Origin of the sequence: Salinicoccus roseus, assembly GCF_003814515.1 — a bacterium.
In the GTDB taxonomy this organism is placed as follows: domain Bacteria; phylum Bacillota; class Bacilli; order Staphylococcales; family Salinicoccaceae; genus Salinicoccus; species Salinicoccus roseus.
Genome location: NZ_RKQJ01000004.1, coordinates 169,862 through 227,532 on the forward strand (window position 1 = coordinate 169,862; position 57,671 = coordinate 227,532).

Annotated in this window: 54 protein-coding genes (2 of these 54 running past the window's edge); 30 read left to right on the forward strand and 24 right to left on the reverse strand. The window is 47.9% G+C overall.

The window, feature by feature from the left end; all coding sequences use genetic code 11:
* The 4 genes from EDC33_RS11905 to EDC33_RS11920 all read right to left on the reverse strand — a co-directional run.
* Positions 1-1,285: the 5' portion of a sensor histidine kinase gene (locus EDC33_RS11905; RefSeq protein WP_308809868.1), read on the reverse strand. 50 nt of this gene lie to the left of the window's left edge; only the first 1,285 of its 1,335 coding nucleotides appear in the window; it begins with the start codon at positions 1,283-1,285; its stop codon lies beyond the left edge, outside the window.
* A gap of 43 nt (positions 1,286-1,328) precedes the next feature.
* Positions 1,329-2,006 (reverse strand): response regulator transcription factor, encoded by a 678-nt coding sequence (locus tag EDC33_RS11910; RefSeq protein WP_124011338.1) that lies wholly within the window; start codon positions 2,004-2,006, stop codon positions 1,329-1,331.
* A gap of 141 nt (positions 2,007-2,147) precedes the next feature.
* Positions 2,148-2,786: a PepSY domain-containing protein gene (locus EDC33_RS11915; RefSeq protein WP_124011339.1), complete on the reverse strand. Its 639-nt coding sequence runs from the start codon at positions 2,784-2,786 to the stop codon at positions 2,148-2,150.
* 126 nt (positions 2,787-2,912) lie between these two features.
* The gene (locus EDC33_RS11920; RefSeq protein ID WP_094907153.1) at positions 2,913-3,485 is read right to left on the reverse strand and encodes a thymidine kinase; all 573 of its coding nucleotides are present in this window, start codon (positions 3,483-3,485) and stop codon (positions 2,913-2,915) included.
* 118 nt (positions 3,486-3,603) lie between these two features.
* On the opposite strand from EDC33_RS11920, the gene EDC33_RS11925 reads away from it, so the two are divergent.
* The 6 genes from EDC33_RS11925 (at position 3,604) to dhaM (ending at position 9,518) form a co-directional block, all read left to right on the forward strand.
* Entirely contained in the window at positions 3,604-4,608 is a 1,005-nt protein-coding gene (locus tag EDC33_RS11925; RefSeq protein WP_124011340.1) for an MsnO8 family LLM class oxidoreductase, read from the forward strand.
* A 111-nt stretch (positions 4,609-4,719) separates the two neighbouring features.
* Positions 4,720-5,973 (forward strand): YeeE/YedE family protein, encoded by a 1,254-nt coding sequence (locus EDC33_RS11930; RefSeq protein WP_094907151.1) that lies wholly within the window; start codon positions 4,720-4,722, stop codon positions 5,971-5,973.
* Between the two features lie 126 nt (positions 5,974-6,099).
* Positions 6,100-7,527: an aldehyde dehydrogenase family protein gene (locus tag EDC33_RS11935; protein ID WP_124011341.1), complete on the forward strand. Its 1,428-nt coding sequence runs from the start codon at positions 6,100-6,102 to the stop codon at positions 7,525-7,527.
* 72 nt (positions 7,528-7,599) lie between these two features.
* Complete coding sequence (gene dhaK, locus EDC33_RS11940) at positions 7,600-8,562, forward strand: dihydroxyacetone kinase subunit DhaK (protein ID WP_124011342.1); 963 nt, start codon at positions 7,600-7,602, stop codon at positions 8,560-8,562.
* 15 nt (positions 8,563-8,577) lie between these two features.
* Positions 8,578-9,159 carry a dihydroxyacetone kinase subunit DhaL gene (dhaL, locus tag EDC33_RS11945; protein ID WP_124011343.1) on the forward strand — a complete coding sequence of 194 codons (582 nt, stop codon included), beginning with the start codon at positions 8,578-8,580 and terminating at the stop codon, positions 9,157-9,159.
* Positions 9,156-9,518, forward strand: a complete 363-nt coding sequence (gene dhaM / locus EDC33_RS11950; protein WP_094907147.1) for a dihydroxyacetone kinase phosphoryl donor subunit DhaM — start codon at positions 9,156-9,158, stop codon at positions 9,516-9,518. The genes dhaL and dhaM overlap by 4 nt, the downstream gene beginning before the upstream one ends.
* A gap of 36 nt (positions 9,519-9,554) precedes the next feature.
* Here the strand turns inward: dhaM and EDC33_RS11955 are convergent, their stop codons facing one another.
* The 3 genes from EDC33_RS11955 to EDC33_RS11965 form a co-directional block, all read right to left on the reverse strand.
* Complete coding sequence (locus EDC33_RS11955) at positions 9,555-10,754, reverse strand: iron-containing alcohol dehydrogenase (RefSeq protein WP_124011344.1); 1,200 nt, start codon at positions 10,752-10,754, stop codon at positions 9,555-9,557.
* 145 nt (positions 10,755-10,899) lie between these two features.
* On the reverse strand, positions 10,900-12,591 hold the full coding sequence (locus EDC33_RS11960; protein ID WP_124011345.1) for an FAD-dependent oxidoreductase: 1,692 nt from the start codon (positions 12,589-12,591) through the stop codon (positions 10,900-10,902).
* A 134-nt stretch (positions 12,592-12,725) separates the two neighbouring features.
* A complete protein-coding gene (locus EDC33_RS11965; protein WP_124011346.1) occupies positions 12,726-13,961 on the reverse strand; it encodes an MFS transporter in 1,236 nt (411 codons plus the stop codon).
* A 249-nt stretch (positions 13,962-14,210) separates the two neighbouring features.
* Between EDC33_RS11965 and EDC33_RS11970 the strand changes: the two genes are divergently transcribed.
* From EDC33_RS11970 to EDC33_RS11995, 6 genes are all read left to right on the forward strand, one after another.
* Positions 14,211-15,830: a BCCT family transporter gene (locus tag EDC33_RS11970; RefSeq protein WP_124011347.1), complete on the forward strand. Its 1,620-nt coding sequence runs from the start codon at positions 14,211-14,213 to the stop codon at positions 15,828-15,830.
* Positions 15,831-16,203: 373 nt separating this feature from the next.
* A complete protein-coding gene (gene fni, locus EDC33_RS11975; protein ID WP_124011348.1) occupies positions 16,204-17,253 on the forward strand; it encodes a type 2 isopentenyl-diphosphate Delta-isomerase in 1,050 nt (349 codons plus the stop codon).
* An 11-nt stretch (positions 17,254-17,264) separates the two neighbouring features.
* On the forward strand, positions 17,265-18,767 hold the full coding sequence (locus tag EDC33_RS11980) for a phytoene desaturase family protein (RefSeq protein WP_094907142.1): 1,503 nt from the start codon (positions 17,265-17,267) through the stop codon (positions 18,765-18,767).
* Positions 18,768-18,778: 11 nt separating this feature from the next.
* Positions 18,779-19,666, forward strand: a complete 888-nt coding sequence (locus EDC33_RS11985; RefSeq protein WP_124011349.1) for a phytoene/squalene synthase family protein — start codon at positions 18,779-18,781, stop codon at positions 19,664-19,666.
* An 18-nt stretch (positions 19,667-19,684) separates the two neighbouring features.
* Complete coding sequence (locus tag EDC33_RS11990) at positions 19,685-21,184, forward strand: phytoene desaturase family protein (protein ID WP_124011350.1); 1,500 nt, start codon at positions 19,685-19,687, stop codon at positions 21,182-21,184.
* Position 21,185: 1 nt separating this feature from the next.
* Entirely contained in the window at positions 21,186-22,298 is a 1,113-nt protein-coding gene (locus tag EDC33_RS11995; RefSeq protein WP_124011351.1) for a glycosyltransferase family 2 protein, read from the forward strand.
* A gap of 30 nt (positions 22,299-22,328) precedes the next feature.
* Here EDC33_RS11995 and EDC33_RS12000 read toward each other — a convergent pair whose 3' ends face one another.
* From EDC33_RS12000 to EDC33_RS12010, 3 genes are all read right to left on the reverse strand, one after another.
* Positions 22,329-24,143, reverse strand: a complete 1,815-nt coding sequence (locus EDC33_RS12000; RefSeq protein WP_124011352.1) for a cation:proton antiporter — start codon at positions 24,141-24,143, stop codon at positions 22,329-22,331.
* A gap of 122 nt (positions 24,144-24,265) precedes the next feature.
* Positions 24,266-24,679, reverse strand: coding sequence for a universal stress protein (locus tag EDC33_RS12005; protein WP_094907137.1), 414 nt, complete (start codon positions 24,677-24,679; stop codon positions 24,266-24,268).
* 12 nt (positions 24,680-24,691) lie between these two features.
* The gene (locus EDC33_RS12010) at positions 24,692-26,143 is read right to left on the reverse strand and encodes a SulP family inorganic anion transporter (protein WP_124011353.1); all 1,452 of its coding nucleotides are present in this window, start codon (positions 26,141-26,143) and stop codon (positions 24,692-24,694) included.
* Between the two features lie 112 nt (positions 26,144-26,255).
* Here EDC33_RS12010 and EDC33_RS12015 point away from each other — a divergent pair, with 112 nt between their 5' ends.
* Entirely contained in the window at positions 26,256-26,795 is a 540-nt protein-coding gene (locus EDC33_RS12015) for a recombinase family protein (RefSeq protein ID WP_124011354.1), read from the forward strand.
* A 34-nt stretch (positions 26,796-26,829) separates the two neighbouring features.
* Here the strand turns inward: EDC33_RS12015 and EDC33_RS12020 are convergent, their stop codons facing one another.
* The gene (locus EDC33_RS12020) at positions 26,830-27,432 is read right to left on the reverse strand and encodes a class I SAM-dependent methyltransferase (RefSeq protein WP_124011355.1); all 603 of its coding nucleotides are present in this window, start codon (positions 27,430-27,432) and stop codon (positions 26,830-26,832) included.
* Positions 27,433-27,610: 178 nt separating this feature from the next.
* Between EDC33_RS12020 and EDC33_RS12025 the strand changes: the two genes are divergently transcribed.
* Positions 27,611-28,612 (forward strand): NADP-dependent oxidoreductase, encoded by a 1,002-nt coding sequence (locus tag EDC33_RS12025; RefSeq protein ID WP_124011356.1) that lies wholly within the window; start codon positions 27,611-27,613, stop codon positions 28,610-28,612.
* A gap of 36 nt (positions 28,613-28,648) precedes the next feature.
* Here the strand turns inward: EDC33_RS12025 and nrdG are convergent, their stop codons facing one another.
* The 5 genes from nrdG to pflB form a co-directional block, all read right to left on the reverse strand.
* Complete coding sequence (gene nrdG, locus EDC33_RS12030) at positions 28,649-29,176, reverse strand: anaerobic ribonucleoside-triphosphate reductase activating protein (protein WP_124011430.1); 528 nt, start codon at positions 29,174-29,176, stop codon at positions 28,649-28,651.
* Positions 29,176-31,020, reverse strand: a complete 1,845-nt coding sequence (gene nrdD, locus EDC33_RS12035; protein WP_124011357.1) for an anaerobic ribonucleoside-triphosphate reductase — start codon at positions 31,018-31,020, stop codon at positions 29,176-29,178. The genes nrdG and nrdD overlap by 1 nt, the downstream gene beginning before the upstream one ends.
* Positions 31,021-31,182: 162 nt before the next feature.
* Complete coding sequence (locus EDC33_RS12040; RefSeq protein WP_124011358.1) at positions 31,183-32,115, reverse strand: aldo/keto reductase; 933 nt, start codon at positions 32,113-32,115, stop codon at positions 31,183-31,185.
* A 115-nt stretch (positions 32,116-32,230) separates the two neighbouring features.
* Entirely contained in the window at positions 32,231-32,986 is a 756-nt protein-coding gene (pflA, locus tag EDC33_RS12045; RefSeq protein WP_124011359.1) for a pyruvate formate-lyase-activating protein, read from the reverse strand.
* A 28-nt stretch (positions 32,987-33,014) separates the two neighbouring features.
* Positions 33,015-35,264, reverse strand: coding sequence for a formate C-acetyltransferase (pflB, locus tag EDC33_RS12050; RefSeq protein WP_124011360.1), 2,250 nt, complete (start codon positions 35,262-35,264; stop codon positions 33,015-33,017).
* A gap of 177 nt (positions 35,265-35,441) precedes the next feature.
* Here pflB and EDC33_RS12055 point away from each other — a divergent pair, with 177 nt between their 5' ends.
* Entirely contained in the window at positions 35,442-35,750 is a 309-nt protein-coding gene (locus tag EDC33_RS12055) for a TIGR04104 family putative zinc finger protein (protein WP_124011361.1), read from the forward strand.
* A 55-nt stretch (positions 35,751-35,805) separates the two neighbouring features.
* Here EDC33_RS12055 and EDC33_RS12060 read toward each other — a convergent pair whose 3' ends face one another.
* The 3 genes from EDC33_RS12060 to EDC33_RS12070 form a co-directional block, all read right to left on the reverse strand.
* Positions 35,806-37,152: an MATE family efflux transporter gene (locus EDC33_RS12060; protein ID WP_124011362.1), complete on the reverse strand. Its 1,347-nt coding sequence runs from the start codon at positions 37,150-37,152 to the stop codon at positions 35,806-35,808.
* Between the two features lie 45 nt (positions 37,153-37,197).
* Entirely contained in the window at positions 37,198-37,815 is a 618-nt protein-coding gene (locus EDC33_RS12065) for a LysE/ArgO family amino acid transporter (protein ID WP_124011363.1), read from the reverse strand.
* Between the two features lie 101 nt (positions 37,816-37,916).
* Positions 37,917-38,243, reverse strand: a complete 327-nt coding sequence (locus EDC33_RS12070) for an antibiotic biosynthesis monooxygenase (protein ID WP_124011364.1) — start codon at positions 38,241-38,243, stop codon at positions 37,917-37,919.
* 152 nt (positions 38,244-38,395) lie between these two features.
* On the opposite strand from EDC33_RS12070, the gene EDC33_RS12075 reads away from it, so the two are divergent.
* From EDC33_RS12075 to EDC33_RS12125, 11 genes are all read left to right on the forward strand, one after another.
* Positions 38,396-38,584, forward strand: coding sequence for a glycine zipper domain-containing protein (locus tag EDC33_RS12075; protein WP_124011365.1), 189 nt, complete (start codon positions 38,396-38,398; stop codon positions 38,582-38,584).
* Positions 38,585-38,618: 34 nt separating this feature from the next.
* Complete coding sequence (locus EDC33_RS12080) at positions 38,619-39,056, forward strand: antibiotic biosynthesis monooxygenase family protein (RefSeq protein ID WP_124011366.1); 438 nt, start codon at positions 38,619-38,621, stop codon at positions 39,054-39,056.
* A gap of 132 nt (positions 39,057-39,188) precedes the next feature.
* Positions 39,189-40,139 (forward strand): TDT family transporter, encoded by a 951-nt coding sequence (locus EDC33_RS12085; RefSeq protein WP_124011367.1) that lies wholly within the window; start codon positions 39,189-39,191, stop codon positions 40,137-40,139.
* 75 nt (positions 40,140-40,214) lie between these two features.
* Complete coding sequence (gene paiA, locus EDC33_RS12090) at positions 40,215-40,736, forward strand: spermidine/spermine N(1)-acetyltransferase (RefSeq protein WP_124011368.1); 522 nt, start codon at positions 40,215-40,217, stop codon at positions 40,734-40,736.
* 21 nt (positions 40,737-40,757) lie between these two features.
* The gene (locus tag EDC33_RS12095; RefSeq protein WP_124011369.1) at positions 40,758-41,369 is read left to right on the forward strand and encodes an FMN-binding negative transcriptional regulator; all 612 of its coding nucleotides are present in this window, start codon (positions 40,758-40,760) and stop codon (positions 41,367-41,369) included.
* A 118-nt stretch (positions 41,370-41,487) separates the two neighbouring features.
* Positions 41,488-41,916: an Hsp20/alpha crystallin family protein gene (locus EDC33_RS12100; RefSeq protein WP_094907120.1), complete on the forward strand. Its 429-nt coding sequence runs from the start codon at positions 41,488-41,490 to the stop codon at positions 41,914-41,916.
* Between the two features lie 94 nt (positions 41,917-42,010).
* Positions 42,011-42,661, forward strand: a complete 651-nt coding sequence (locus tag EDC33_RS12105; protein ID WP_170156422.1) for a class I SAM-dependent methyltransferase — start codon at positions 42,011-42,013, stop codon at positions 42,659-42,661.
* A 168-nt stretch (positions 42,662-42,829) separates the two neighbouring features.
* A complete protein-coding gene (locus EDC33_RS12110) occupies positions 42,830-44,761 on the forward strand; it encodes a fructose-1,6-bisphosphatase (protein ID WP_124011431.1) in 1,932 nt (643 codons plus the stop codon).
* Between the two features lie 84 nt (positions 44,762-44,845).
* Positions 44,846-45,196, forward strand: coding sequence for a hypothetical protein (locus tag EDC33_RS12115; protein ID WP_040105460.1), 351 nt, complete (start codon positions 44,846-44,848; stop codon positions 45,194-45,196).
* Positions 45,197-45,319: 123 nt separating this feature from the next.
* Entirely contained in the window at positions 45,320-45,823 is a 504-nt protein-coding gene (locus EDC33_RS12120; protein WP_229716756.1) for a CHAP domain-containing protein, read from the forward strand.
* A 236-nt stretch (positions 45,824-46,059) separates the two neighbouring features.
* Positions 46,060-46,803 carry an NADPH-dependent oxidoreductase gene (locus EDC33_RS12125; RefSeq protein WP_124011372.1) on the forward strand — a complete coding sequence of 248 codons (744 nt, stop codon included), beginning with the start codon at positions 46,060-46,062 and terminating at the stop codon, positions 46,801-46,803.
* Positions 46,804-46,996: 193 nt separating this feature from the next.
* Here EDC33_RS12125 and EDC33_RS12130 read toward each other — a convergent pair whose 3' ends face one another.
* Complete coding sequence (locus EDC33_RS12130) at positions 46,997-48,208, reverse strand: NADH:flavin oxidoreductase/NADH oxidase family protein (RefSeq protein WP_124011373.1); 1,212 nt, start codon at positions 48,206-48,208, stop codon at positions 46,997-46,999.
* A gap of 192 nt (positions 48,209-48,400) precedes the next feature.
* On the opposite strand from EDC33_RS12130, the gene EDC33_RS12135 reads away from it, so the two are divergent.
* Entirely contained in the window at positions 48,401-49,270 is an 870-nt protein-coding gene (locus tag EDC33_RS12135; RefSeq protein ID WP_428842417.1) for an AraC family transcriptional regulator, read from the forward strand.
* Between the two features lie 109 nt (positions 49,271-49,379).
* On the opposite strand, the gene EDC33_RS12140 is transcribed toward EDC33_RS12135, so the two are convergent.
* From EDC33_RS12140 to merR, 3 genes are all read right to left on the reverse strand, one after another.
* Positions 49,380-50,702 carry an ISL3 family transposase gene (locus tag EDC33_RS12140; RefSeq protein WP_124011374.1) on the reverse strand — a complete coding sequence of 441 codons (1,323 nt, stop codon included), beginning with the start codon at positions 50,700-50,702 and terminating at the stop codon, positions 49,380-49,382.
* Positions 50,703-50,943: 241 nt separating this feature from the next.
* A complete protein-coding gene (gene merA / locus EDC33_RS12145) occupies positions 50,944-52,584 on the reverse strand; it encodes a mercury(II) reductase (protein WP_124011375.1) in 1,641 nt (546 codons plus the stop codon).
* A 24-nt stretch (positions 52,585-52,608) separates the two neighbouring features.
* On the reverse strand, positions 52,609-53,001 hold the full coding sequence (gene merR, locus EDC33_RS12150) for a mercury resistance transcriptional regulator MerR (RefSeq protein WP_124011376.1): 393 nt from the start codon (positions 52,999-53,001) through the stop codon (positions 52,609-52,611).
* Between the two features lie 286 nt (positions 53,002-53,287).
* On the opposite strand from merR, the gene fdhF reads away from it, so the two are divergent.
* Genes fdhF through EDC33_RS12165 form a run of 3 tightly spaced genes read left to right on the forward strand, consistent with a single transcriptional unit; the run spans position 53,288 to position 57,557 of the window.
* Complete coding sequence (fdhF, locus tag EDC33_RS12155) at positions 53,288-56,239, forward strand: formate dehydrogenase subunit alpha (protein ID WP_124011377.1); 2,952 nt, start codon at positions 53,288-53,290, stop codon at positions 56,237-56,239.
* A complete protein-coding gene (locus EDC33_RS12160; RefSeq protein ID WP_124011378.1) occupies positions 56,239-56,943 on the forward strand; it encodes a helical membrane plugin domain-containing protein in 705 nt (234 codons plus the stop codon). The genes fdhF and EDC33_RS12160 overlap by 1 nt, the downstream gene beginning before the upstream one ends.
* 53 nt (positions 56,944-56,996) lie before the next feature.
* Entirely contained in the window at positions 56,997-57,557 is a 561-nt protein-coding gene (locus tag EDC33_RS12165) for a DUF488 domain-containing protein (RefSeq protein WP_306438689.1), read from the forward strand.
* 1 nt (position 57,558) lies between these two features.
* Here EDC33_RS12165 and EDC33_RS12170 read toward each other — a convergent pair whose 3' ends face one another.
* On the reverse strand, positions 57,559-57,671 hold the 3' portion of the coding sequence (locus EDC33_RS12170) for a nucleoside deaminase (protein ID WP_124011379.1). The gene runs 379 nt beyond the window's last position; only the last 113 of its 492 coding nucleotides appear in the window; the start codon falls outside the window, past its right edge — the gene reads right to left on this strand; its stop codon occupies positions 57,559-57,561.

A 57,671-nucleotide genomic window follows, 5' to 3' on the forward strand; every position in this document is an offset into this window, starting at 1 on the left:
TCGTGCCAACGTCCACCTGGCTGTCGACGGAAATGTCAATGCCGTTTAACTTTGCGAGCTCACGGGCTATCGACAGGCCGAGACCCGAGCCGCCAGTTTTTCTTGCCCGGGCCTTATCCACACGATAGAAGCGTGTGAAGATGTGATCGATATCCTCCTCGGGGATTCCGATGCCCCTGTCTTTTATCGTCACTTCAACCGACTGTCCATGATCTTGCACTTCGACTGCAATTGCATCCGAACTGTACTTATAGGCATTATCCATGAATATCTTCAGCAGCTGGTCGAATGTATTCACATCAACATGGGCCAGGACCGATTCATTATCTGTACGTACATCAATCTCCCGCTGATAGACCGTCTCCAGCCGTGCCGCGATATCGCGGATCAGCTTGACGATGCGCGTCGGCTGCCGGGATATCTCCTCCCTGCCTGTATTCACCTTGGCAAAGCTCAAAAGCTGTTCCGTCAGATACTTCATCCTTCTTGCTTCATCACTGATGGCATGGATACTCTCGTCCAGCACATCCTCTCTGGTCTTGCCGAAACGTTTGAGCATTTCACTGTATGAGCTGATGACAGTAATCGGCGTCTTCAGCTCATGGGAGGCATTCATGATGAAGGCCTGCTGATTCTCATCATGGATCTTCAGCTCCTCCATCATATTATTGAAGGCTGCAGACAGTTCCTGAAGCTCCTTCGTGTCCTTTTGGTCGACTTCCAGCATTGAATACTTCGATGTGGTCTCTGTCCTGTTCATCCTGTCGACCAGCTTGTTGATCGGCCGGGTTATGAAGTTCGTGATGATCCTGTTCAACAGGAATATGACGATGAATATGATCGCCGTCGAGAGCAGCAGAATCCATCGCAGGATTTCAAAAGTTTCATGCAGGAACTGGACATTTTCATAGATCTGCAGGTCATATACCTCACCATTCTCCCAAATGATGGGCAGGGAGACCATCACAAAATGATGTGCCTCATGGTTCATCGCTTCTGCATACTGTGAGGTACTGTATGGCATGGATATGTTCGCATAATCCGCTTCCGTCGCAATCCTGACCACCGGATTATTTTCGCTGTCTATGACCGTCATATAGCCATCTGAAAGCAGGTGTGCCTGGAGTACAGCTTCAGCATTGATATCATTATCATTGGCATTCTGGATTTCCTGCATGATATTGAAACCACGGTTTTCAAGCTGGCCCATTTCTGCATTCAGCGAAAACTGCTTATATGAATGATAGACAAACAGGTTGATGATGATGACTACAATCAGGGTCATAACGGTTGTATACAACTGAATTTTAGTCCCTAGTTTCATTACTTCAGTCCTTCACTATATAGCCAATACCCCTGACGCTTGAAATGATGGAGGGGGATCCGCGATCAAGTTTCTTGCGCAAGTATCTGACATAGACATCGACAGTATTCGTATCACCATAATAGTCATAGCCCCACACCGCCTCGATGATCTGCTCCCGTGATAATGCCTGGTTTTTATGTTCGACCAGAAAATGAAGCAGATCGTATTCCCTCTGGGTCAGATAGATCAGTTCATCATCTATATACACTTCACGGGCCATCGGCAGAATCTTCAGGTGCCTGTACTTCATTTCCTGGAAGTCGGCATTATTTGACAGGCTCCTCTGCTTCAGCTGCGCCCGGATGCGTGCAAGCAGTTCCTCGATTTCAAAAGGCTTGGTGACATAGTCGTTTGCTCCGGAGTCGAGACCACTCACTTTGTCCATCACTGCATCCCTTGCCGTAAGCATGATGATGCGTATTTCATCGTCCTTCTGACGGACACGGCGGAGCACTTCAAGCCCATTCAGTTCGGGAATCATGACATCCAGAAGAATCATGTCAAAAGATTCCGCTCCGTACTTTTCCATCGCCTCTTTTCCCGTGTATGCGATTGCCACTTCGTACCCTTCATATTCCAGCTCCAGCTGGATGACACGGGCAATCTTGTCATCGTCTTCGACAATCAGAATCTTTTCCATAACAGCACTCCCCATTACTTTGATGCACGATGATTACTATTACACCAAGTATAAAGCAAAATGTACTTATTTTCGTTATAGAATTATTAAAATTCAATTAAAAAACCCGGGAGAAGTCCTCCCGGGCCATCTGCCCTTCAATCACTCATCGATTTCGGTTACTTTCCCAGTACGTGCATCGATTTCCACTTCATACTCTTTTCCCTCTGTTTCCAGTTCCACTTCATATTCCTTGTCATCTTCATCAAAATCCCATTCCTTCACTTCACCGCCGACTTCATTCTGGGCGATCTTCAATGCCTCTGTGGAAGAAATGAGTCCATTTCCGGCAGACTGCTTAGGCTGGTCCTTTGCGGATTCTGAAGATGTTCCTTCGCCTCTGTCGTCATCATCCCGGCCGTTGTCGTCACTATCGTCGTCCCGGTCATCATCATCCCGATCGAATGACTCTTCAAGAACTGTCAGATTGTTGGCATCGATATCGACGTCATATTCCTCATTGCCGTTTTCCAGCTCTATTTCATAGTAGTAGATGCCATCATCCTCTTCGAGCTCCACTCCCTGCACCTTGCCGTCAAAATTCTTCTTCGCCGCATCGACCGCTTCCTGCGCGCTCTTCTTTACATTGCCTTCAGCTTCAGCGCTCATAACAGCAGTCGTGCCTTCCGTATGATTGTCTTCCCAGTTCATATCCGTTTCCGCATTTGCACTTGAACACGCACCCAGTACGAGCGCCGATGCGATACTTCCAATCAGCAGATGATTTTTTTTGATTATCATTCATAACGCCTCCTTAATGTTTGTAACCTCATTATAGGAAGCCATCAATAGAGGACGGTTAACGAAAAATTAAAAGATGATTAAAGCACTCCTGGATTTCTTTTAATGAAACACTCCACCAGACATTTATACAAGCTCCAGCCTTTCCTTGTAACATTTCCTGCAGACGGGCACATACTCCTCGTCTCCAATCTGTATCGTTTCGCCGATGTTGGTCGGCACGCCATTCAAAAGCCGCATATTGAGCGTCGCCTTCTTGTTGCAGAACTGGCAGATGGTCTTCAGTTCATCGATGGCATCACAGAGTTCCAGCAGCACCTGGCTGCCTTCGAACAGCTGATTGCGGAAGTCCGTCTTCAGTCCGAAGCAGATGACTGGTATGTCCAGGTCGTCGGCGATGTCGCTCAGCCTATGGACATCGGCCCGGGAGAGGAACTGTGCCTCGTCCACTACTACCGCATGCACCTTATCCTGCTCGTGGATGGCTTTGACCTCTTCATAAACGGTGTCGGTAATATACTCGCATATCAGTTCAAGACCGATCCTCGATCTGATCCTTTTATGACCGCTCCGTGTATCTATAGGCGTGGAGTAGGCCAGGCACTGCTTGCCCTGGGTCGTATATTGGTGGTGTGTAGTGATGATCTGGTTGCTTTTGTTGCTCTGCATCGTTCCGTATCGATAATATAGTTTTGCCATGTGGATTCCAACTCCCTATATGTATTCCTACTATTTGAGTATGAATGGTTGACTTTAATCCTTTTCCTCTATAGTATTACTAATTATATTCTGACAATTAACCCCTAGGAGTGATGAGATGGATTTCAGTATTCTGAACCAGAGCCCTGTGCTCGATGGCCATACAGTCGCAGCTTCCCTGAGGGATACCGTAGACCTTGCCATCCGGGCGGACAGCCTCGGATATCGGCGTTATTTTGTCGCCGAGCACCACAATGATGAGAACCTTGCTGGCACAGCACCGGAAATTATGATATCACACCTGCTCGCCCATACAGAACAGATGCATATCGGTTCCGGTGGAGTGATGCTTCAACATTATAACCCCTTTAAAGTCGCAGAACAATTCCAGCTTATGCAGCATTTGGGCTCCGGCCGTGTAGACCTGGGAGTCGGAAAAGCACCTGGCGGACTGCCGTTATCGACCCAGGCATTGCAGCATGGACTGCGCGAAGAGGCAGTCTCCTTCGACAGGAAGTTCAAAGACCTCAAGCGCTTCCTGTCCCAGGAACCTCCGGAGGGATGGGACGGGTTGAAGACCTCTCCGGACACCTCCCATCCGCCGGATCTTTTTCTGCTCGGCTCGAGCCCCTCTTCAGCGAGGTTTGCAGCTGAGGAGGGCGCCCATTTCATCTATGCCCATTTCATCACCAATAACGAACGGCTGCTCGAAGAAAGCATCAGAGCTTTCCGGGAGTACAATGGAAGAGGCAGGTTCGTCGTCGCACTTTCCGTCCTCGTTACGGACGACCCCCACACACAGGAGAAAATCATCAGCCGGAACAGAATCTTCAAATTGACCTTCGAGGACGGTAGGGTGCTCCGCGTGGGGAGCGAGGACAAAGCGGATGAACTGCTTTCGACGACTTCTGGACAGGTGGATGTGGAAATCATCGAACCGCATATCGTCGCCGGAACTGCAGCGGAAGTACTCTCGACACTCGATGAAATGGCGTCCAAAACGGGAATCGATGAACTGATGTTCCACCTGCCGACGCATGATGCAGCCCTACGGCATGAGACGGTTCAAGCACTGGCGCCCGTACATACAATACATGCTGCACAAAAATCCAATACACTTTAGACCCCTCATGAACAGACGGCCTTGTCGGCCGTCTTTTATTTTTGACTAAAGAACTATGATATTCTATAATGTTCTAATCCTATCAATTCAATAAGAAAAGGAGTCTTATAGATGACCACAAGAGTTCAACCCGTTAATGAAGCAAGGGATCCGGTAAGACGTGATTCACTTGCTTTGAGTCCGCCCCAAAAAGCATTGGTTGGCGGCGGTATTGCAGTCAGTTTCATCTTATTTCTATACTTGGCGGCCACACAGTCGATGATGCAGCCCATGCTGATGATCATTGGCCTGCTGCTCGGTTTCACATTGTTCCATGCCCGATTCGGTTTCACTTCGGCCTTCAGGCGCATGATGTCGGTGGGCAATGGCCAGGCGATGCGTGCCCATATGCTGATGCTGGCTGTGGCCGTGACATTATTTGCACCCATTCTGGCCTTCGGCACCACCTTTTTCGGCGAGGCGGTTTCTGGCTATGTCTCCCCGGTCGGTGTAAGTCTGATCGTCGGCGCATTCATCTTCGGCATCGGCATGCAGCTTGGCGGCGGCTGTGCCTCAGGCACGCTCTATGCCATCGGCGGCGGCCGTACCGTCATGTTCATCACGCTGATATTCTTTATTGTCGGTGCAACAGTGGGCGCATATCACCTGCCATTCTGGACAGAGGAGATGCCTTCATTCGAACCCGTTTCACTCGCAACATCGACCGGTCTCGGCTACGGGGGCGCATGGATTGTATCCCTCATAATATTCGGCTTGATTGCACTGGCCACAATCATCATCGAAAAGAAGAGGAATGCACCAAAAATGGCACCCCTTCCTACTTCACGCGGATGGAAGCGTCTGGTCAGGGGCTCATGGCCACTGTTCGCTGCGGCCATCGCGCTTGCGGTACTCAACGCCCTGACACTGATGACACGGGGCCAGCCTTGGGGCATCACTTCAGCATTTGCACTTTGGGGCTCGAAGGTCGCCGGCTTCTTCGGCATCGATGTTGCAGAATGGGGATACTGGCAGGGAGCGAATGCAGCCGCACTCGAATCCTCCATATTCGCCGACACCACGACCGTACTCAACTTCGGCGTCATCCTGGGTGCATTCATTGCATCTGCGGCAGGCGGCCTGTTCAAATTCACGAAAATCACCTTGGGCAACTTTTCAGCCTCCGTCATTGGCGGGCTGTTGATGGGTTATGGTGCCCGTCTTGCATTCGGATGCAACATAGGCGCCTATTTCGGGGGCATCGCCTCCTTCAGCATGCATGGATACATCTGGGGCATACTGGCGCTTGCCGGTACATTCCTGGCGCTCTATCTTCGTCCACTTTTCGGACTTTCCGTGCCAAAATCCAATGATTCCGTATGCTGATATGAAGGCTGGGTGCGTCTTTAAAGATGCACCCTTTTTTTATCACATTCAACGTCTCCTGATGATTAGAAACAGCGCATTTAGGATAAAGTATATGGGATAACAACAATAAAGGGGAATGTCATAATGAGAAATCACACGCAACAGTATATAAACGGCGAATGGGTTGAAAGCGCAAGTGGAGAAACAATCGATGTCATAAATCCAGCAACCGGTGAAGCCTTCGGCAAGATCGCCAAGGGTAATGCTGAAGATGTAGATAAGGCCGTAGAAGCCGCGCACTCCGTCTACCTTGAATTCCGCCATACACCAGTGGAGGAAAGACGTGAAATGCTGGACAGGATTGTCGAGGAATACGAAAATCGTAAGGAAGACTTGATCGAGGCGATTACAGATGAGCTTGGTTCCCCGCTCGAGATGTCGGAAAAGACGCATTATCAGGCTGGACTCAACCACTTCACAGCCGCAAGGGATGCGCTTGATACATTCGAATTTGAAGAGCAGCGTGGTGATCATCTCGTAGTCAAGGAAGCGATCGGGGTTTCAGGACTCATCACCCCCTGGAACTTCCCGACGAACCAGACCGCATTGAAGCTGGCTGCTGCCTTTGCAGCAGGCAGCCCTGTAGTGATGAAGCCTTCAGAGGAAACACCTTTTGCAGCCATCATCCTCGCTGAAATCTTCGAGGCTGCCGGGGTGCCGAAAGGCGTATTCAACCTCGTGAATGGAAATGGTGAAGGTGTAGGGAACCCGCTCAGTGAACATCCGAAAGTCCGTATGATGTCATTCACCGGCTCCGGTCCTACAGGCTCCAAAATCATGGAGAAGGCAAGCAGGGACTTCAAGAAGGTCTCCCTGGAACTCGGTGGAAAATCGCCGCTCATCATCCTCGAGGATGCGGATGTCGAAGAGGCTGCCAAAATTGCCGTCAAAAAGGTCGTCCATAATACCGGACAGGTATGCACGGCGGGCACCCGGACCCTGGTCCCGGAATCCATGAAGGAAGCATTCCTGGAAGCGGCCAAGAAGGAAATGGAACAGGTGAAAGTCGGAGACCCGCGTAAAGAGGGGACTGCTGTCGGCCCTCTCGTCAGCCGGAAACAGTTTGATACTGTGCAGTCCTATATTGAGAAGGGGACAGAGGAAGGTGCAACACTCTCCCATGGCGGCGCTGGTCAGCCGGATGGCCTCGACAAAGGGTTCTTCGTCAGACCGACCATCTTCTCTGATGTCAAAAATGACATGGTCATCGCCCAAGAGGAGATTTTCGGCCCTGTGATGTCCGTCATCACCTATAGGAATCTTGATGAAGCAATTGAGATTGCGAACGATACCAAATACGGTCTTGCCGGCTATGTCTTCGGTGAAGACATGGATACCCTTAAAGATGTCGCCCGCCGCATTGAAGCAGGTACAGTCGAAATCAATGGTGCAGGCGGACGTAAAGATCTGCCGTTTGGCGGCTATAAACAGTCAGGAATCGGACGCGAGTGGGGAGATTACGGCATCGAGGAGTTCCTCGAAGTCAAAGCGATCAAAGGCTATTTCAAATAAATTTCCAAAAGTACCCCAATCCTTCCCCGGATTGGGGTATACGTATATATAGAGGAAAAGGGGGAATACACTGTGAAAAAACTGATCAATGACAAAGAACGCTTCCTCTCGGATATGCTAGACGGTCTGAAACATCGTGATCCGGCAATCGAGGTGATTGAAGGAACGGTAGTCGTCAGGAAAGACAGGAAGAAGAAAGGGGTCGCTCTTGTTTCCGGAGGAGGTAGCGGTCATGAGCCCGCCCATGCCGGATATGTGGCGCAAGGTATGCTTGATGCTGCAGTCTGCGGCGAAGTATTCACCTCGCCGACGCCGGATAAGGTGCTTTCAGCAATAAAAGCCGTGGATAATGGTGATGGTGTCCTGCTCGTCATCAAAAACTATAGCGGTGATGTCATGAACTTCGAGATGGCCCAGGAAATGGCGGAAGCAGAAGGATACCGCGTCGCTTCAGTAGTTGTCAGGGATGATGTTGCGATCGATAATGAAGAGCAAAGACGGGGAGTGGCAGGGACTGTACTCGTCCATAAATACGCAGGATATCTCGCAGAGCAGGGTGTTCCACTCGATGACATCGTAAAGAAAGTACAGGAAATGATGACTTCACTCTATTCCATCGGTATGGCGCTCCACCCATGCCTTGTGCCGACGACCGGGGAGTATGGGTTTGACCTGTCGGAAGATGAAATGGAAATAGGAATCGGCATCCATGGGGAAAAAGGTATTTCCCGGGAAAAGTCCGAGACTGTCGACAAGATCGTCGATCGACTGCTCGATGAGCTGTTCAAGTACACCGACACTTCCCAAATGATCCTTATGATCAATGGAATGGGAGCCACGCCGGAGAGCGAACTCAGCATCGTCACGAAGTATGTGATGGAGGCGATGGATCAGCGTGGGCTCAAAGTCTCCAAACTGCTGGTCGGTGACTATATGACAGCACTCGACATGCAGGGGTTCTCCCTGACCGTGCTTGACGGAGAGGACGAAGTCATCACAGCAATCGAGGCAGATACAGGATCCAAGTATTTCTAATGGGAGGCGACCGAAATGAATGCCGAAAAGCTGCTTGAACAGATGCATGGGTTAAAATCCGTGTTTGATGAAAAGGAAGGCGAACTGACAGGACTGGATCGTGAAATCGGCGACGGGGACCACGGGGTCAATATGAAGCGTGGATTTTCAGCCGTAAATGAAAAGGTTGGGTCCGGTTCGACACAGGAAATACTGAAACAGACCGGGATGACGCTGATGAGCTCCATCGGTGGTGCAAGTGGACCACTCTATGGATTCAGCTTCGTTAAAATGAGTGAAGTGGCCAAAGAGGAAATTAATGGTGACAACCTGATTGAAATGTTGGAGGTGTTCGATAGGACCGTGGCTGAGAAGGGCAAGGTCGAAGGCGGCGAAAAGACGATGTATGATGTCATTTCCAAATCCGCAGATCTGCTCCGCGATAAAGGATCACTCAGCCTGGAAGACCTCCAGCAACTGGCAGAGGAGACGAAGGATATGATTGCGACTAAAGGGCGTGCCGCCTATTTCAAGGAGAAGTCCAAAGGGACGATCGACCCCGGTGCGCAAAGTGCCGTCTATATCATCCATGCACTGGGAGCAGGTGTTGAAAAATGACCGAGATTCTTATCATCAGCCATAGCAGCGAAATTGCACAAGGTACCCGTGCGCTGGTTTCCCAGATGGCAGGGGACACCATCATCCACGCCTCCGGCGGGGTAGACGGGGGCATCGGCACCAACATCGACCAGATCAATGACATGATTGGAAAAATAGGGTCGGATACCATCTGCTTCTACGATATCGGCTCCAGCAGAATGAACCTGGAAATGGCGGTTGAAATGTATGATGGAGAGCATAAATTGCACATATCGGAAGCTCCCATAGTCGAAGGTGCCTTTTTGGCTGCTGTTGAAAACAGTGTAGGCTCCTCTACGGAAGCTATCCTTGAAAAACTCGATACGATGAAGAAATGATCATGTAACCTCCTGCTTATTTAAAGCGGGAGGTTTTCATTTTCTGATCTCGTTAAAGATATGCTCAAAGTCCGATCTGTCAAAAATGACAGGCACAGGATACAGCGGGTTCGCTTCCCGATATGCTTTTTCTATCATACCTGGGATATCCTCATCTTTTATACCTTCCACTTTTTCAGGTATGCCCATCTTTTCATTCATTCTTCTGATTGCCGCAATGAACGCAGCAGCTTTAACCGCCTCTGTTTCTGTAGGGTGCCCGATTCCTGCAACATCCGCTAATTCCGAGAGGGGCTTATACACTGCTGACCCATAGTATTCAAGCACGTGGGGCATTATAACGGCGTTAGCCCACCCATGCGGCACGTTATAATGACCGCCCAGTGTATGGGCGATGGCATGGATGTTCCCTACATATGCACGGGTGAACGCCAGTCCCGCCTTAAAGGCTGCCTGCTGCATCTCACGCCTCGCCTTCAGATCATGTCCGTTATTATGGGAGGCTTCAAGATTATCGAAGACGAGTCTGACCGTCTCCTTGGCATAGGATGCAGTTGCCTTTGTATTGCTTCTGCCGATATATGATTCCACTGCATGAGTGAGCGCATCCATACCAGTCATCGCTGTAACTTCTTGAGGCAGATCCAGTGTCAGATAGGGATCGAGTACAGCCACATGCGGAATGAGGGAGGTGTCCATCAGAACATATTTTTCATGGGTATCCCTATCGGAGATGACCGCAGCCAGTGTACCTTCACTTCCCGTTCCGGCAGTTGTCGGCACCGCAAAAAAGGGGGGCATATTTCTTCTCAACTTAAACACGCCCCGCATGGCGGATAAGCTTTTATCAGGCCTCGCGATCCTCGCACCCAGACATTTCGCACAATCCATCGCCGAGCCCCCTCCAAAAGCTACTATCCCTTCAGATTGCGCTTCATTGTATTGCCCGACGGCCGCTTCCACATTCTGGATCGTGGGGTTGGCAAGAGTATCACTGTAGACGGTACAGTGAATCCCCCTCATCTCCAACTGTTCCAACATGACATCTGTAAGACCCGCTTCCAGTATTCCCTTATCAGTGACCACAAACAATCTGCTTATACCAGCTGCACTGACGAGTGCCGGCAAACGGTCGAGACTATGTACGCCTTCAACAACGAGCGGTGTCCTCCATGGCATATTTTCCATCGCAGCCTTCATGAGCTTCTGATATCCCCTGTAGTAGGGTTTACGCATATCCATTTCCCCCTTTTATCTTTCAGAATTCAATTTCACTATATTTCCCATATTATATCATCCGGATTTTGCATCCCTTCAAGCTTCTCTCTTCAAAAAAATAAAAAGCACCCTATAGACGTTTTGTCTGCAGAGTGCCTGACATTTAATTGAAGTTATATTCTGTAACGATTGGCGCACGTTCCCCGGACAGGTTATTGAAGTATTCGAAGAAGCTGATGCCCAGGTAGCTGCCACTGATATTCATGACATTTCCAAAGCCAGTGTTCTTCAGGATCCTAACGGCATTATAACTGCGTTGTCCTGTACGGCAATGCAAATATACCGGGATATCCTGGGGTATTTCGTCCATCTTGTTCCTGAGTTCCGACAGCGGGATGTTATGGGAGCCTTTCAGGTGCCCTGTTTCATATTCATTGGTTTCCCTCACATCTATGATATAGGCGTCTGCCTCGACAAGTTCACGCACCTTTGAAACAGGAACTTGTTCAAGATCGCCATTCAGGATGTTTTCCGCTGCGAGCCCAGCAACGTTGACGACGTCCTTGGCTGTACCGTGCATAGGGGAGTAGGCAAGTTCGAGGTTTTTGAGGTCTTCGATCGTTCCATCCATTTTTATGAGTGTTGCGATGACATCAATCCGCTTGTCTACATTTCCTTTTCCGACAGCCTGGGCGCCAAGTACTTTTTTCGACTGCTTATCGAACAGAAGTTTGAAATGCATCGGGTGACTGTTCGGCATCAGACCAACCTTATCCTGTGGAATGACATAGACCGTACCGTAGTCTGCTCCGAAAGCGACCGCCAGCTTTTCATTCAGGCCGGTGGACGCTGCATTGTAATCGAACACCTTGACTACACTGGTGCCGATGACCGGCGTTTCTGCGCCATCCCTGCCGAAGATGTCATTCGCTACAGTGCGTGCCTGCCTCTGTGCTGGACCGGCGAGAGCCAGCCGTGTTGCTGCACCGGTAATTTTATGGGTGACTTCGATGGCATCACCGATGGCATATATATTTTCATCTGAAGTACGGTAGTGGGTATCCACTTTGATGCCCCCCGTTTTTCCGATTTCTAGGCCTGCCTGTGAAACAAGCTTCGTTTCAGGTGCGACGCCGATGGCCATTATAACCATATCGGTATCCAGGGCATTGCCGTCACTGAATTTGATGCTGGCATCCTCTATTCCTGCAACGGCAGTATTCACTCTCAAGTCCACCCCATTGTCATGGAGTGATTTATGGATGATCTGGACCATATCGTAATCGAACGGGGCCATGACCTGGTTCTGTGCTTCGATCAGCGATACTTTAGTGCCACGTTCTACAAGATTCTCTGCAACTTCCAGACCGATGAATCCACCGCCGACGATCGACACATGTTTTACGTCATTCTCATCGATGTATGAATCAATCTTCCTTATGTCTGCGACATTACGCAGGGAGAATACGTGGGACTTATCGATACCAGTGATGCTTGGTGGCATGATCGGCTTTGCCCCTGGGGAGAGTACCAGCTTATCGTATGATTCTTCATACGTCTCACCGCTGTTCAGATCCTTCACAACAACTTTGCTGTTTTCCCTGTCGATTTCCATTACTTCATTCAAGGTTCTGACATCTATATTATATTGGTTCAAAAATTTCTCTTCAGACATGACAAGCAGTTTGTTGCTGTCATCCACTACATCACTCAAATAGTAGGGCAGGGAGCAGTTCGAATAGGAGACATGTTCTCCACGTTCAAACATGATGATTTCTGCAGACTCGTCCATCCTTCTGATTCGTGTAGCGGCTGTGGCGCCTCCGGCCACTCCTCCAACAATTGCAATTTTCATTCAATCGTCCTCCTATGCTTTGTTGACTTAATTTTATACCCCTTAGGGTATACAGTCAATGTGAAAATTTTAACATTTATGAACAAATAGTGACACGAGGCATGCGTTAAAAAAGCCAACCCCCGAGGGATTGGCTACTGTTTGACGTTATTCATCTTCAAAGTTTCCTCAAGACGGAATCGGGCAAGCAGTCCTGCTATGAATGGTATCAACGCCACCAGTCCGATCGCCCATGTCACACCCATGAAGTCTGCAATCACACCAGCAAGGAGCGCACCGAAAGCGTATCCGCTGTCCCTCCAGAAGCGGTACACGCCCATCGACGATGCCCGCCATCCTGGGGCGGCAACATCACTGATGGCTGCCTGCAGGGTGGGGTAGACCATGGCCGTACCGATTCCGAGTACTATGGCACCTGCCATCCATAGGGGATAGCTTCCCACAGCCAGAATGAACCACAACGCGGCTGCCTGAGTCCACATCCCATAGGTGATGAGTTTCCTGCGCCCCAGCTTATCGCTCAAAGCCCCGGTAAAAAGCTGGAAAACGCCCCAAGCGGCAGGATATACAGCTACTATCGTCCCGATCTGTGTGACACTCAGTCCGACAGTCGTGAAATAGAGGGGGAAGAGCCCCCACGCCATGCCGTCCTTGAGATTGGTCGACATGCCTGCAAAGCTTGCGGTTGAAAGGTTACGGTCCTGCCATGTCGTCTTCTGGAAGACTTCTTTGGCCGACATTTCGTTCTTCTCATCCTTGGCGGCCGCCATCTGCACTTTCAGATGTCCCTCCGTATCTTTTATGATCAAGGACAGGAGCAGTCCGATGACACCAATTGCAATGCCGATATAGAAAGGTTCAGGCCGCAGTGAATAGGTGGACGCTACGTATCCGGAGACCGCCGCCAGTACAGCCACCCCGGAATATCCTGCAAATTCATTCAGCCCTACCGCCGTGCCCCTCTGGTCTGCCTTGGACAGGTCGATCTTCATGTTCACAGTCATCGACCAGGCGAGCCCCTGATTGATGCCGAGCAGGACATTGGCCAGTACGATCACCCACCAGGCATGCGCAAAGATGATCAGTACCGGCACGAACAGGCCGATTACCCATCCTGCCAGCAGCACTTTCTTCCTTCCATACCTGTCTGCTATACTTCCGGCGAAATAATTGATGATGGCCTTGGAAAAGCCGAAGCTGATGATGAAGCTCAGCGCAGCACTTGTGGAGGCAAGCCCGAACTCCTCTTCCCCAAGGAGCGGCAGCACTGTCCTTTCTATCCCCACCATGGAACCGACGAACAGATTCGCCACTACAAGGAGTATAAATTGGGCAAGATTGTTTTGTATGCCTACTTTTGGCTGGTTCATCCCGTCTTCTCCCCCAACTACAAAATTTTATGCCTAATTATGATGAAAATTATTATCATCTTCAGCAGCTCATGTAAAAGATGCTGACTCAAGGAATCCTGCATCGGAAAAGACCGCCTTTTGCGAAGTTGTAATCACCATATTATTTTGTTATTATAAATAACGCTGTGCTCAAAATCACTTTTTACACTGCGTCTGCAAAAGATACTTATCATACAACTATACATTTCAAAGGAGGACTTTTGTCCGATGGAAAATCCTACACAACCAAGCGGTAGAAAATTATCAAAAGTATTCATTTATGCTTCCATAATCGTGGGAATCATGGTGGTCCTCGGTGCCGTCTTCCCGGACCGGTTTGGCCAAGTCACCGGCAATGTCGGTTCATGGGTCATTGAATACTTCGGCTGGTACTATCTGATCATCACCACATTGATGGTCTTCTTCTGTATCTTCCTCGTCTTCAGCCCGATCGGTAAATTGAAACTCGGCAAACCGTACCATAAGCCGGAATTCCACACCATCTCATGGCTCGCCATGCTGTTCAGTGCCGGAATGGGAATCGGCCTCGTGTTCTATGGTGCAGCGGAACCGATCCAGCACTATATGGGCCCGCCGACGGCCGATCCTGAAACGGATGCCGCCATGGTGGAGGCATTGCGCTCAACCTTCTTCCACTACGGCTTCCATGCATGGGCGATGTATGGCGTCGTTGCCCTTGCCCTCGCATATTCACAGTTCAGGAAAGGCGAGGTCGGTCTTCTTTCCAAGACGCTTCGACCGATACTCGGTGATCGTGTCGATGGTCCGATCGGCATTGCTGTGGACGTACTTTCCGTGTTTGCAACCATCATCGGTGTCGCCGTATCCCTTGGTGTCGGCACATTGCAGATCAATGGTGGATTGAACTATCTCTTTGGTCTGCCCATCAACATCATGGTCCAGGGCATCATCATAGCAGTCGTTACATTCCTGTTCCTGATCAGTGCGTGGAGCGGACTGAGCAAGGGAATCCAGTACTTGAGCAACCTGAATATGGGCCTTGCGGGCATCCTTCTCATTGCTGTACTCATCCTCGGTCCGACGATGATGATCCTCAACATGATGAATACATCAACAGGTGCCATGCTCGATACATTCCTGTATAACAGCCTTGATGTCGCGCCCCTGAACCAGCAGAAGAGCGAGTGGCTTGAAGTATGGACCATCTACTACTGGGGCTGGTGGATGAGCTGGAGTCCTTTCGTCGGTATATTCATAGCAAGGGTCTCCCGTGGACGTTCAGTGCGTGAATTCGTATTGGCGGTGCTGCTTGTACCGACACTCGTCAGCATCGTATGGTTCAGCGTCTTCGGTGTCACAGGCATCGAAATCGGAAAAACTGTACCAGCCATCTTCGATATGAATGCGGAAACGATGCTGTTCGGCATATTCAACGAACTTCCGCTGAGCATGGTGCTGTCAGTCATCGCACTGCTGCTCGTTTCATCATTCTTTGTAACTTCCGCCGACTCAGCTACGTATGTACTCGGCATGCAGACGGCATTCGGCTCTCTGCAGCCATCCAACAAGATAAAGATCGTATGGGGTATCGCACTGTCCTCAATCGCCTTCGTACTGCTGCTGTCAGGTGGGGATACAGGACTTGCCGCACTCCAGTCGGCAGCGATCATTTCAGCCTTCCCATTCAGTTTCATCATCATTTCGATGATGGTGTCATTCTATAAGGATGCGAACGAAGAGCGTAAATACCTTGGCCTTTCCATAACACCGAACAGGCAGCGCATGAAGGATTATATAGAAAAATCCAAGCGCGAACGTGCAGAAGAAATAAAAGCCGAGCAGGAAGCCGGCCATGAGCATCAATAGCTTCCTGAACCAGCACCGGATATCCATCCGGTGCTTTTTGTCTATATGCACCTTATCATTTTACAAACCATATCATCATAACTGATAATGGTATACAATCAAGTGATATAATGTAACATTTCCTTTCATGGAAATCGAAACGAATTTCAGCATCCTGCAATGGGACGGCCATGTCCAAAAAATTGAACATACCTCCTCCTTTTCATCCTAATTTATGGTCAACGCCATGATATGGCTTGCTGTACACTTGGGAATTTAAAGCTATATGCCCTTTTCAGCGATGTCCTCTTCATCATCGAAATTTTTAATCCCCACTGCTGCAGAATGTGCACCGGCTAAGAATCGAGAGGGCCCAAAAGAAAGGAGCAGAGGAATGAACGAAAAAATAAACTTAAGAAGCCAACGGAAAAATGAACACGTCAGACATGCCCTCGACCAGCCGTCACAGACAGCCATGTCCGACTTCGAAAACATCCGCTTCGTACACCAGTCCATCCCCTCCGTGGATATGGAAGACATTGATCTTTCCACCCGTATCGGCCCCTTTGAGGTTTCACGCCCCCTCTACATCAATGCAATGACCGGGGGAAGTGAATGGACACGCGAAATCAACCGGAAACTGGCGGAAGTAGCCCAGGCCACAGGCCTGCCGATGGCAGTGGGTTCCATGCACGCAGCCTTGAAACACCCCGAGCTCTCGGATTCCTTTACCATTGTCCGGGACAGACACCCCGATGGTATCGTATTCGCCAACGTGGGTGCAGATGTTTCTTTGGAAGGGGCAAAACGGGCCGTGGAGATGCTCCGGGCGGATGCTCTGCAGATACACATCAATGCACCCCAGGAGCTCATCATGCCTGAAGGCGACCGCAACTTCAAATCATGGCGGACCAATATCGAAAATATCGTTGAACATGCCGGGGTACCTGTAATAGTGAAGGAAGTCGGCTTCGGCATGAGCAGTGAGACACTCCAGATACTGAAAGATATTGGTGTAAAACATGCCGATGTTAGCGGCAGGGGCGGTACCAATTTCGCTTCCATAGAAAATACTCGACGTGAGAAGGCTGACATGGCCTACATGAGTGACTGGGGCCTTTCCACGCCCATTTCCCTCATTGAAGCCCAGCCTTTTCTTGAAGATATGGATATCCTGGCAAGCGGAGGCATCAAAACGCCCCTCGATGCGATGAAATGTCTGGCACTCGGGGCGAAAGCCATCGGCATGTCGCGCCTTATGCTGGAACAGGTGGAACACCATGGCATCGAAGCAGCCATCGAACATGTCGAGCAGTTCCACCATCAGATGTGTAAGATATCCATAATGATCAATGCGCAGAATATCGAAGAAATTTCCAGCCGGCCCATTGTCCTGAGTCCAGAAATCATATCATGGCAGAGACAACGTTCGTTGGATAAGTGAGGAATAGGAAAATGACAAAAAAGATTACAGTAATAGGAGCAGGCGTTGCCGGCCTTGCCAGTGCAATACGCCTGCAGCATGAAGGTTACGAAGTCACCATCCTGGAAAAGGGTACAGCACCCGGGGGCAAGATGAACCGCATCGATGTCGACGGTTATAAATTCGACCTCGGACCGACCATCGTCATGATGCCGGAGTTGTACAGGGAAGTCTTTGAACTTGCAGGACGCGACCCGGAAGACTACATCCCAATGCAGCGTCTCGATCCGATGTACAGCGGTTACTTTGATAACGGTCAAAAGCAGTATCAGGTGACGAATGACCTTGTCAGGAACATAGAAATGTTCGAGGAGATCAGTGATGAGGATGCTGAAGGTTTCATGAGATACTTGAGCGACCTTTACCATCGCTTCAATATCGCCAAAAAGCACTTTCTCCAGCGCCCCTTCAGGAATAAGAAAGACTTCTATAATCCTTTCATGATCGGACAGGGCATGAAGCTCAAAACATTGAACAATGCTGAGAATCTGATGAAGAAATACATCAAGGACAAGCGCATGAGACAGATGATCAGCTTCCAGACCCTCTATATCGGCATCTCCCCCTTCAAAGGGCCTTCGCTCTATACGATCATTCCAATGATAGAGTTCCTCTATGGCGTGTGGTTCATCAAAGGCGGCATGCGTACGATGGCCTCCGGCATGGAGCGCCTATTCAAGGAGATGGGCGGTAAAATCGAATATGGGACCAGCGTGGACCATATCGTCATAGAAGACAAAGAGGCAGTGGGTGTATCGGCAGAGGGGCGCTTCATGCCTTCAGACTATGTCATGTGCAATGCCGATTTCCCCTATGCAATGAAGCACCTGGTCAGGGAACCGGAGCATAAAGGGAAGTATCAGGATGAGAAAATCGATAGGATGGACTACTCCTGCTCCTGTTTCGTACTCTACCTGGGTATGGACAGGAAGTACCCCGAAATCGACAATGTACACAACTTCGTATTTTCTGAAGATCTTGATGCAAACATCAACGGCATCTTTGACGGGGAAATGCTCGAGGATCCTTCCCTCTATATGTATATCGCTTCAAAAATGGATGAATCCCTTGCACCGGAAGGTAAAGACGGCCTCTACATCCTCATGCCCGTCTCAGACACATCCACGATGGAATATGAATGGACCGATGAAGTATCCAGGATGTACCGGGACAAGATCATCCGTAAGATCAGTATGCTGCCGGGCATGGAGAATTTCGAGCAGGAGATCATTTCCGAAACGATGATGACACCCTTGGAGTTCGAAGGGCGCTTCAATGCATATAACGGAGCAACATTCGGCCTCAGGCCTACACTCACACAGAGCAATCATCTGAGACCGCAAAGCAAGGCGACACATTGCGAGAATCTTTATTTCACTGGAAGCAGTACACACCCGGGTGCAGGTGTGCCGATTGTTCTCCTGTCTTCCAAGATTGCGGTCGAAGAGCTGCTGAAAGACGATAACCACCGATAGGAGATGTCGATATGACCAATGATTACACCTTCTCGCTCGAGAATGACTACAGACATTGCCAATCTTTGATCAGACAGCACTCCAAAAGTTTCTATTACGCCTTTTCCAGCCTGCCTGAACCGGATGCCAACGCCGTATACGCCATCTATGCTTTCTGCAGGATCGCCGATGACGCAATAGATCAGGCAGAGGACATGAAGGCCCGGGTCGCCAATCTCAGAAGACTCGAGGCGGAGCTTGATGCATTTGTTGCAGGAGACACCCCCGAGGCTTCAATGTGGCGTGCACTCAAGGATGTGACCGCCCGTTATGAAATTGATTCCTCCATGCTCTATGCCCAGATCAAAGGCCAGGAGATGGACATCCACTTCGAACAGCCCGAAAGCATGGACGACCTCATTCACTACAGCAATCATGTTGCAGGTTCTGTCGGGAGGCTGCTGCTTCCGATTTTAAGTGATGACCTGTCCCAGGATCGGAAGCGGAGTGCAGAGAAACTTGGTGTCGCCATGCAGATCACCAACATCCTCCGGGACATTGGTGAGGATATCAGGGAACATGGACGCATATATGTACCCGAAACCCTTCTTGACCGGTATGGTTGTCCCGTGTCACAACTCGAAAAAGGGACGATCGACGATGCCTTCATAAATATGTGGGAGCATCTCGCAGTTGAGGCGGAAACGCTCTATGACGACTTCAGGGAGGAAGTCATACATTACAAGCAGGAGGCGAGGCTCCCGCTTCTCGTCTCACTCTCGGTCTATCGTGAAATACTGAATGAAGTGAGGAGCAACGGCTATGACTGCTTCACGAAACGCAATGCCGTGCCCATGACACGTAAGATGAAGATCAGGAATGAGGAAAGCCGGTATCTCAAAAATCTTAAGGATACATAGGAAGGGAGGGGCAGCAGCATGTCTGAAAATAAAACAGCGCTAGTCATCGGTGGAGGGCTTGGCGGCCTGTCCGCAGCAATCACATTGAAGCAGAAGGGGTTCGATGTGTCGCTCTACGAAAAGAATGATCACCTCGGCGGCAAGCTGAACCGCCATGAACAGGATGGATTCGGATTTGACTTGGGCCCATCGCTCCTTACCATGCCCTATATTTTCGAGCGTCTTTTTTCAGGAAGCGGAAAAAGTATGGGGGACTATGTCGAAATCAGTGAAGTCCCACTGCAGTGGCGGTCATTTTTCACAGATGGCACCCACATCGATCTCTATTCGGATCTTGAAAGGATGGCACAGGAAAATCCCCAACTCACCAATGAAGATATTGCAGAGTACAGTGATTTTCTCGCCTATGCCGGTAAGATCGATCGTCTGACCCTGCCCGGATACTTCGAAAAAGGCTTTGACGATATCCGCTCCATCATCCGTTTCCACGGAGCGCTCACGGCTCTCCGCGGCTTTGATTATTTCTCCAGCATGCAGCAGGGCATCAACAGGCATGTCAGTCATCCTCATATGCGCGATATGCTCGGTTATTTCATCAAGTATGTCGGTTCAAGCGCCTATCGTGCACCAGCTGTCCTCAATATGATGGCACACATGCAGCATGAACAGGGCGTATGGTATGTCAAAGGCGGCCTGCACAGACTTGCCGAAGGGATTGCCCGGCTGGCGCGAGATATCGGCGTAGATATACATACCGGACAATCGATCAGGACCGCCGTAACCGATGGGAGCGGACATATCCAACATATCGTGCTCGCAGATGGCAGCAGGAGAAGTGCCGATTACATCATCTCCAATATGGAAGTATTGCCGTTCTATCGCCATGTGCTGGATCAACCTCCGCGTAATATGGCGAAACTGGAGGATAAATTTGAGCCGGCAAGTTCAGGACTTGTACTCCACCTTGGCATAGACCGGACCTATCCACAGCTTGGTCACCACAACTTCTTCTTCTCGGCGGACTCCAGGAAGAACTATAGGGAAGTGTTCGAGAAAAAGGTTCTGCCGACGGACCCGACCATATATCTCGTCAACACAAATAAGACCGATGCCGAACAGGCACCGGCCGGGCATGAAAACCTGAAAATACTTCCCCATATCCCTCCGCTCCAGAAAAAGGAATACACCAAGGCCGACTATCTTGCATTCAGGGAGATCGTACTTGAAAAACTGGAGAAGATGGGGCTCGAGGGCCTACGTGATCATATCGTTTCAGAGTATATGCTCACACCCCACGATATCGAATCCCTCTATTTTTCAGATCACGGGGCAATCTACGGGACGGTCTCCGACCGAAGAAAGAACAAGGGATTCAAGCATCCGAAGCAGTCAAAACATATTGATAACCTTTATTTCGTCGGCGGAACGGTGAATCCTGGAGGCGGCATGCCGATGGTCACATTAAGCGGCCAGCAGGTCGGGGCGATGATTTCAGAAAAAGAAAGACGCGGCAGATAACATGATTTGGCATCTCATCTGGATTCTTCTCCTTACAGCATGCCTCATCTCCGGCTTCCTCATCTATAGAAACCCCCGTTTCATCGGCAGCAGCCGCTCGACTGAAGAAAATATCAGCATCATCATCCCCGCCCGGAATGAAGCCCACAACCTCCCGGCGCTGCTCGACAGCATCCATATGCAGACGTATAAAAATTGGGAAGTCATCATCGCAGACGATGGATCTACGGATGGCACACGCAGAGTAGGCGAAGCATCCGGTGCAACAGTGATCGATGTGCCGGAGGATGAATGGCGGGGCAAGAGTCATGCCTGCCACCATGCGGCCAGCCATGCCCGATATGGGATCCTCATCTTCATGGATGCGGATACTGCATTTACCGATGCCGATTCACTTGCCCGCATCAGAAGGCAATACCAGCTGCAGGAGGATAGGGGGGTCCTGTCGATACAGCCGTTCCATCAGACGGTACGGTTCTACGAAACGTTTTCGGCAATCTTCAATATCGTCACCATCACAGGAATGAACATCTTCTCGGCTTTTGGTGAAAGGATGCAGACCAGTACGGTGTTTGGCCCCTTCCTCATGACAAACAGAAGAGACTACGCGTTCACTGGCGGCCATATGAATGCAAAGGAAACACTGATAGAGGGCATGGGCATCTACAGGGGGTACCATGATGTGGATCTGCCGATCACCCTCTACATGGGGCACGGCGTATTGCAGTTCAGAATGTACCCGGAAGGGCTGCACTCCGTGGTCAAAGGGTGGCAGAAGCATATTGCCTCGGGCGCCGAAAATACCGAAGCTTCAGTTATGGCTCTGATCATGCTGTGGCTCAGTGGAACAATCATTGCGCCTATCTATCTGGTGACTACAGCCATATGGCATATCGAGACCCTCCTCCTGCCTTCTGCATTCTATATATTCTATGCACTGCAGTTCATGTGGATGGCAAGAAAGGTGATACGCCTCCCATGGTACAGCCACATTCTCTATCCCTTGTATTCACTCTTCTTTTTCCATGTATATGCACGGTCTTTCATACAGACTCGTATAACGAAGAAAGTGGAGTGGAAGGACCGGAAGATCGATTTGAAAAAGCGGAAATGATATTCCCCGGGAAATAATAAATGGAGAGTCCTAGGACTCTCCATTTTTCTTCTTCTCTTTAAAACTATGCGCTCCCTTAAGAATGCCGATGACACCTTCAGTACTGTAGTTCAGATCTTCGGTGATCGTTTTGAAGCTGACATTTTTGTTTCCGTCTATATGATAGAGGACGACATCATCATCCGTAATGGAATCCGATTCGGAAGCATCTACTTCAGTAATTTCATGATCGTCTATGAACAGGTTGAACCAGTAGTATGTGTAGTTTTCGTCAAATAGTATATGGTGCTTGATCTCAGGTTCAACACGACGTCTCTTCTTGTCACTGTCGATCGGGTATGGGAACATCTTTACATTCTTGAGCCCGAATTCCTGTGACATTTCATTGAAGGCCAGGTGGTTGAAAGTATATGACCGCGTTGTCAGCAGGCACTGATTATATGGTGTCAGGTCTGTCTGTATGCGCTCATCTTCAGAGAGCAGGTTACCATCAAACGTCTCCAACCCGCGTTCCTTTGCCCGTTTTGGATTGGAATTGAGAAGATCCGATATGAGTACAGGAATCTCATGATCCTGCAGATGTTCTGCGAGTTCAAGAGAAAATCTGTTTTCCCCGATGATGATGACGCCTGGAGCTTCTGTACTTGAAAGTTTGAGGAATTTGCTCAACGGTTTGAAGCTGAAGCCATAGATGACCACTGTTACAAAGACGAATCCAAATGTCACCGGCACAATATGATCTGCCATCTCGACCTCCTGGGCGATGAAAAGTCCCGCAAAGAACTCCGCCACTGCCAGGGCAACGATGCCCCTCGGCGCTACAAGAGAAACGAATGCACGCTCCTTGAAGGCAATCCCTGAGTTTATTGTCGATAGAAGGATGTATGCCGGGCGTATTATGAGGATCATGACAATACAGAAGATGACCAGCTGCCAGCTGATGACTTCATTGAGCACTTCCCTGGTCAATGACGAAGTGATCAGTATGAAGACTGTGGAAACCAGTATGAGTGTCATCTCATCAATGAAATGATCCGATTCCTTGTAGATCAGACTATGATTTTTGAGTCTTGCCATCACAAGCCCGAATATCGTGACAGCGAGCAGTCCGGATTCATGAAGCACTGCATCACTGAGGCTGAAGATGAGCAGTATGAAGACGAATTGGACCGGGGCCATCAGGTTCTGTGGGACGAAATCCCATTTTATCAGCCATCTGAAAAGATAGGATGCACCAAAGCCAAGGACGAAGGCCACCGCAAATCCGAGGATATACTCCATGAAATATCCCAGCCCGAATCCTTGATCTATCATCTGGAAAACATAAAAAGCAAAAAGGGCGAATAATGGACCCACAGGGTCTAGAATGATGCTTTCCCATTTCAATATGGAGTTTACGGAGTTCTTCACCTTCGCTTGCTTGAGCAATGGCTGGATGACAGTCGGTCCTGTCACAATGAACAGTCCACCGAGTACAAATGAAATGGATAATGGCAAGTCCAATATGAAGTACATGGCCAGTGCGCCCATCACCCAGGCCAGAACAGCACCAATGGTGATGATCCTCGCAATCGCCTTGGAAACACCAGGAAGCTCCCGGTAATCCAGGTTGCTGCTGCCTTCAAACAAGATGATGGCAACCGCGAGCGATACGATTGTACTGAAGAGTTCGCTGCCCATCATCTGCTCCGGATTGACCAGCTGGAATATTGGACCGACGAGCAGTCCTGCGATGGACATGACCACAATCGCCGGCCATTTGATCATTGCCGCCACCCACTGGCTCAGTATGCCGAGACCGATGAACAATACGATCAGCAGCATTAATGGCACTTCTATATTCATTGCACTCACCCTTTCTCCTGTTGAGCAAAATATCATCTAATGTAAAAGTACAGCAAAAGCGTAAAAAAAGACAGATACAAAGCCTGTAGAGGATTTTGTATCTGTTCTTTACCCTATTATTTCTATTTTACAATCATAACAGGAATATTCGCACGTTTTGCCACTTTGTGGCTGACGCTTCCAAGCACCATCTCCTGGAGACTGTTCAGTCCTCTTGTGCCAAGTAGGACTACATCGTAATCCCCGGAGTTTGCGACTTTCACTACTGCTTCCTTCGGTTCTCCATGTTCGAATGCCGTCTCATAATTGATGCCGTTTTCTTCGAAAAAGTTTGTTATATCCGAAATTTTCTCCAGACGCTCACGCTCCAGGCTCTTGCTGTTGGAGCCGTGCAGCACATCAGATTTGGAATCCGAATATCCGATTACATTCAAGATCGTGACTGTTGCCCCTTCATTGTAGAACTTCCTGATTTCCTGTGCTGCCCTGAAGCTGTTCTCGGAGCCATCTGCAGCGAGTAATATTGATTTGTACATCATTGACCCTCCCTATACCAGTTCTTCTTTATTAATCATACTGAGTTCGTTGATGATTTTACGGCTGTCCTTATTCAAGTTTCTAATGTATACCTGATTATCCTTCCGCCTCATTTTGGTGATCATCGTATCGATCGCATCGACACCAGAGTCATCCCAGATATGTGCATTTGTAAAATCGAGTTCAATCATCCTGTGCTCATCATCGAGATCGATCTGGTTCATCATCGTGTCTACAGAGGCGAAGAAGACCTGACCATCGATGCGGTAGTTCACTTCATTCCCCGACTCAGTCTTCTCCACTTCAACATTGGAAATCTTCGTCGCAAAGAAGAGGGCACTGAGTATGACCCCGGCGACCACACCGATGGCCAGGTTGTGTGTCATCAGCACGATTGAAACGGTCACGACCATGACGACGACATCCGTCCTCGGGGCTCTCGTCATATACTTGAATGAACCCCAATCGAACGTTCCAATCGACACCATGACCATGATGCCTGCCAGAATCGGCATCGGCACCTGAACGACGAGGTCGCCAAGGACGATGATGAGGAAGATCAGCACCATCCCCGCAGTAAAGGTGGACAAACGTGTCGTTGCACCAGACCTTACGTTGATGATGGACTGGCCGATCATTGCACATCCTCCCATGCCGCCGAAGAAGCCGGCGATGATGTTGGATATGCCCTGACCACGGGATTCACGGTTCTTGCTGCTGTAGGAGTCTGTGGCATCATCGACGATCTTCGCGGTAAGCAGACTTTCCACCAGACCAACGATTGCCATTGAAATCGAGAATGGCAGGATGATCCGGAGTGTTTCCAATGTGTACGGAACATCTGGAATGATGAAACTTGGGAGTGAACGCTCGATGGCCCCAAGGTCTCCTACAGTCCTGACATCGGCACCCATGTACAGATATAGCGCCGTCAGCACGACAATGGCGATGAGTGGTGCCGGTACCGCTGTAAAGAAACGCGGGACAACATAGACGATGAGCAGTGTCACGCCTACATAGAGGTAAGTGGAAATTGAAATCCCAAAGATGTGTTCGATCTGTGACATGAAGATCATGATGGCCAGTGCATTGACGAAGCCGAGCATCACCGATTTCGGTATGAACTTCATCAGTTTTCCAATCTTAAGTATTCCGAGGATCAACTGGATCAGGCCCATGAGCAAAGTTGCCGCCAACAGATACTCGACCCCGTATTCTCTGACGAGGGGAGTAACCAGCAGGGCGATTGCACCTGTTGCAGCAGATATCATGGCTGGGCGGCCACCCAGGATCGAGATGGATACTGCGATGATGAATGAAGCATACAGTCCGACCATCGGATCGACCCCGGCAATGATCGAGAAGGCGATCGCTTCAGGAATGAGGGCAAGCGCCACTACAATACCGGCCAGAATATTCGTTTTTGGATCAGTGAGCCATTCTTTCTTAAAAGTCTCTATCATTTTTTACGCTCCTATTTTATAATCATAGAGCCTATTATAATCACTGCAGTTTCAAATGTATACCCCTTTTTGAAATTATGAGTGATATAGTTGAAATCTAGGAGTGTGTAATATGAACTATGGATATGCACGGCCAGTGGAACTCATCGACTCCATGGACGCGCAGGAGCAGAAGCTGGCAGAACATGCCGACCAACTGTACCTAGAAGACCACAATAATAATAAAAAACGGACACAGCTCGATGCTCTGCTGTCGTCAATGAAGGCCGGAGACACCCTTTATGTGACAGATCTTTTCATATTGGCGGATTCCACAAAACAGCTTGTCGACCTGGTCAATGAAGCGGTGGATAAAAAGGCCAGTATCATTATACTGAACAAGAACCTCACCATCGATACGAAAACGCCACTCACTTTCAGCACATCGCTCAATCTCATTTCCGAATTCCAGAGTGACATCGTCAAGTTCAGAACCCGTCTCGGTATGAGTGAAGCCTCATCCAAAGGCAAGCAGCTCGGCCGCCCGAAACGCAGCGATGAAAACATCAAAAAAGCGATAGAGATGTACATGTCAAAAGAATATACGCTTGATGAAATCAAAAAAGAGACGAATATCAGCCGGGCGACACTCTACCGCCACCTCGACCTGTAGTGGAAGAATAGAAGACGGACACATTGTCCGTCTTCTATTCTTTTTTTATATGCCCCTGAATCACTGCACTCTTCCCCTGATGCATCCTTCCTTCATTGCGAAGGACAATCGCTTCCTTGAGTGACAGGACCTCCACACCGTGCTTTTCAAGCTCCTGCTTCAGATCTCCCACATCATAAAGCATATGGATGTCCTTTGGCCCACCTGTCTGGAACTCTATCTGCCTCTTTGAATACAGTTCAAAAACGATGTCTCCACCCGGCTTTACCGTCTGTACCATGTTTCTGATCATTTCCTCTTTTCCGTCCGTTGGAACGTGCCCGAATACATTGATGCTGATATCATACTCACCGCGTGGAAGTGCATAAGGTTCCGTAATATCCACAAGACTTGTGCCAACAGCCACTCCCGCCTCCTGTGCCAATCTCCGGGTTTTATCTAGACCCACCCGTGAGTAGTCATAGGCAGTGACATCATATCCAAGTTTCGCCATATATACACCATTACGTCCCTCACCTTCGGCGAGCATGGCAACTTTTCCGTGACCTCTTCTATCAAACACCGACTTTACCCATTCATTCGCTTCCTTCCCATAGATGTATTCCGCATCGTCGAACTTCTCATCCCAATGATTCATATGCGTTCTTCCCCTCTCTTTTTCTGTTCCCTCGTCAATCCTTATCGGCCCCGAGCCCTTCATAATAATTGAAAGCAGTATAGACCAAAAGGGAAGGGGGAATCAATATCTTTGAATACATATCCCCGGACCTCTAGAATATTAACCGTGAAAGTATTTCAATTGGAGGAATATCAATATGAAGAATGAACAGATTGTTCTCGCTAAACGGCCGGAAGGTGTACCCGGTGATGATGTATTCAGGTTCGAAGATATCGATGTGAGGGAGCCATCCAATGGGGAAGTACTGATCAAACCATTGTATATATCCGTCGACCCTTATATGCGGGGGCGCATGTCCGATGCCAAGTCGTATGTTGCCCCCTTCGAGCTCGACCAGCCCCTTCATGGGCATGTGGTCGGTAAAATAATGGAATCGAAGAATGATGCATTCACAGAAGGGGACCACGTCGTCGGCATACTGCCATGGCAACGTTATATCACCGTTACAACAGACAATATATCAAAGATCCAGAACTCTGATGTGCCGCTCCACCTCTACTTGAGTACACTCGGCATGACCGGCCAGACAGCCTATCATGGCCTGTTGAAAATCGGTCAGCCTAAAGAGGGGGAGACGGTCGTTGTTTCCGCCGCTTCCGGTGCTGTTGGTTCAGTTGTTGGACAGATTGCCAAAATAAAAGGTGCAAGGGTCGTCGGCATTGCCGGCGGAGAAGAGAAGGTCACCTATCTGACTGAAACACTCGGTTTCGATGCCGGAGTTGATTATAAGGCGGATGATTTTGCTGGGGCATTTGAAGCTGCAGTACCTGATGGGGTTGACGTCTACTTTGAGAATGTGGGGGGAGAAGTTTCAGATGTCGTGCTCCAGCATCTGAACACATTCGCACGTGTGCCGGTATGTGGTACCATTTCCAGTTACAACAACAGGGAAGATGATATCGGACCGCGCATCCAATCGATCCTCGTCAAGACGCAGGCGTTGATGCAGGGCTTCATCGTCGGCAATTACGCAGATGACTTCGAGTCTGCAGGCAGACAGCTTGCCGAGTGGGTACAGGAAGGCAGGATTCATACAGAAGTAACTGTGGAAGAAGGATTCGAGAATATTCCAGGTGCTTTCAGGAATCTCTTCGAAGGCAGGAATCTGGGTAAACAGGTTGTAAAAATAGAAGAATAGACAAGAAGACGCACCTTCGGTGCGTCTTCTGTTGTTTTACATATAATCAATCACTGTCCCACTTTCCAAAGAGCGGGGGACATCGATGACCCTTTGATTGAGCGACCCGCGAAAAGGGATGTTCGGCCGGTAGAGCCGGTCTACGAAAGGGCCGTCGACCAGTACATCCACCTCTTTAAGTATCAGATGCCGTCTGGTGTCATTCACCAGATATTCGAACATGAAACCGCTCCATACCCAGATGGACTTCGTCCTCGCGAAACGGGCACGGAACCGGCTGATGATTTCAGTCGCAAGTGCCATATTGCAGAAGGGCTCGCCGCCCAGGATGCTGAGCCCTTCGATATAGTCCGCTTCGCAGTATGAAAGGATGTCTTCAATGGCGCCGTCCGTACACAGTTCTCCATACGTGAACTTCTGGGCGTGCAGATTATAGCATCCGGGGCATTTAAAGGGGCAGCCTGAAAGGTAAATGCTGCATCGCACCCCCTCACCATCGACGAAGCTGCGTGGTTCCACTTTGGCAATATGATATTGTCCTTCATAGATCTGCAAGGCCTGCATCATGAATCACTCATATGCTTGACGCGGGCCTTGATTTCCTTGTGCCGCCCCTCAATCGTCGGTCGGTTTACAGGATTGCCGAGATAGCCGCATGTGCGTTTGACGACATCCACGGTTTCAGGATCCTGGTTGCCGCAGTTCGGACATCTGAACCCATTTTCCGTCGTTTCGAAGTCACCGTCATAGTGGCATTCATAGCAGTGGTCAATCGGTGTATTGGTCCCGAGGTAACCCACTCTGTCGTAGGAATAATCCCATACCGCCTCCAGCGCTTTGAGATTATGTGTCATCTTCGGATACTCGCAGTAGTGGATGAAGCCGCCACTCGCAATTTCAGGGTAGTCCTTTTCGAAATCGATCTTTTCAAACGGAGTGATGTCCTTTCTGACATCATAGTGGAATGAGTTCTGATAATACCCCTTGTCCGTTATATGCTCGATATCACCGAATCTTTTCTGGTCCAGGCGGCAGAAGCGGTCGGTCAGCGACTCGCTGGGTGTGCCATACACGCTGAAGAATATGTCATAGTCGTCAGTCCAATCGAACTGATACTGCTTCATCTCCTTCAGGATATCCATAGTGAACGCCTTGGCCTTGGGATTCTTTTCCCAATCCGGACCATGGAATACCGTCGCCGCTTCGTAAAGGCCGATGTAGCCCATGGACAGCGTGCAGCGCTCCCTGGTGAACACATCCATCACATCTTCGCCGGGTTCAAGCCGGATACCGAAGGCGCCGCTCTTATAGAGGATCGGGGCGTTGTCGCTGACTACCGATTTGAGGCGTTCGACCCTGCTCAGAAGTGCATCATGCATCAGCCACATCTTCTCATGGAAAATCTCCCAGAAAGCTTTCTTGTCTCCCCCTGATTCGATTGCTATCCGCGGTACATTGAGCGTGACGACACCCAGGTTTGCGCGTCCACTGTTGATGAAGGCGCCGGACGCATCCTGCCAGCTCGGGAGGAATGAACGGCAGCCCATCGGTGCCTTGAAATCACCGAGCAGCTCCACAGTCCTGTCATAGTTCAGGATATCCGGATACATCCGTTTCGCAGAGCATTCCAGGGCCAGCTGTTTGATGTCGTAATTCGGATCCTCCGGAAAGAAGTTGACACCCTTCCGGATGGAGAAGACCAATTTCGGGAAGATCGCTGTGAACTTCTGATCACCGATGCCTTCGATACGCGTATTGAGTATCGCACGCTGGATATACCTGCTGTATTTGTCGGTACCAAGGCCGAAACCGATTGTGACGAAAGGCGTCTGCCCATTTGACGTGTAGAGGGTATTGATCTCATACTCAAGACTTTGTATGGCATCTTTTATGTCCTTCTTCACACGCGCTTCCACATATGCTTCAATCTTGTCCTCCTGCACGTATTCCTGCGCTACAGCACGATGATGCGCTTCGTTCTTCTGTGCATATGCGCTCAATACCTCATCAATGCGATCGACCGTACACCCCCCATATTGGCTGCTGGAAACATTCGCGATGATCTGCACAATCTGTGCTGTTGCCGTCTGTATCGATTTCGGGGAGACCACTTTCGCATTGCCCATCTGGAAACCCTTCGCGAGCATTCCACGGATATCGATCAGGCAGCAGTTTGTCATCGGCTGGAAGGGGTGATAGTCAAGGTCATGAAAATGTATATCGCCTTCAGCGTGTGCTTTTGCGACATGTTCCGGCAGCATCCGCTCCAGTGCAAATGATTTGGCCACAACTCCGGCGGTGAGGTCCCTGAACGTGTTGAACGTCCTGCTGTCCTTGTTTGCGTTCTCATGCACAATCGATGGATCGAATTCCAGCAGCTGTACAATATCTTTATCCAATGTATACATATGACCACTCCAAACGCTATATATTGTGCTTCAACTAGAAAACTAACACAATATATGGTTTGTTTAATTATTTGGAATGCATTGTCTAATTTCCGACAAAAAGATATGAATGATTATTGAAATATTAAAAATACGCCTTCCCATCTGGGAGGCGTATTCCTATCAGGAGAATATCCTGTCTATCTTCTCGATCTCCGACTGTGTCAGTTCGACTTCCGCAGCTTTGGCGTTTGACCTGATCTGTTCACCATTCTTGGCCCCCGGGATGAGGACATCGACAGAAGGCCGGGTCAAATAGAAGGCCAGGACGATATGGGCGACTTCTTCCCCTTTTTCAGCCGCAATTCCCTTGAGCTGATCGACTTTCTTCAAGTTTTCCCTGAACTGGTCTTCCTTATAGAAAGGCAGGTTCGCCCGGAGATCCTCGAACTTCGTATTCTCGTCATATTTGCCTGCGAGGAGCCCTGCAGCCAGCGGGAAGTACGGAATGAAGGTAATCTGATGCTCTGCCGTATATTTCAGCAGATCTTCCTCAGCGGAACGGTCGAGCAGGTTGTACTGGCCCTGATAGACATCCACATGACCGTCCTTATCAGCTTCCTTCAGCTGTTCAAAGGAGAAGTTGGATACACCGATGGCGCGGATCTTGCCCGCTTCCTTCAATTCCGCAAGGGCCTGGATTGCTTCATCCTTTGGCGTCTCCTCATCCGGATAATGGATATAGAAGAGATCGATATAGTCCGTCTGCAGACGCTCTAGTGCTTCATTCACCGCCTGCTTGAGGAACTCGGGAGAATTGTCGAGGATCGTATTGCCATCTTCATCCACCCGATGGGCGGCCTTTGTCGCAACCACGACATCTCCGCGCCTGTATTCCTTCAATACCTCGCCAATCAGCTCCTCGGAACGTTTCGGCCCATACATATAGGCTGTATCAATCAGATTGACACCGGCATCGATGGCATCCCTCACCACATGGCGGCCTTTCTCTTCATCGAGGTTCTTATACAGGTTGTGCCCACCGACTGCATTGGCACCAAGCGCAATCGGGTACACTTTGATTCCGGACTTTCCAAGTTCAACATGCTGTGTCATTTTCAAAAACTCCTTTTCATGAGGCTTCACTCCAATCATAGTCATCGGGTATGTCTTATTCAAATCTAGTGCTCAAAAAAAGCCGGCACACTGGGCGCCGGCTTTCGGAATCATATTATGCTGTTACGGGTGTCAGTCCCTTGAAGTCCACAAGCCGGTAGGCCGCCTCGACATCTGCATCACTTGGAGGGTCTACATCATTCAATTCATAGGGCACACCGAGTGCCTGCCATTTGTGGACACCGAGTTGATGATAGGGGAGGATTTCGAACTTCTCGACATTATCCAGTGAATTGATGAATCTGCCGAGGTTGACGAGATCCTCCGCATCATCCGTCAGACCTGGAACGAGGACATGCCTGATCCAGACAGGCTGATGATGCGCCGCCAGCATTTCTGCAAATTTGAGTATATGAGTATTCGGCCGCTTCGTCAGGCGGATATGCTTTTCATTGTCTATATGCTTCAAGTCGAGGAGGATGAGGTCCGTGTATTTGAGGAGCTCCTCCATGCCTTCCATGAAAGTTTCCGAATCATTTGCGCATCCCGCAGAAGTATCGATGCATGTATGGATGCCTTCAGCCTTCAGCAACTTGAACAGTTCGGTCAGGAAAGGCAGCTGGAGAAGCGGTTCCCCGCCACTTACGGTAACGCCCCCGCCTGAAGCTTTGAAGTAGGGGATATAGGGTCTGATCTCTTCAACCATCTCTTCTGCCGTCACCACTCTTGCGGCGCCCCGTGTCTTCCAAGTATCGGGATTGTGGCAGAACAGGCACCTGAGCACACAGCCCTGTGTAAACAATACGTAGCGCAGACCAGGTCCGTCGAGCGTGCCGAGACTTTCTACAGAATGAAGATTCCCTTTAATCATAATAAACCCCTGCCTCTTTTAATGATTTCTACATTCTTTCGTGGAATGTACGTGCGATGACATCGAGCTGCTGCTCGCGTGTCAGTTTGATGAAGTTCACGGCATATCCGGATACCCGGATGGTCAGCTGCGGATATTCTTCAGGGTGATCCATGGCATCGATCAGCGTCTCCCTGTTGAACACATTAATGTTCAGGTGGTGGCCGTGCTGCATGGCGTAGCCATCAAGGATGCCGACCAGATTCAGCTCCTGTATCCGCTCTTCCTTGCTGAGGGATTTCGGTACGATGCTGAATGTGTTTGAGATGCCGTCCCTGCAGCTGTCGTACGGCAGTTTGGCGACGGATGAGAGGGAAGCGAGCGCCCCTTTCTGATCTCGTCCATGCATCGGGTTCGCACCCGGTGCAAAAGGTTCACCGGCTTTTCGTCCATCCGGTGTATTGCCGGTCTTCTTGCCGTAGACGACGTTTGAAGTGATGGTGAGGACACTCATGGTGTGCTCCGAGTCGCGGTATGTCCTATGCTTTCTCAGCTTCGTCATGAAGCGTTCCACAAGTTCGATGGCGATGTCGTCGACCCGTGCGTCATTGTTGCCGTATTTTGGATAGTCGCCTTCAACTTCAAAATCGACAGCGATACCTTCTGCATTGCGGATGGGTTTCACTGTAGCGTACTTGATGGCGGACAGTGAATCGGCAACGACCGACAATCCTGCGATGCCTGTCGCCATCGTACGGTGGACATCCGTATCATGCAGCGCCATCTCAATCCTTTCGTAGCTGTACTTATCGTGCATGTAGTGGATGACATTCAGGGAATTGATGTAGACTCCGGCGAGCCATTCCATCATTTCGTCGAATTTCCTATCCACTTCACCATAATCAAGCACTTCAGAAGTGACAGGCGAGAATCCAGGAGCGACCTGGACACCGGATTTTTCATCCCTTCCGCCATTGATCGCGTAGAGCAGCGTCTTGGCCAGGTTCGCACGGGCGCCGAAGAACTGCATCTGCTTCCCGATCCTCATTGCGGACACACAGCATGCGATGCCGTAGTCATCACCATAGCTCTCCCGCATCAGATCATCATTCTCATATTGGATGGAGCTTGTCTTGATGCTCATTCTTGCACAATAGGTCTTGAAGTTCGCCGGCAGCTGTTCCGACCACAGTACTGTGAGGTTCGGCTCCGGTGCCGGTCCAAGATTGTCGAGTGAATGCAGGAAACGGAATGAGTTCTTCGTCACAAGTGCCCGGCCGTCGATGCCGACGCCGCCGATGGATTCCGTCACCCATGTCGGATCTCCCGAGAACAGCTCGTTATAGTCCGGTGTACGGGCGAACTTTACAAGACGGAGCTTCATGATGAAGTGATCGATGATCTCCTGCACCTCTTCTTCAGTCGCAACACCCGCTGCAAGATCGCGTTCTGCGTAGATGTCGAGGAAAGTCGACGTACGGCCCAGACTCATCGCAGCACCGTTCTGTTCTTTGACCGCTGCAAGATAGGCAAGATATGTCCACTGGACCGCTTCCCTGAAATCTTGTGCCGGACGGCTGAGGTCGAAGCCATATATTTCGCCGAGTGCTTTCAATTCACCCAGTGCACGATACTGTTCCGACATCTCCTCACGCAGACGGATGACATCTTCCGTCATGACGGTCGTCATGCTGTCGAATTCATCCTTCTTCTCCTTCATGAGGAAATCTATGCCATAAAGCGCCACTCTCCGGTAATCGCCGATGATGCGTCCGCGGCCGTATGCATCAGGCAGTCCTGTAATGATGCCCGCCTTGCGGCATGCCAGCATCTCCTTCGAATAGGCATCGAATACACCCTGGTTATGCGTCTTGCGGTAGTCGGTGAATATGCTCTCCGTCTCCTTGTCGAGCTCATAGCCATAAGCCTCGCATGCCGCCTTCGCCATTCGGATACCGCCGAATGGCTGCATGGAGCGTTTGAACGGGGCATCCGTCTGCACCCCTACAATCGTTTCCAGCTTCTCATCCAGGTAACCCGCATCATGGGAAGTGATCGTCGATACGGTCTTCGTATCCATATCCCACATGCCGCCACGTTCACGTTCTTCTTTGGACAATTCCATCACCTGCTTCCATAGGCGTTCCGTCGCCTCCGTCGGGCCTGACAGAAATTCATCCGTTCCTTCATACAATGTATAGTTCAGCTGGATGAATTCCCTGACATCCACTTTCCTGTTCCAGCGTCCTGACCTGAAGCCTTCCCACGCATCTGTTCTTTGAACCTTTTCCTTTAACATGAACATCCCTCCAAATGATTGTTCAATATATCACAAGTAAAGTATATCACTAACGTGAATTAATTCACATATAAATTGGAGAAAGATGTGTCAATTCTGCGTCGATGATAATTTATCCATTTGTATGTTTTTCTGTAAATATGAGACAATTAATCCAAATACACAGGAGGCCTCGTTATGACACGATGCACAAATTGCGGCACACGATGGACATTCAAGGAAAAGTTGAGGAAGTCCTTCTCATTTGATAGGGGGATGCCGTGCCCCCAATGCGGGGAAGCGCAGTACCTGACCTGGCGCTACAGGAAGAAAAGCAGCGTGATCACCTTTCTCATGATCCTGCTATTTTTCCTGCCCGGCTTCTTTAATGCGTCCTGGAGTATCTTTCTGGCCATTTTCACCATTACACTCGCTGCCGGACTGTTTTTGCAGATCCACACCTTTGAACTCACCGATAAGGATGATGGGGATTTTTGGAATGTATAGACTTGGGGAAACAAAAAAGCCGCCTTCCAGGCAGCTTTCAATATATCAATGAATACTATCCACTTTCTCCAAACAGCTGCTTATGCCTCCAGTCGCCGAAATTGTAGTAGGCGAATGCAATTCCACTGCTGATGATGAAACTCATCCCCATGCCGATACCGATGCCCACTTCTCCAAACTGGGAGGCGAACATGGCAGTCAAAGGATACCGCAATACCCAGAAAGAGATGATGTTCAGGGCAAGCACCTGATACATCGCTCCGGAGGCACGCACGATGCCATTGAGGACGAAGTTCAGTCCAAGGAATGGATAGCAGAGCGCGACGATACGCAAATACCGGGCCCCGAACTGCACCGCTTCCTCATCCTCTATGAAAAGGCGCATGCCGAACTCCGCGAAGATGATGACGAAGACTGCGACTGCGACCATGAGGCCAAAGTTGTAGAGGGCGGCATTTTTCGCAATCTGCCTGACCCGCATCCAATCGTTGATGCCGATGTTCTGCCCGGCCATGCTGTTCACTGCGGTACCGAGTGCCATTGCAGGCAGCATGATCAGGCTGTCGAGCCGCTGGGCGGCACTGAAGCCCGCAACCGTCTGGCCGCCGAACTGGGTGACCACACTGAGGATGGCGGCGACACCCGCATGGATGACGGCCATCTGCAGCCCGGCAGGAACACCAAGATTGAAGATCAGGCGGACTTCCTTACTGGAAGGCAGCTTTGGCTTTGTGAAAGGAATCAGGTTGTGCTTCACCGAGTAGTAGACACTGTAGAGGAAAGCGATGCCCTGCGAGGCGACTGTCGATAGTGCAGCACCCTCGATGCCCATGCCGAATCCAATCAGGAACACAGGAGCCAGCGCCGCATTCAGTATGACGGCGACAAATACGACCCGAAGCGGTGTCTTGCTGTCGCCGACCGCCCTGAGGACTGTATTCATGAAGTTGTATGCAAAAAGGAAGAACATGCTCAGGAAGCTGATCTGCAGATAGACTCTCGCCTGCCCAAGCAATTCTTCCGGTGTCCCGATCAACAGCAGCAGCTGTTCCGCAAAGATGAACCCGAGAACTCCGAATACAAGTGCCATGCTCGTCATCGTAACGATGAATGCATTGAGATAGGACCTGAATCCCGCTTCATTCTTTTTGCCGTACTGCTGCGAGAGTATGGTGAGGGCCGCATTATTGAGCCCCAATATGAATGACAGGACCGTAATCAGTATCGTCGTTGCAACAGCGACCGCCCCGAGTGCCGATGCTCCAAGTATGTTCCCAACCCAGAGGCTGTCCACAATCTGGAAGGAAGTCTGCAGCAGGTTCGTCAGCATGATCGGTCCTGAAAATATGATCAGCGACTTGAGTATCGGTCCACGTGTGAAATCCTGCTGGTTATGTGCCATTATTACACCTTCTGTTTATATGATGATAAGTATTTGATGTATCGTTTATATGCCATTATACAGTTGTATCGCCAAATATAACGCCACACCCCATATAATGACTGCAGAAATCTTATTGAGGGCATTCAAGAAGACACCCTTTGTATCGAAGTTTCCCACCGTCCTTCCCACTACAGCAAGCCCGATGAACCACATCCAGGAAATGACGATGCAGGCTGTGGTGAAAGCCATCTTCTCCAGTCCTTCATAACTGAGTGAGCTTGTACCGATGACGCCAATTGTATCTATGATGGCATGTGGATTGAGCAGTGAAACGGACATGGCGAACAGGATCTGCTTCTGCATGGACATCGCCGCCTCCTTCTGACTGAGGCTCGCCGGATCGCTCTTCCAGATCGACCATCCCATATACAGCAGGAAGATGATGCCAAGAGAGAAGATGACCGTCTGCAGGACCGGCATTGTCAGGACGATGACCGAAACGCCCAGTACAGCAAGCAGGATCAGCAGCGTATCACACAACCCTGCAGTAATGATGACGGGAATCGCTCCCCGCAGTCTCGGCTGGGATGCACCCTGATTGAAGACAAATACGTTCTGTGCCCCGAGGGGGAGTATCAGTCCGAATGCCAGTATAATGCCATGAAGCAGTGCAGCAGTCATATCCATTCTCCTTCATTTCTGATTATTATTGCCCAGGAAATTGAAAAAAGCCATTCCATTATATCGTGGAATGGCTCTCATGACCATATTTCAATCTCTACCTACTTTTCCGGATGATGCTGGACGAACACTTCATAGATGGAAAGTTCAGCGCCAAGAATCGGGTTGTCTTCCGATTTTTCTTCAGATCCGCCGGAGGCATGCGCTTTCTTCGTCGCACGGCTTTCCCTCCAGGCATCGAAGCTCGCATGGTCTTCCCATGTCGTACATACTTCGATGACATCATATTCACCCGTATTCTCCTTTATCAATACTTCCATGAGGATGAACCCATCGAAAGTATGGACCGATTTGGCCGTCGAGAACCTGGGTGCCACTTCATCCACCCTTCCCTTTTTGACACGTATCTCATTCACTGCTTTGATCATAAGATTATAGACCTCCTTGTGATTTGAACCATCTCTTCCCATCAAATATATCATGGATGCCCGGGGCGCTTACAGAATAAACTTTTATTGAAGTATGGTATGATCAGGATGAATGCTACGCTTTATATCTGAAATCAAAGGGGATGATTTTCATGGATAAAAAGCCGAAAGAAGAAAACAAGAATGCATCCTACGTAGGAGTCGGCATTGCATTCGGTGCAGGCATTGGGACGGCCGTTGGTGTTGCGATGGATGAAATTGCGATGGGCGTCGCTTTTGGCAGTGCATTTGGTGTAGTCCTCGGAGCAGTACTTTCGAACATGAACCACAGGAAGAAATAGTACAAAAAACTAATGAGAATACAGAGGTGGCAGCATGATCCTTAAAGATGCAGAAGGAAAGTATGAAATCATTCTAGAAGAAGAAAAGGCAGCAGTCCAGCATGGGTCTGAGGAGACCCACTATACTGTCATTGAAAGCAGTGGGAAACTGGAGAACAGGGGATACTGTGTACTGAATAACATCTATGTCAACGACGGCATGGAAGCGCCCTTTGAAGCACGCTTCCTGAATCGCCAGTCCAATTTGTCGACAGTCGATGGCTTCAAGGCCATTCGTGTAATGAAGGCATCATCGGGTCCCTATTACGTCATTCTGACCTTGTGGGAGGATGAAGGGGCATTCCGTGGCTGGCAAGAGTCAAAACAGTATGGGGAGACACACAGGAAGAGGGGGACGAAATCCGGGCTCGATCGCGAAGTTGTCGACCGGGAACAGTCTTTCAACGTAAGGTTCCAACTGGAAGATATATAGGAATACCAAGCAGTGATGCAGCCCATCACTGCTTTTTCATATTGAAAGCATAGGCCTACTTATGTAGACTTGTTTATTATAATCATTTTGCTGATAACAAATTTCCCATCAACAGAAAAGAAGTGTCCTATCATGAAACGTTTCCTAAACCAGATACCTGTATCGATCTGCGGACTGATACTCGGTCTCGTATCGCTCGGCCATCTCTTCTTCTCCATCCAGCGCACTGCCATCGGATGGGCGTTCACAGGCATCGGCATACTGCTGATGCTACTGTTCTTCATGAAGATTACCGTTACGGGCAAAGACACCCTGAAAACACTCGATAATCCAGTCGTGGCAGCCATATCACCGACATTCCCCATGTCACTCATGGTCCTCTGCAATACCCTCGGCCATTTTACTGTAAATGCTCCACTTATATTCGTTGTATGGTGGCTTGCCATCATTCTCCACTTTGGACTGATGGCTTTCTTCACCCTTACCTTCGTCGCGCCGAACAGGTTGAAGTCCGAATATATCAATCCCGGCTGGTTCGTCACTTTTGTCGGCATCGGCGTCATACCAACCACTTCAAGCAACTTCGGAGTGGAATTCGGCCAAATTGTGATCTGGATTGCTCTCACGTTCTACCTCATCCTGCTGCCGCTCGTCATCTTACAGCTGATAAAACAGCGTATTACGCGTACCACATTGCCACTCGTTGCCATCGTCGCGGCACCGGGTTCGTTATGCCTGACCGGCTACATCTCCGTCATGGAACATCCTTCTGAAATGTTCGTCTATTTGCTGCTCATCCTGTCCCAGGCAGTATATTTCCTGATTGTCATGATGCTCCCCAGGATTATGCGTTTCAGGTTCCACCCAAGCTATGCCGCCCTGACATTTCCAGTCGTCATTTCTGCTACGGCAATCGTCTATACACTGCAGATGACGGATGGCAGCAGCCTGCTGAACAGCATACTCGGATTCCTTTCCACCATCGAACTGGCACTGGCTGTCATCATCGTCACCTATGTACTGATCCGCTATTCGATTTTCATCGTGCAATGCTATGCAGACAACGGGAAGTCATATAACTAGAAGCGCTGGGCGGGGAGACACACCCCTGGCATGGTAAACTACTAATGAGAATATTCTATCATTGGAGTGAAAAGGATGAAAATGACGATTACAAGATGCACGGAAAATGAATGGAAACAGCTGCAGGAGATCAGCCGCATCACATTTGACGAAACGTTCAGGGCACAGAATAAACCGGAGAACATGGAGGCCTATCTTACACAAGCGTTCACTGAAGAAAAAATCAAAAATGAACTTTCCGAAGAGAACTCCCAGTTCTTCTTCATATATGCAGGGGAGGAGCCCGCTGGGTACTTGAAAGTAAACATCGCAGACGCCCAGACTGAAGAGATGGGAAGTGAGTCTCTGGAAATCGAACGGATCTACATACTGAAGGATTTCCAAAGCCAGGGTCTTGGCCGCGTCCTATTCGATAAGGCCATGGATATCGCCGATGAAATGCAGGCCTCGAAAATATGGCTGGGTGTATGGGAGAAGAACAATAAAGCCATCGCCTTCTACAAAAAGCTGGGTTTCTCCGAGCACGGCAGCCATTCCTTCTACATGGGGGACGAAGAGCAGACTGACATTATTATGGTGAAGCCGCTCATATCATAAATTCGAAAAAGGGGTGCTCTGATGTATATACCAAAGTACTATGAAGTCACTGATCTGGCCGAAATCGAAGACTTTGTCAGAAACCATCCATTCGGCACAATCATATCGAATGATGACGGCCGGCCAATGGCCACTCACATTCCCATGGAAATGAGGCGGGAGGGTGATGGACATGTCATTACCGGACACCTCGCAAAGGGCAATCCCCAATGGAAGACCATTGACGATAACGCCGATATACTGCTCATATTCCAGGGGCCCCATGCCTATGTTTCAGCTTCCTGGTATGAAAAGGAGGAGGTATCGACATGGAATTATCAATCCGTCCATATCTATGGTCGGGGAACATTGCTGTCAGAGGACGAATTGGAGAATGATCTGATCCACCTGCTGGACCGTTACGAAGGACATCGGGATAGGGGCAGGACATGGGACAACCTTTCAGAGAAAAGTAAAGCCCAGATGAAAGGCATCGTCGGATTCAGAATAAAAGTCGATGAAGTCCAGGCAGCCTACAAGATGAATCAGAACAAGAATGGAAAAGACTATGACAGCGTAGTGGAACACTTGTCTGGAAAGAATGACCAGAACGCCAATCAGATTGCCGAAGAGATGAAAAGGCACAAAAAGTGAAAAATGAACATTTATTATTTGACCAATATTGACCTTATTGCTATAATGTAATTGCAAAGTTGGCAGGGCAGGAAAAAATCTGGACTCTGCTAAATTATCATTAAGGGAGAGATGTGAAATGGCTTTTGAAATGAAACCTTTCAACAACAGCTTCTTTGATATGAATCCGAGCGATATATTCAGGGATGTGGGCAGACAGCTCTTTACGCAATTTCCTGAAAGCACCATGAAGTCGGATATTCGCGAGTATGACCACTCCTATGTTCTTGAAGCCGAACTTCCGGGCATCGAGAAGGAAAACATTAATATTGAATACAATAATGGGGTACTTTCGATTTCAGGAGAACAATCCATCGACAATGAAGCCAAGGATGACCAGGGGCGCGTCGTTCATCGTGAACGCAGCTACAGCACCATCAAACGTCAGTTTGCCTTCGACAATATCCAACAAGACGGAATTTCAGCCGACTTCAACAACGGGGTGTTGAAGATCACACTCCCAAAAACAAATAGAGACAACAGTTCGAAACGCATTGAAATCAATTAAATGATAAATAATCAGAAAATAGGCATGAACCTTTTGGTTCATGCTTATTTTTATTGGTATAATAAGGAAAACTTACAGATCAAGAGGTGATGTGATGAACAAAGGATGCAAATTATGCCACTCAGACACTAGCCTTTTCAGTCATCAAAAACTTGGTGACTACCATTTCTGCCATTTCTGTGAATACGTCTTCAAGGATGAAGAAAACATCCTTTCTGAAGAGGAGGAATTCAAGATCTACAACTCCCACAATAATTCAATAGATGAACCGGGATATGTCGATTTTTTATATGTGTTTCTCTACGATGCAGTCTTCCCCTATGTTAATGGCAGTGTGTATGGTCTTGATTTCGGAAGCGGTCCGGCCCCGGTTCTTGCTCAAATACTCGACCAGAACCATGATTTCCATATAGATATATACGATCTGTTCTATGTCCCGGAAAGAATCTATGAAGGAAAAAAGTACGATTTGATTACTGTCACTGAAGTCGTCGAACACCTGGAAGACCCCCTTGAATACTTCAACCGGTTTGCCGAGCTCTTGAAACCTGAAGGAATTTTAGCTGTCATGACCCTCTTTCATCACAACGATACAGACCACTTCAACAACTGGCACTACATGCGGGATCGCACCCATATTTCTTTCTATACGCCAAAAACCATGCATTATATCGCCAACAGGACAGGATTGAAAATCATTCATACAAACAATGTCCGACATACGACGTTCATGTTGGACTCATGAAGCACATCAGCTACGAAAATAAATGTAAATATAATGAATCTGAATGGACTGCGCCAAATCTTCCAAAATTAAAGTATAATGGAGGGTAATATCTGAACAGGAGTGTGTTTTATGGTAAATACTTTTGGTAGCGATTCCAAGATCCGTACGGTTGGCACAGGAAGGGATATGGAAGCTAAATATCTTAATCTGCTGTCGGACAAATTCAATAGTGAAGAAAAAGTCGTAACGGAAATCATAAACCTCGAGTCCATATTGGACCTACCGAAGGGCACTGAGCATTTCGTCAGCGACCTTCATGGGGAATTCCAGGCCTTTCAGCACGTATTGAGGAATGGCTCCGGGAACGTGCGTGTAAAAATCCGTGATGTTTTCAAAGATAGGCTGACAGATGACGAAATCAGCGAATTTGCAGCCCTCGTATATTACCCGGAGGACAAATTGAAGCTGGTCAAGAATCAGGTGGGTTCGAAAGAGGCACTGAACGAATGGTATAAAATAAAGATCCATCATATGATCGAACTGATATCATTCGCCTCTTCAAAATATACACGCTCGAAATTGAGAAAGGCTTTGCCGAAACAGTTTGTGTACATCATCGAAGAACTCCTCTATAAGAGCGACGAGGATACAAATAAAAAGCCATATTATGAGAAGATCGTCGACAAGATAATTACACTCGGCCAGGCTGAAAAGCTCATTATAGGCCTCTCCTATACTACACAGCGTCTAGTCGTCGACCATCTCCATGTAGTGGGAGATATCTATGACCGGGGACCAGAACCTGACAAGATCATGGATACTCTGATCGACTATCATTCCCTTGATATCCAGTGGGGGAATCATGATGTGCTGTGGATCGGAGCTTATGCGGGATCCAAGGTATGCCTTGCGAATATCCTCAGAATCTGTGCACGCTATGACAACCTGGATATCATCGAAGATGCCTATGGAATCAACCTGCGTCCTCTTCTGAACCTCGCAGAAAAATACTATGGGGACAATCCGGCCTTCCACCCAAAACAGCATTCCGAAAAGGCACTTACAGAGCAGGAGAAACTCCAGATTACAAAAATACATCAGGCCATCGCCATCATCCAGTTCAAACTCGAGAGTCCCATCATCAAACGGCGGCCATACTTCGAAATGGAAGAGCGGCTCGTTTTGGAAAAAGTCGATTATGACAAGCAGGAAATCACAGTCTACGGCGAAACTTATCCACTGGAGAACACCTGCTTCTCGACTGTCGATCCACAAGATCCAGTGAAACTGCTTGAAGAGGAGGAGGAAGTCATCGATAAGCTTCTGCTTTCCCTTCAGCAATCTGAAAAACTGAAACGCCATATGAATTTCCTGATGAAAAAAGGCAGTCTCTACTTGAAGTATAACGGCAACCTGCTGATTCATGGATGTATCCCTGTAGACGAAGACGGGAATATGGAGCAGATGGAAATCGATGGCAATATCTATGAAGGAAGAGAGCTGCTGAACCAGTTCGAGGAACATCTTCGCAAATCCTTCAAAGATATCGAATCTACGGATGACCTGTCCACAGATCTTGTTTGGTATCTTTGGACCGGTAAACACTCCTCCCTGTTCGGCAAACGCGCAATGACTACATTTGAACGCTACTTCATCAAGGACAAGGCTTCCCACAAGGAGGAGAAGAATCCTTATTATCATCTGAGGGAAGATGTAAACGTATGCCGGAAGATGCTTGAAGAGTTCGACCTCGATCCTGAGCAGGGTCATATCATCAATGGCCATACCCCCGTAAAGGAGATCGACGGTGAAAATCCGATCAAGGCAGACGGCAAGATGATCGTCATCGATGGCGGGTTCTCCAAGGCCTATCAAAAGACTACTGGCATCGCAGGCTATACACTCCTCTACAATTCATATGGCATGCAGCTTGTTGCCCATCAGCACTTCAATTCAAAGAAGAATGTACTGTTGAATGGTGCAGACGCACTCTCTGTACGCCGCATAGTCGATGAGGAGCTTCAAAGAAAGAAGATACGCGATACCAACATCGGTGCCAGACTGCAGGAAGAGATTGAAATGCTGCAGGCACTGATGTCCTATCGTTACATTAATTAAATAAATTACATTTTGTAAGCATATAAGGTGACAACTGACTCCATTTTTGAGAAACTTGCAAAATAAGAAAAGGAGATGATTCATATGATCCATTATCTATTCAATGCCTACATCGGTAAAAATATGATTGAAGGTGGTCTGACAAAAGTTGAGAACGAAGGGCAGATGGGAGAGGATTTCGAAAAGGAATTCAATGTAGAACCTTCCCAGATGAAACTGGCCGGCTACTTTGAAGCCATCGGTTCCCTGTTCCTGCTTGCATCCTTCCTGGGCAAGTCATTCACACGGATTGGTTCACTTATGATCAGTTCCGTACTCGGCGTTGCCATTTTCAAACACCTGAAAGCTGGCCATGGCTACGAAGGAAGTAAGAATGCACTCAAATTCTTCAGTTTGAGCCTTCTCAGCTTCATCGAAACTTTCAAAAAGAAATAGGTTCATCATATTTGAACGAAAAGCCGGCCCTCAGCCGGCTTTTTTGGTGAGCATTATCATTTTATACGTTGGCGCCGCCCTGTATAATATATGATGCTGTAAAATGAAAAGTATGGGGAGGGGATGTTTCACGTGAAAAAAGGATTAACTGCACTTATTTTCATCGGCCTTGCTGCGGCCGTGCTTTATTGGGCGGATGGCCAGACTGAAGATGGTCTATGGGAAACACTGGAATACCACCTGCTCCCCGACCCGATGGCAAACAACACTTATGATGATGGAGAATGTACCTACCATGTATTCGAAAAGGTGAAAGCACAGGGGAACATGATAGAAACCAGTTGGCGGGATGCCGATCAATGGGCAGAAAATGCAGAGGGTGATGGTTACTCAGTCAATGGTGAACCGAAAACAGGTGCCATCCTTCAAACTGAAAGAGGGGAACTTGGACATGTCGCCTATATTGAATCCATCAATGAAGATGGTTCGATCAACATTTCCGAAATGAATTACACCGAACCTTATGAAGTGACTGAGCGTACAATCGCAGCGGATAATATAGACCGCTATTCCTATATCCATCCAAAGGAAAATCCGCGACCGAAGGACCTGGAGGAGCAGGCGTAAATCCAAGAACACTCTTTATATAACGCCATGTGTTATAATTTTTCATAACACATGGCGTTACAAAAAAATGTTAAACCATTGAAATGAAGCCATTGCACTGTGTTATCCTATCGATATTTCTACCGACTCATAACATGGCCATTATATATTGAGATAGCCTGCTCAAATTATTCCCTTCCTCTTTAAAGGTTGCTATACTTCCATTGTACTTGGAATTAAACAGGAGGTTTTTATAGGTGAATGAAGTCATAGAGACACTACAGAATCACCGTTCCTTCCGTTCATATAAAAATGAGACGGTCGACGAACGCCACTTGGATGAAATAATTGACGCCGTACAGGCTTCCCCCAATTGGATCAATGGCCAGCAGTATTCCATCATTGCTGTAAAAGATCCTGCTCGAAAGAGGAAGCTGGCAGAAATGTGCGGGAATCAGAAACACATTGAGGAAGCGCCTGTATTCCTGATATTCTGTGCGGATTTCTACCGCACATCCATTGCCAGCGAGATGGAGGGACAGCCTTTGAACATATCTGACGATATCGACTCCCTCATTGTAGGAACAACGGATGTCGGCATCGCTCTCGGAACCGCCGTCACGGCTGCTGAATCACTCGGACTCGGTACTGTGGCCATCGGAGGAATACGCAGGAAATCCGCCGAAGTGATTGAAATGCTTGAACTTCCGGAGTATGTCATTCCAATATCGGGCCTGTGCATCGGACATCCTGCTGAAGACCCTGACCAGAAACCACGCCTTCCGAGAGCGGCTGTGTATCATGAAGAACGTTATAATCATGAGCTGAAGCCACTGCTTGAGAAATACAACAGCATGTATACACAATATCTCCAATCAAGATCAGACAACAACAGGATTGGTACGTGGACGGAGTTCGTCGCCATGTTCTTCAGTAGACCATATTACCAGGGCATTGATGAAATGCTCAACAGACAGAAGTTCCCTGGTGGAAAGAAATAATTCCATGATATATTCTCTAATTGGAAAGCCTGAGCGATGCTCAGGCTTTATTGTTGTCTTAATGGAGACCTCTGGTCCTCATAATTTGGAGATAAATCTTATGTTACTACCGTAAACCTATATTTTGATGGAACTGGAAAGTCCCTTCTTGATATCGTTACTCCCATTATACAGGCATTAGCTACATCTTTTTTCATTTCCGCCTTTTCGGCTTCAATGCCTGAGGTCCATGAGTTGCGATAAGGTGCAGGAGTGGGCGCCATGCATTGGTGTGCTGCTGTGTTTCCTTCCCTTCAGCGATCCGCTTGAGCTGCATAGCATAATAGACGTTTCCTACAGCCGGCCCCACCTTTTCATCCAGCCCCTTTATGCCTGTAGTGAGGCGTCTTGTCGTTATCCTCTTATAGTCGCCTGACATGATCCGGTTTGGAAGGTGGGGATCCAGAGCCATGGGCCTGGCGATGCCGATCATATCTGTATGTCCCTTTTCAAGAGCGGCCTCCATACTTTCTTTGGACCTGAAGCCTCCTGTAACGACTACGGGAATATCGACCTTCTCCTTCAATTTTTGGGCATAGTCCAGGAAGAACACTTCCGAATCCGTACCCGTCGACATTTTCGGTTGTTCATAATTTCCTCCGGATATTTCAATCAGATCCAGACCCATTTCGGCCATCTTCTCGACAACTGCGAATGATTCCGCTTCGGTGAAACCCTCCTTGTTGAAGTCGGAAGAATTGAGCTTCAAAGAGATGGGGAATGTTTCTCCCAAAACCCTGCGCATCCCTTTATAGATTTCCATCAGGAAACGCATGCGGTTTTCAAGATCGCCGCCATACTCATCACCCCGACGGTTATCATGGGGAGAGAGGAACTGGTTGACCAGATAGCCATGGGCACCGTGGATCTGGGCGCCGGTGAATCCTGCTTTTTTGGCAACCTCTGCAGTCTTCACATATCTTTCAACAATTTTTTTTATTTCGCCATTCTCCAGTGTGCGCGGCGGATTGAAAGCACCCTTTAACGCCTCGCCCATCGGAATGGCGCTTGGCGCCACGGGCTCTTTGGACATGGTCTTGGGCGACTGCTTGCCGGGGTGGTTGATCTGCATCCAGAGATGGGTGTCGTATTCTGTACCTTTTTCTGCCCATCTCTTCAGCATATCCATATCTTTCTCATCCTCGATGACGACATTTCCAGGCTCTCCAAGTGCATTGCGGTCGACCATCACATTTCCTGTGACGACTACGCCAGCACCACCTTTGGCCCATTCATGATAGAGTCTGACATGTTTCTCCCCCGGCTGATTGCGACCGTTGGCCATCGTTTCACTCATGGCCGACTTGAAGAAGCGGTTTTTCAGTGTGATGCCATTACGCAGTTCCAATGATTCTGATACTTTCATATTAATCCCCGGCTTTCCATTCTTATTATTTCATTTGTGTCATATATTGATACTTAACTATACTTGGATACATAGGATACTTTCCCCATTCCATACCTCATAACCCAAATGTCATACGACAATTATCATATTAAAAATATCGGGTGGAACTTCCTATAAAAATGTAACATCAGCAGTGAAAGGAACGTGGAAATGATGATTGGAAAATTGAATGATGTAATCGACTATATAGAAAAAAACCTTTCCAATGACCTGCAACTCAGCGATGTTGCACGCTATGTCGGGGAGTCGGATTACCACTTCAGAAAGCTTTTCTTATACATCACAGGCATGCCACTCAGCGAATACATCAAGAAAAGAAAGCTGTCCATGGCGAATCAGGACCTGGTTCAAGGGCATAGTGTAACTGAAGTGGCCTTCAAATACGGCTATAACTCTGTCGAGGGCTTTTCAAGAGCATTCAAATCCTGGAGTGGCATGCTGCCCTCCGAAGCCTGCAGAAGAGGTACCATCACATCATTTCCCAAACTTTCATTCTACATCGATGTCAGAGGAGGAGAAAATATGGAAGTAAATCTTGTAGAAATGCCTGCTTTTACAATAGCAGGGGTGGAAAAGAGGGTCCCGATGCAGTTTGAAGGGGTCAATGATTCCATCATGGAGCTTGCGGAAAGCATTACAGGGGAACAAAGGAATGAAATGCGACGAATACAGAACATTGAGCCGATGGAAATCGTGAATGCATCCTATGATGCGGATGAGAAATTCATGAAGGAAGAAGGGTACCTGACCCATATGATTGGTGTATTGACGACAGAAACTAACATTAACGGCAGTCTCGATATGAAGCATGTAGAAGCCTGCACATGGGCTGTGTTCCCCAACGAAGGAAAATTCCCAGAGACCATGCAGGAAACTATGGCGCGGACCCATTCCGAATGGCTGCCTTCTTCCAACTATGAACTGATCGAGGCACCGACATTCTCATTCACACAAATGAATACAGAAAAAAAGGACCACGCATACAGTGAAATATGGCTGCCGGTAAGAGAAGTGCAATAAACCGGAAAGAGAGATCATCCATTCAGATGATCTCTCTTTTATAATGTAAAATTCTTTTATTCTATATTTATATAATAATGGGTATTCGGTTTTTATGGTGGAAAAGGGCTTATAAATCACCCTTCTCCAAATTCTTAATAAGTGTGGAAAAATCGACACCAAAGTTGTCTGTAATGTTATGATCATTCACTTCATACCAATTGAAATTATCGTGTAACATAGCTTTATTGAAAGCACTTGAATTAAATCGTGGCTTACGCTTTTTATGGAGCTTCTCATTGAAAAGGATTTTGGCTCGTAAGGCATCAAACGAGTAACCTCTACCCATTCGCTCTACCTGCCTAATAATGCTGTTAATTGACTCCGTATAAGCGTTAGTGAGCCTTTTATCAAAGTAGTTGAATATTTCGACATGCCAGTTGTCTACGGCTCTCACGAGGTCTTTATATGCATCTTTAGAGTTACTGGACATACAACGGTGTCTCCATTGACTATAACGAAGACGACCTTCATCTGAATCAGGAGTATCCCATATCCAGTAAAACTCTTCTTTGAGTTCATAGGCTTCTTTTAAGGCAGGAAGTTTACCTAACCAAGTCTCTAAGAGGAATGATTCACGTTCATTTAGATCGTGTTTACGCTTTAGAAGGATAAACCTTTCACGCATAAGGGTACGTCTTTCTTTTTGGCTCATATGAGCTTTCAAAGACTTTCTGACGTTATCTAAGGCTTGATTAGCCATTCTAATTACATGAAACTTATCTACGACCACTTTAGCGTGTGGAAGGATAGTGTTCACTGCGTCTTTGTAGGGCTTCCACATATCCATTGTGACGTACTCAATATAAGTCCTGTCACTGATTTCTGAAAGACGTTGGATGACTGTTTCCTTGTTACGGTTAGGCTTGATGTCATAAATAGTCCTGCGTTCAATATTAGTCAATACAAGCCGAGGTCTTCGGATAATATGTATCTCGTCTATCCCAAGCCACTTAGGAGTTTCAAACTGGTATTCACGTTCTTTGAGTGCCACATAGTCCTTAAAAACGTTCCTAATAGTTTTCTCGTCAACGCCAACGCTTTCTGCGACTTCTACAAAGGTCTTAGACATGGATTGCTTTTGAATAGACTTTAAAAGCCTTTTGGTCATACTACGCTTTTCATCTACAGATACTAGGCGTTCCCAGAAGGTAGATTCGCATTCACGACATTTGTATCGTCTACGGTTCAATTGTAAGCCCACTCGCTTTAAATGAATGGGCAAATCCATAATTAGTTGATTTCTTGAACTGTGTTTGTACAACTTGTCAAAACCACATTCAGGACAACGTTCAGGTGGTCCGACTGCTTCAACTTTAAACATCATATCGGTTTCATTTTCTTGTGGTGATTCTATTGTTTTAATGTCTGGTAGGGATAATAAGTCTGACATATTGTTCATCCTTTATTACTCTGCGGTGTTAAGGTATCAAATATAGATTTGATGTCGAAATCATCAGTGTTAAATTATTTTTGTGACCACAAATGCACTTAGAAAATCCCTTAAAGCATTTATATAATGGGTGATCGCAAAATAGTGTATGAAATCCTTTTGTAGACTTTGCTAAACTACTGCACACTTTAGTACAGTATTAGCTGGTTCACTTGAATAGGGAATTGTAAAAAAAGTTCCCTTAGCCTGCACAACAAGATAATTTCGAAACATCTTTATCGAACGTAAGTGCAGCTAATTTTAGCCCTTCAGCCATTGTTAAATATGGTGCTAGGGTTTCTGTTAAATCTTCTATCGTTAAGCCAAATTTAACAGCTAATGATGCTGCATAGATGACCTCTCCTGCATTCTCAGATACAATATGAACCCCTAATACTTTTAGTGTTTCTGCATCTGCTACTAGTTTAAATACACCGGTTGTTTCACGGTTTACAATTGCTCTTGGAACAGCATCTAAAGGTAATACAGATGTCTTCACATCATACCCTTTCTCTTTTGCTTGTTCTTCTGTTAAACCAACCGTTGCAACCGTTGGATTCGTAAACGTAACAGCAGGGACTACCGATAAATCTATTTTTTTGTTTAACCCACCGATAGCATTATCAGTAATAATTCCACCTTCATAGGCTGCTACATATACAAATTGCGGTCCTAACGTCACATCTCCTGATGCATAAATCTTTTCATTACTTGTTTGACCAAAATCATTGATCAGGATTTCATTATTTTTTCCGGTTTCAACACCTGCCGCACTTAAATTTAAAGAATCCGTATTTGGTTTTCTTCCAGTGGCAACAAGTAACTGATCTGATTCAATAACTTCTTTACTGCCATTTACTGTTACGTAAACCTTTTTTATCTCTCCACTTTGTACAACACGCTCAAAAGTTGCCCCTTTGACAACGTTTATACCCTGTTCAATTAACGCTTTTTCAACTGACTCTGAAATCTCAGGATCATACTCCTTTAAAAGTCGCTCACTTCTTTGCATAAGCGTTATTTCTGAACCTAAATGATGAAATAGTTGTCCAAGCTCCATTCCAATGTATCCTGAACCAATTACAGTTAATCGTTTTGGTATTTTCTTTAACTCAAGAAGTGTTGTACTAGTTAAATAGTCCATTTCTTCAAGTCCTGAAATTTGGGGCAACGAAGGAGATGCACCTGTTGCAATTAAAAAGCGTTTTGCAGATAACTTTGCCCCATTGACCTCAACCGTACTAGCATCAACGAATTTTGCTTCACCTTTAATTAAATCAAAATTATATTCATCAATTAAATCCACATATTTTTGATTCCGAAGTTCGCTCACCAATTTATCCTTTTGCGTGATTAAACTAGCTAAATCCACTTCTCCAGCGGATGTTTGTAAACCTATAAACGGGTTGTCTTTTGATAAATGATTGATTTCCCCTGCCCTAAGAAGAGTTTTTGACGGAACACAGCCAATATTCACACAGGTTCCCCCAACCGTTCCACGCTCAATCATTCCAACTTTTGCACCGTATTCTATAGCTTTAATTGCCGATGAAAAGGCAGCAGTACCAGAACCAATAATAAGAAGGTCATAATTGTCTTCATTACTTAACGCCACGTTTTCTAGTGATGATACTTCTTCAATTTCTCTGGCTTTGTAATTTGCTTCATCAATCGCCTTTATTGCACTTTCAACCTCAATATCATTGGGTAGTTCAAATACTGCTTCACCACGACGAAAACTAGACTCAATATTTTTAGCACCTATCTTTTCAAGTGCTGATTCAACGTGTTTTTCACAACCCGCACAGGTCATTCCTTGAATGTTTACCTTAAATTTATTCATAATAAAGCCCCTTTCGTTAATCTCTCATGTTAATGTTTCTATTATTGGACACGAATGTAATTGCTTTTCATCTGGACATCGTTGTTTTAAGTCGTCTAACATAGTTTCAATTCGTTTTAAATCCTCTATTTGTTTTTGAACTTCCTTTTGTTTTTTAGAAACAAATTCGAACATATCTTGACAACGAACTTCATCTTTATCTACAGCACCAAGTAATTTATAAATCTCGTTTAAAGAAAATCCAAGTTCCTGTATTCGTTTAATAAACCCAACACGCTTAACGTCATCATATGAATATATCCGATAACCAGCTTCCGTTCGGTGAGGTTCTTGTAGTAAATTTTTTCGCTCGTAATATCTAATCGTTTCTTTATTAACGCCACATTTTTCTGCAAACTCACTAATGCGGTAAATCATCTTATTTCACCCCATGAATATTATAAACCGTGTACCATAGTACACGGTCAAGTAAATTGGACTATTTTATTTTTTCCCAACGTATCACTCGTATGTGATTGATACTTTTATAATACTATTGATTGTCCTAACATCCCACTAGAAAATCCGATTTAAACACCAGTTGTTTTTAAACTATTAAAAAAGTAATTCCACTATATATTCCGAAGACCCATAATAATTAATGTTTGAATTTTACAATATCAGGGAAACAGCATATAAAACTGAATTCGGAAGGGGTATTGGAATGCCAGATTCTTTTGAAATAACATTGAATGGCCAGAAACAGCAGGCTGCGACAGACAAAACTGTGCTCAATCATCTGAAGGAGAACAATGTAGAACCACCTAATCTCTGCTATCACCCCAGTCTCGGCGCCATCGAGACATGTGATACATGCATTGTCAAAGTGAATGGTGAATTTGTACGTTCCTGTTCCACGGAGTTAAAGTCGGGAGATGTAGTGGAAACATTCGGCGAGGAAGTTCACGAAGCTCAGCTTATAGCGATGGACCGTATTCTGGGAAATCATGAACTCTACTGTACAGTCTGTGATTTCAACAACGGCAACTGTGAGATACATAACACGGTCAAGGAAATGAGGATCAGCCACCAGGAGACGCCCCATGAGACTAAAGGCGCTGAAGTGATGCGCAATTCATTCTACAGGTACGACCCCGATCAGTGTATACTGTGCGGACGTTGTGTAGAGGCCTGCCAGGATCTCCAGGTGAATGAAACGCTGCTGATCGACTGGGACCTCAAGAAGCCGCGTGTCATTTGGGATAATGATACGACGATCGACGAATCTTCATGCGTCAACTGCGGACATTGTGCCACAGTCTGCCCATGTAATGCCATGATGGAAGTGGGTATGGAAGGCGAAGCCGGATTCCTCACAAGTATGGCAGAAGAAAACTTCAGGCCGATGGTCAATATTACAAAGAACGTGGAGACCGGATACGAATCCCTCATGGCAATCTCAGATGTTGAAGCGCAGATGAGGGAGGACCGCATCGAGAAGACGAAGACTGTGTGTACGTACTGTGGTGTCGGCTGCTCATTCGATGTCTGGACGAAAGGACGCGAGATCCTGAAGGTCGAGCCTCAAGTGGAAGCACCTGCAAACGGAGTTTCCACATGCATCAAGGGGAAATTCGGCTGGGATTTTGTAAACAGTGAAGAACGTCTCACCAAGCCCCTCATCCGTGAAGGCGATGCCTTCAGGGAAGCAGAATGGGAGGAAGCACTCGATCTCATTGAAGGAAAATTCAAGGAAACCATAAAAGAGAAGGGGTCAGATGCCCTGGCCTTCATCTCATCCTCTAAATGTACCAATGAGGAATCATACTTGATGCAGAAGCTTGGACGCGGTGTCATAGGTACGAACAATATCGACAACTGTTCCAGATACTGCCAGTCCCCTGCTACGATGGGACTGTGGCGTACAGTCGGATACGGCGGCGACTCTGGAAGCATTACCGATATTGCCCAGGCGGAACTCGTCATCTCGATCGGTTCCAATACCGCAGAGTCCCACCCGGTACTCGCAACGCGCGTCAAACGTGCGCAGAAGCTGCATGGACAGAAAGTGATCGTTGCCGACCTGCGTGAACATGAGCTTGCCAACCGTGCGGACCTATTCGTAAGACCAGCACCAGGCAGTGACCTTATATGGCTCTCTGCAGTGACCAAATACATCATAGACCAGGGCTGGCATGATGAGTCATTCCTCCGCGACCATGTAAACGATGTTGAAGAATACTTTGCAAGCCTCGATAAATATACACTGGATTATGCTTCAGAAGTGACGGGCATGTCCAAGGAGCATCTGATTGAAATTGCCACTTCCATCCATGAAGCAAAAACGACTTCAATCCTTTGGGCCATGGGTGTGACACAGCATGGGGGAGGCAGTGATACAAGTACAGCAATTTCCAACCTCCTGCTCGTAACCGGCAACTACATGAAACCGGGCGCAGGCGCCTATCCGCTTAGAGGCCACAACAACGTACAGGGAGCAAGCGACTTTGGCAGCATGCCTGACCGCTTCCCAGGCTACCAGTTCGTATCGGATGATGAAGTCCGTGCGCGCTTCGAAGAAGGTTGGGGAACAGAAATACCGACAAGCAAAGGTCTCAATAACCATGAAATGGTTGAAGCCATACATGAAGGTGACCTGGAAGTCCTCTATCTTAAAGGGGAGGATATGGGCATCGTCGATTCAAACCTCAACCATGTCCATTCTGCATATGAAAAACTGAAGTTCTTCGTAGTTCAGGATATATTCTTCTCCAAGACATGTGAGTATGCAGACGTAGTGCTCCCGGCCAGCCCAAGCCTGGAGAAGGACGGGACATTCGTAAATACGGAACGCCGCTTCCAGCGCCTCTATAAGGTCATGGATCCGCTCGGCGACTCCAAGCCGGATTGGCAGATCATCATGGAGATCGCCAACCGCATGGGAGCTGGATGGGACTACACGCATCCAAGTGAAATCATGGATGAGGCAGCTGCCCTCACACCAATGTTTGCAGGCGTCAGCTACGACCGCCTTGAAGGATATGACAGTCTGCAATGGCCGGTGGCAGCAGATGGTACAGATACACCCCTGCTATTCGAAAAGGAATTCCCGCTTCCTGGAGGCAAAGCCCGACTGTGGCCGGTGGAATGGACGAAACCGCTTGAATTCAAGGAAGAGTATGATCTTCATGTCAACAATGGACGACTGCTTGAACACTTCCATGAAGGCAACATGACATACAAATCCGAAGGCATCACCGAGAGGACACCTGAAGTATTCCTAGAAGTATCGACTGACCTTGCCAAGGAACGTGGTCTTGAAGACGGTACAAAAGTACGCCTCACTTCGCCATACGGAAGCGTCAAAGTCCGCTGTGTCGTCACTGACAGGGTCTTCGGCAACCAGCTGTACCTGCCGATGAACTCGAACGGTGAGGGTGCCATCAACTACTTGACAAGCTCCCATTCCGACAAGGATACGGACACGCCTGCCTACAAGGAAGTTTCTGTGAAGATGGAAGTGCTCGAACCGAAGGGTGATAATCCACTGCCAAGGATCAATCACCGAAACGGCAATCGTCAGCCGCAGATCGGCGTTCGTGTCGAAGAAAAATGGGCAAGGGATGACTATATATTCCCAGGTGACCTTGTCAAAGAAAGAAGGGCGAATAAATAATGGCTAAAGCGACAAAAGTCATCCATAAGATGAAAATCGACCCGGAAGTGAAGCATCAGCAGGAACTCAGGGAACTGGAGGCCCTCCTCCTTGAACACAAGGACACCCTGCAGGATATACTCGATATTGCAGACAAGATGAAAGACCGGGAAGTACTCAATATGGTGAACAGCGCCCTCGGTCAGGGCGACAAGGTCATCAATCGGATCGTTACAGCGATAGATCAGTCAGACACGCCCCAGTCCATGAAGAATATGCTGCTGATGTTCCAGCTGCTTGGCACAATCAATATGGAACAGATCGAACCCATCGTTCTTAAACTCAACAGCGGGATTGCCAGGGCGGCCGAGTATGAACATGAAAAGAAACCTGCCGGCTATAGTGGAATCCTTGGCGCACTGAAGGATCCCCACATTATAGAGGGGCTGAACGTGCTTCTCAAAATCGTCAAAGGCATGGGCGAAGAAAAAGATGATGAAGAAAGGATTGAACCCCAGAAGGACCGTATTGAAAAGCCGGAAAAGGAAATGGATGAGGAATCAAACAAGGTCGGGGAAAGAAGACCCTCGACCTCCAGAAAGCAAAGAAGCACTTCATCCAGATCCGCGGCAAAATGGTACGCCCTTGCGGCAGGAGCTGGCGCACTTGCAATTCCACTGCTCATGAAAGGTCAAAGAATCAAAAATAATTCCCCTGTCGAGTGACAGGGGAAACGTTTTTTCAGCTTGGTAAGCAATGGACAACAATAAAGATTGGAATGGTACAGATGAAGATATACACCATAGGTCATTCAAGCAATACGAAAGAACAGTTCCTTGATATGCTGAAAATGGCTGAGATCCAGTATGTATCCGATGTACGCGCCTTTCCATACAGCAGGAAATATCCACATTTCAATGGTGACCAGATGAAGGAATGGCTCGGCAAGGAAAAGATTGAGTATATACATTTTCCCATGCTTGGCGGACGGAGGGGCACATCTGGAGTTGTGGGCAGTGATTTGAACAGCGGCTGGAATAACCGTTCCTTCCACAACTATGCAGACTACACGCTTACAGAAGAATTCAAAGAAGGGATTGAAGTGCTGAAAGCCCAAGCCAAGGAAAAAACCACTGTCTACATGTGTTCAGAAAGGCACCCTGCACGCTGCCACCGCCTGATCATAAGCAACTGGCTCGCTGCAAATGATTGGGATGTGCAGCACATCATCACCAACTCCAGAGATGACCATGATGTGATCGGCCATGAACTGGGGAAATGGGGGGCAGTGCCGATCATCGAAGCCGACGGCACTGTAGTCTATCCCAAAGACATATGATCTACCTGGATTCTTTCTGAGACTCAAGATAGGCGAACTGCAATTCCTTCACTTCTTCAGACAGGAATTCGTCCGGTCCATCCACTTCAATATCATTCACCACTTCCTGAATCG

Coding starts and splice junctions, on each gene's coding strand:
- EDC33_RS11910 (WP_124011338.1), bottom strand. CDS start 2,006: ATGGAAAAGATTCTGATTGTCGAAGACGATGACAAGATTGCCCGTGTC.
- EDC33_RS11915 (WP_124011339.1), bottom strand. CDS start 2,786: ATGATAATCAAAAAAAATCATCTGCTGATTGGAAGTATCGCATCGGCG.
- EDC33_RS11920 (WP_094907153.1), bottom strand. CDS start 3,485: ATGGCAAAACTATATTATCGATACGGAACGATGCAGAGCAACAAAAGC.
- EDC33_RS11925 (WP_124011340.1), top strand. CDS start 3,604: ATGGATTTCAGTATTCTGAACCAGAGCCCTGTGCTCGATGGCCATACA.
- EDC33_RS11930 (WP_094907151.1), top strand. CDS start 4,720: ATGACCACAAGAGTTCAACCCGTTAATGAAGCAAGGGATCCGGTAAGA.
- EDC33_RS11935 (WP_124011341.1), top strand. CDS start 6,100: ATGAGAAATCACACGCAACAGTATATAAACGGCGAATGGGTTGAAAGC.
- dhaL (WP_124011343.1), top strand. CDS start 8,578: ATGAATGCCGAAAAGCTGCTTGAACAGATGCATGGGTTAAAATCCGTG.
- dhaM (WP_094907147.1), top strand. CDS start 9,156: ATGACCGAGATTCTTATCATCAGCCATAGCAGCGAAATTGCACAAGGT.
- EDC33_RS11955 (WP_124011344.1), bottom strand. CDS start 10,754: ATGCGTAAACCCTACTACAGGGGATATCAGAAGCTCATGAAGGCTGCG.
- EDC33_RS11960 (WP_124011345.1), bottom strand. CDS start 12,591: ATGAAAATTGCAATTGTTGGAGGAGTGGCCGGAGGCGCCACAGCCGCT.
- EDC33_RS11965 (WP_124011346.1), bottom strand. CDS start 13,961: ATGAACCAGCCAAAAGTAGGCATACAAAACAATCTTGCCCAATTTATA.
- EDC33_RS11970 (WP_124011347.1), top strand. CDS start 14,211: ATGGAAAATCCTACACAACCAAGCGGTAGAAAATTATCAAAAGTATTC.
- fni (WP_124011348.1), top strand. CDS start 16,204: ATGAACGAAAAAATAAACTTAAGAAGCCAACGGAAAAATGAACACGTC.
- EDC33_RS11980 (WP_094907142.1), top strand. CDS start 17,265: ATGACAAAAAAGATTACAGTAATAGGAGCAGGCGTTGCCGGCCTTGCC.
- EDC33_RS11985 (WP_124011349.1), top strand. CDS start 18,779: ATGACCAATGATTACACCTTCTCGCTCGAGAATGACTACAGACATTGC.
- EDC33_RS11990 (WP_124011350.1), top strand. CDS start 19,685: ATGTCTGAAAATAAAACAGCGCTAGTCATCGGTGGAGGGCTTGGCGGC.
- EDC33_RS11995 (WP_124011351.1), top strand. CDS start 21,186: ATGATTTGGCATCTCATCTGGATTCTTCTCCTTACAGCATGCCTCATC.
- EDC33_RS12000 (WP_124011352.1), bottom strand. CDS start 24,143: ATGAATATAGAAGTGCCATTAATGCTGCTGATCGTATTGTTCATCGGT.
- EDC33_RS12005 (WP_094907137.1), bottom strand. CDS start 24,679: ATGTACAAATCAATATTACTCGCTGCAGATGGCTCCGAGAACAGCTTC.
- EDC33_RS12010 (WP_124011353.1), bottom strand. CDS start 26,143: ATGATAGAGACTTTTAAGAAAGAATGGCTCACTGATCCAAAAACGAAT.
- EDC33_RS12015 (WP_124011354.1), top strand. CDS start 26,256: ATGAACTATGGATATGCACGGCCAGTGGAACTCATCGACTCCATGGAC.
- EDC33_RS12020 (WP_124011355.1), bottom strand. CDS start 27,432: ATGAATCATTGGGATGAGAAGTTCGACGATGCGGAATACATCTATGGG.
- EDC33_RS12025 (WP_124011356.1), top strand. CDS start 27,611: ATGAAGAATGAACAGATTGTTCTCGCTAAACGGCCGGAAGGTGTACCC.
- nrdG (WP_124011430.1), bottom strand. CDS start 29,176: ATGCAGGCCTTGCAGATCTATGAAGGACAATATCATATTGCCAAAGTG.
- nrdD (WP_124011357.1), bottom strand. CDS start 31,020: ATGTATACATTGGATAAAGATATTGTACAGCTGCTGGAATTCGATCCA.
- EDC33_RS12040 (WP_124011358.1), bottom strand. CDS start 32,115: ATGACACAGCATGTTGAACTTGGAAAGTCCGGAATCAAAGTGTACCCG.
- pflA (WP_124011359.1), bottom strand. CDS start 32,986: ATGATTAAAGGGAATCTTCATTCTGTAGAAAGTCTCGGCACGCTCGAC.
- pflB (WP_124011360.1), bottom strand. CDS start 35,264: ATGTTAAAGGAAAAGGTTCAAAGAACAGATGCGTGGGAAGGCTTCAGG.
- EDC33_RS12055 (WP_124011361.1), top strand. CDS start 35,442: ATGACACGATGCACAAATTGCGGCACACGATGGACATTCAAGGAAAAG.
- EDC33_RS12060 (WP_124011362.1), bottom strand. CDS start 37,152: ATGGCACATAACCAGCAGGATTTCACACGTGGACCGATACTCAAGTCG.
- EDC33_RS12065 (WP_124011363.1), bottom strand. CDS start 37,815: ATGACTGCTGCACTGCTTCATGGCATTATACTGGCATTCGGACTGATA.
- EDC33_RS12070 (WP_124011364.1), bottom strand. CDS start 38,243: ATGATCAAAGCAGTGAATGAGATACGTGTCAAAAAGGGAAGGGTGGAT.
- EDC33_RS12075 (WP_124011365.1), top strand. CDS start 38,396: ATGGATAAAAAGCCGAAAGAAGAAAACAAGAATGCATCCTACGTAGGA.
- EDC33_RS12080 (WP_124011366.1), top strand. CDS start 38,619: ATGATCCTTAAAGATGCAGAAGGAAAGTATGAAATCATTCTAGAAGAA.
- EDC33_RS12085 (WP_124011367.1), top strand. CDS start 39,189: ATGAAACGTTTCCTAAACCAGATACCTGTATCGATCTGCGGACTGATA.
- paiA (WP_124011368.1), top strand. CDS start 40,215: ATGAAAATGACGATTACAAGATGCACGGAAAATGAATGGAAACAGCTG.
- EDC33_RS12095 (WP_124011369.1), top strand. CDS start 40,758: ATGTATATACCAAAGTACTATGAAGTCACTGATCTGGCCGAAATCGAA.
- EDC33_RS12100 (WP_094907120.1), top strand. CDS start 41,488: ATGGCTTTTGAAATGAAACCTTTCAACAACAGCTTCTTTGATATGAAT.
- EDC33_RS12105 (WP_170156422.1), top strand. CDS start 42,011: ATGAACAAAGGATGCAAATTATGCCACTCAGACACTAGCCTTTTCAGT.
- EDC33_RS12110 (WP_124011431.1), top strand. CDS start 42,830: ATGGAAGCTAAATATCTTAATCTGCTGTCGGACAAATTCAATAGTGAA.
- EDC33_RS12115 (WP_040105460.1), top strand. CDS start 44,846: ATGATCCATTATCTATTCAATGCCTACATCGGTAAAAATATGATTGAA.
- EDC33_RS12120 (WP_229716756.1), top strand. CDS start 45,320: ATGTTTCACGTGAAAAAAGGATTAACTGCACTTATTTTCATCGGCCTT.
- EDC33_RS12130 (WP_124011373.1), bottom strand. CDS start 48,208: ATGAAAGTATCAGAATCATTGGAACTGCGTAATGGCATCACACTGAAA.
- EDC33_RS12135 (WP_428842417.1), top strand. CDS start 48,401: ATGATGATTGGAAAATTGAATGATGTAATCGACTATATAGAAAAAAAC.
- EDC33_RS12140 (WP_124011374.1), bottom strand. CDS start 50,702: ATGTCAGACTTATTATCCCTACCAGACATTAAAACAATAGAATCACCA.
- merA (WP_124011375.1), bottom strand. CDS start 52,584: ATGAATAAATTTAAGGTAAACATTCAAGGAATGACCTGTGCGGGTTGT.
- merR (WP_124011376.1), bottom strand. CDS start 53,001: ATGATTTACCGCATTAGTGAGTTTGCAGAAAAATGTGGCGTTAATAAA.
- fdhF (WP_124011377.1), top strand. CDS start 53,288: ATGCCAGATTCTTTTGAAATAACATTGAATGGCCAGAAACAGCAGGCT.
- EDC33_RS12160 (WP_124011378.1), top strand. CDS start 56,239: ATGGCTAAAGCGACAAAAGTCATCCATAAGATGAAAATCGACCCGGAA.
- EDC33_RS12165 (WP_306438689.1), top strand. CDS start 56,997: ATGGTACAGATGAAGATATACACCATAGGTCATTCAAGCAATACGAAA.